This window comes from Actinoplanes sp. NPDC020271 (genome assembly GCF_044388125.1).
Lineage (GTDB): Bacteria > Actinomycetota > Actinomycetes > Mycobacteriales > Micromonosporaceae > Actinoplanes.
In genome coordinates this window covers 283,569-340,488 of sequence record NZ_JBIRWQ010000003.1, presented here as the reverse complement: position 1 = coordinate 340,488, position 56,920 = coordinate 283,569, and the positions used below count along the sequence as shown (strand labels likewise).

49 protein-coding genes and 3 tRNA genes (1 of these 52 running past the window's edge) are annotated in these 56,920 nt (G+C 70.7%); 34 read left to right on the top strand and 18 right to left on the bottom strand.

The window, feature by feature from the left end:
• The 4 genes from ACH442_RS08885 to ACH442_RS08870 form a co-directional block, all read left to right on the top strand.
• Positions 1-734: the end of a multicopper oxidase family protein gene (locus ACH442_RS08885; protein ID WP_396337357.1), read on the top strand. Its footprint begins 940 nt before the window's first position; the window shows 734 of its 1,674 coding nt (coding positions 941-1,674); the start codon falls outside the window, past its left edge; the stop codon is at positions 732-734.
• Positions 734-1,501 carry a hypothetical protein gene (locus tag ACH442_RS08880; protein ID WP_396337356.1) on the top strand — a complete coding sequence of 256 codons (768 nt, stop codon included), beginning with the start codon at positions 734-736 and terminating at the stop codon, positions 1,499-1,501. Before ACH442_RS08885 ends, ACH442_RS08880 begins: the two co-directional genes overlap by 1 nt.
• 127 nt (positions 1,502-1,628) lie before the next feature.
• On the top strand, positions 1,629-6,149 hold the full coding sequence (locus tag ACH442_RS08875) for a peroxidase family protein (protein WP_396337355.1): 4,521 nt from the start codon (positions 1,629-1,631) through the stop codon (positions 6,147-6,149).
• Between the two features lie 296 nt (positions 6,150-6,445).
• The gene (locus tag ACH442_RS08870) at positions 6,446-7,057 is read left to right on the top strand and encodes a hypothetical protein (protein WP_396337354.1); all 612 of its coding nucleotides are present in this window, start codon (positions 6,446-6,448) and stop codon (positions 7,055-7,057) included.
• A 312-nt stretch (positions 7,058-7,369) separates the two neighbouring features.
• Here the strand turns inward: ACH442_RS08870 and ilvD are convergent, their stop codons facing one another.
• A complete protein-coding gene (ilvD, locus tag ACH442_RS08865; protein ID WP_396337353.1) occupies positions 7,370-9,217 on the bottom strand; it encodes a dihydroxy-acid dehydratase in 1,848 nt (615 codons plus the stop codon).
• A gap of 89 nt (positions 9,218-9,306) precedes the next feature.
• On the opposite strand from ilvD, the gene ACH442_RS08860 reads away from it, so the two are divergent.
• The 5 genes from ACH442_RS08860 (at position 9,307) to serA (ending at position 17,176) form a co-directional block, all read left to right on the top strand.
• Positions 9,307-11,688, top strand: a complete 2,382-nt coding sequence (locus ACH442_RS08860) for a putative bifunctional diguanylate cyclase/phosphodiesterase (RefSeq protein ID WP_396337352.1) — start codon at positions 9,307-9,309, stop codon at positions 11,686-11,688.
• Between the two features lie 141 nt (positions 11,689-11,829).
• Positions 11,830-13,659 carry an acetolactate synthase large subunit gene (locus tag ACH442_RS08855; protein ID WP_396337351.1) on the top strand — a complete coding sequence of 610 codons (1,830 nt, stop codon included), beginning with the start codon at positions 11,830-11,832 and terminating at the stop codon, positions 13,657-13,659.
• A gap of 88 nt (positions 13,660-13,747) precedes the next feature.
• A complete protein-coding gene (ilvN, locus tag ACH442_RS08850; protein WP_122980997.1) occupies positions 13,748-14,266 on the top strand; it encodes an acetolactate synthase small subunit in 519 nt (172 codons plus the stop codon).
• Between the two features lie 66 nt (positions 14,267-14,332).
• Positions 14,333-15,346 (top strand): ketol-acid reductoisomerase, encoded by a 1,014-nt coding sequence (gene ilvC / locus ACH442_RS08845; protein WP_396337350.1) that lies wholly within the window; start codon positions 14,333-14,335, stop codon positions 15,344-15,346.
• 255 nt (positions 15,347-15,601) lie between these two features.
• The gene (serA, locus tag ACH442_RS08840; RefSeq protein ID WP_396337349.1) at positions 15,602-17,176 is read left to right on the top strand and encodes a phosphoglycerate dehydrogenase; all 1,575 of its coding nucleotides are present in this window, start codon (positions 15,602-15,604) and stop codon (positions 17,174-17,176) included.
• 83 nt (positions 17,177-17,259) lie between these two features.
• Here serA and ACH442_RS08835 read toward each other — a convergent pair whose 3' ends face one another.
• Positions 17,260-17,622, bottom strand: a complete 363-nt coding sequence (locus ACH442_RS08835; RefSeq protein WP_396337605.1) for a hypothetical protein — start codon at positions 17,620-17,622, stop codon at positions 17,260-17,262.
• Positions 17,623-18,052: 430 nt separating this feature from the next.
• Between ACH442_RS08835 and ACH442_RS08830 the strand changes: the two genes are divergently transcribed.
• Together ACH442_RS08830 and ACH442_RS08825 are read left to right on the top strand one after the other, a co-directional pair.
• Positions 18,053-19,078 carry a 3-isopropylmalate dehydrogenase gene (locus ACH442_RS08830; protein WP_396337604.1) on the top strand — a complete coding sequence of 342 codons (1,026 nt, stop codon included), beginning with the start codon at positions 18,053-18,055 and terminating at the stop codon, positions 19,076-19,078.
• Between the two features lie 179 nt (positions 19,079-19,257).
• On the top strand, positions 19,258-20,355 hold the full coding sequence (locus ACH442_RS08825; RefSeq protein WP_396337348.1) for a branched-chain amino acid aminotransferase: 1,098 nt from the start codon (positions 19,258-19,260) through the stop codon (positions 20,353-20,355).
• Positions 20,356-20,520: 165 nt separating this feature from the next.
• Here the strand turns inward: ACH442_RS08825 and ACH442_RS08820 are convergent, their stop codons facing one another.
• A complete protein-coding gene (locus ACH442_RS08820; protein WP_396337347.1) occupies positions 20,521-21,264 on the bottom strand; it encodes a tyrosine-protein phosphatase in 744 nt (247 codons plus the stop codon).
• A gap of 378 nt (positions 21,265-21,642) precedes the next feature.
• On the opposite strand from ACH442_RS08820, the gene cimA reads away from it, so the two are divergent.
• Positions 21,643-23,217, top strand: coding sequence for a citramalate synthase (gene cimA, locus ACH442_RS08815; protein WP_396337346.1), 1,575 nt, complete (start codon positions 21,643-21,645; stop codon positions 23,215-23,217).
• A gap of 130 nt (positions 23,218-23,347) precedes the next feature.
• On the opposite strand, the gene thrS is transcribed toward cimA, so the two are convergent.
• The 5 genes from thrS to ACH442_RS08790 form a co-directional block, all read right to left on the bottom strand.
• A complete protein-coding gene (gene thrS / locus ACH442_RS08810; RefSeq protein WP_396337345.1) occupies positions 23,348-24,517 on the bottom strand; it encodes a threonine--tRNA ligase in 1,170 nt (389 codons plus the stop codon).
• A 138-nt stretch (positions 24,518-24,655) separates the two neighbouring features.
• A complete protein-coding gene (locus tag ACH442_RS08805; RefSeq protein WP_396337344.1) occupies positions 24,656-25,189 on the bottom strand; it encodes a GNAT family N-acetyltransferase in 534 nt (177 codons plus the stop codon).
• Entirely contained in the window at positions 25,186-26,181 is a 996-nt protein-coding gene (locus ACH442_RS08800; protein WP_396337343.1) for an endonuclease/exonuclease/phosphatase family protein, read from the bottom strand. The genes ACH442_RS08805 and ACH442_RS08800 overlap by 4 nt, the downstream gene beginning before the upstream one ends.
• Before the next feature lie 150 nt (positions 26,182-26,331).
• Complete coding sequence (locus ACH442_RS08795) at positions 26,332-27,666, bottom strand: M16 family metallopeptidase (protein ID WP_396337342.1); 1,335 nt, start codon at positions 27,664-27,666, stop codon at positions 26,332-26,334.
• Complete coding sequence (locus ACH442_RS08790; RefSeq protein ID WP_396337603.1) at positions 27,666-28,991, bottom strand: M16 family metallopeptidase; 1,326 nt, start codon at positions 28,989-28,991, stop codon at positions 27,666-27,668. The genes ACH442_RS08795 and ACH442_RS08790 overlap by 1 nt, the downstream gene beginning before the upstream one ends.
• Before the next feature lie 107 nt (positions 28,992-29,098).
• On the opposite strand from ACH442_RS08790, the gene arfB reads away from it, so the two are divergent.
• Positions 29,099-29,539, top strand: a complete 441-nt coding sequence (gene arfB / locus ACH442_RS08785) for an alternative ribosome rescue aminoacyl-tRNA hydrolase ArfB (protein WP_396337341.1) — start codon at positions 29,099-29,101, stop codon at positions 29,537-29,539.
• A gap of 300 nt (positions 29,540-29,839) precedes the next feature.
• Here arfB and ACH442_RS08780 read toward each other — a convergent pair whose 3' ends face one another.
• Positions 29,840-30,781, bottom strand: a complete 942-nt coding sequence (locus ACH442_RS08780; RefSeq protein WP_396337340.1) for a 3-methyladenine DNA glycosylase — start codon at positions 30,779-30,781, stop codon at positions 29,840-29,842.
• Positions 30,782-31,049: 268 nt separating this feature from the next.
• Here ACH442_RS08780 and ACH442_RS08775 point away from each other — a divergent pair, with 268 nt between their 5' ends.
• The 8 genes from ACH442_RS08775 to ACH442_RS08740 all read left to right on the top strand — a co-directional run bounded on the left by ACH442_RS08775 (position 31,050) and on the right by ACH442_RS08740 (position 35,796).
• Positions 31,050-31,973, top strand: coding sequence for an ABC transporter ATP-binding protein (locus ACH442_RS08775; RefSeq protein WP_396337339.1), 924 nt, complete (start codon positions 31,050-31,052; stop codon positions 31,971-31,973).
• Positions 31,970-32,809: an ABC transporter permease gene (locus tag ACH442_RS08770; RefSeq protein ID WP_396337338.1), complete on the top strand. Its 840-nt coding sequence runs from the start codon at positions 31,970-31,972 to the stop codon at positions 32,807-32,809. The genes ACH442_RS08775 and ACH442_RS08770 overlap by 4 nt, the downstream gene beginning before the upstream one ends.
• The gene (locus ACH442_RS08765) at positions 32,809-33,051 is read left to right on the top strand and encodes a helix-turn-helix transcriptional regulator (protein ID WP_396337337.1); all 243 of its coding nucleotides are present in this window, start codon (positions 32,809-32,811) and stop codon (positions 33,049-33,051) included. The genes ACH442_RS08770 and ACH442_RS08765 overlap by 1 nt, the downstream gene beginning before the upstream one ends.
• A gap of 35 nt (positions 33,052-33,086) precedes the next feature.
• Positions 33,087-33,881 carry a fumarylacetoacetate hydrolase family protein gene (locus ACH442_RS08760; RefSeq protein WP_396337336.1) on the top strand — a complete coding sequence of 265 codons (795 nt, stop codon included), beginning with the start codon at positions 33,087-33,089 and terminating at the stop codon, positions 33,879-33,881.
• Positions 33,882-34,042: 161 nt separating this feature from the next.
• Positions 34,043-34,852 carry an SDR family oxidoreductase gene (locus ACH442_RS08755; RefSeq protein WP_396337335.1) on the top strand — a complete coding sequence of 270 codons (810 nt, stop codon included), beginning with the start codon at positions 34,043-34,045 and terminating at the stop codon, positions 34,850-34,852.
• A 63-nt stretch (positions 34,853-34,915) separates the two neighbouring features.
• A tRNA-Gln gene (locus tag ACH442_RS08750) sits at positions 34,916-34,987 on the top strand.
• A 59-nt stretch (positions 34,988-35,046) separates the two neighbouring features.
• Positions 35,047-35,119: transfer RNA gene (locus ACH442_RS08745), tRNA-Glu, on the top strand.
• 601 nt (positions 35,120-35,720) lie between these two features.
• Positions 35,721-35,796: transfer RNA gene (locus ACH442_RS08740), tRNA-Glu, on the top strand.
• Positions 35,797-36,644: 848 nt separating this feature from the next.
• On the opposite strand, the gene ACH442_RS08735 is transcribed toward ACH442_RS08740, so the two are convergent.
• Complete coding sequence (locus ACH442_RS08735; RefSeq protein WP_014447202.1) at positions 36,645-37,331, bottom strand: IclR family transcriptional regulator; 687 nt, start codon at positions 37,329-37,331, stop codon at positions 36,645-36,647.
• Positions 37,332-37,380: 49 nt separating this feature from the next.
• On the opposite strand from ACH442_RS08735, the gene leuC reads away from it, so the two are divergent.
• The 4 genes from leuC to ACH442_RS08715 all read left to right on the top strand — a co-directional run bounded on the left by leuC (position 37,381) and on the right by ACH442_RS08715 (position 40,862).
• Entirely contained in the window at positions 37,381-38,835 is a 1,455-nt protein-coding gene (gene leuC / locus ACH442_RS08730; RefSeq protein ID WP_396337334.1) for a 3-isopropylmalate dehydratase large subunit, read from the top strand.
• A gap of 15 nt (positions 38,836-38,850) precedes the next feature.
• On the top strand, positions 38,851-39,441 hold the full coding sequence (gene leuD / locus ACH442_RS08725) for a 3-isopropylmalate dehydratase small subunit (RefSeq protein ID WP_396337333.1): 591 nt from the start codon (positions 38,851-38,853) through the stop codon (positions 39,439-39,441).
• Positions 39,442-39,602: 161 nt separating this feature from the next.
• On the top strand, positions 39,603-40,358 hold the full coding sequence (locus ACH442_RS08720; RefSeq protein ID WP_396337332.1) for an HU family DNA-binding protein: 756 nt from the start codon (positions 39,603-39,605) through the stop codon (positions 40,356-40,358).
• A 93-nt stretch (positions 40,359-40,451) separates the two neighbouring features.
• Positions 40,452-40,862 carry a hypothetical protein gene (locus ACH442_RS08715; RefSeq protein ID WP_396337331.1) on the top strand — a complete coding sequence of 137 codons (411 nt, stop codon included), beginning with the start codon at positions 40,452-40,454 and terminating at the stop codon, positions 40,860-40,862.
• Here ACH442_RS08715 and ACH442_RS08710 read toward each other — a convergent pair.
• Genes ACH442_RS08710 through cofC form a run of 4 tightly spaced genes read right to left on the bottom strand, consistent with a single transcriptional unit; the run spans position 40,819 to position 44,887 of the window.
• A complete protein-coding gene (locus ACH442_RS08710) occupies positions 40,819-41,697 on the bottom strand; it encodes an NUDIX domain-containing protein (protein ID WP_396337330.1) in 879 nt (292 codons plus the stop codon). The genes ACH442_RS08715 and ACH442_RS08710 overlap by 44 nt on opposite strands.
• Complete coding sequence (locus tag ACH442_RS08705; protein WP_396337329.1) at positions 41,697-43,988, bottom strand: RNA degradosome polyphosphate kinase; 2,292 nt, start codon at positions 43,986-43,988, stop codon at positions 41,697-41,699. The genes ACH442_RS08710 and ACH442_RS08705 overlap by 1 nt, the downstream gene beginning before the upstream one ends.
• A gap of 55 nt (positions 43,989-44,043) precedes the next feature.
• A complete protein-coding gene (locus ACH442_RS08700) occupies positions 44,044-44,241 on the bottom strand; it encodes a cold-shock protein (protein ID WP_396337328.1) in 198 nt (65 codons plus the stop codon).
• Positions 44,242-44,251: 10 nt separating this feature from the next.
• Positions 44,252-44,887, bottom strand: coding sequence for a 2-phospho-L-lactate guanylyltransferase (gene cofC, locus ACH442_RS08695; protein WP_396337602.1), 636 nt, complete (start codon positions 44,885-44,887; stop codon positions 44,252-44,254).
• Between the two features lie 205 nt (positions 44,888-45,092).
• On the opposite strand from cofC, the gene ACH442_RS08690 reads away from it, so the two are divergent.
• Genes ACH442_RS08690 through ACH442_RS08675 form a run of 4 tightly spaced genes read left to right on the top strand, consistent with a single transcriptional unit; the run spans position 45,093 to position 48,266 of the window.
• Positions 45,093-45,818 carry a lysophospholipid acyltransferase family protein gene (locus ACH442_RS08690; RefSeq protein WP_396337327.1) on the top strand — a complete coding sequence of 242 codons (726 nt, stop codon included), beginning with the start codon at positions 45,093-45,095 and terminating at the stop codon, positions 45,816-45,818.
• Entirely contained in the window at positions 45,815-46,810 is a 996-nt protein-coding gene (locus tag ACH442_RS08685) for an NAD(P)H-dependent glycerol-3-phosphate dehydrogenase (protein WP_396337326.1), read from the top strand. Before ACH442_RS08690 ends, ACH442_RS08685 begins: the two co-directional genes overlap by 4 nt.
• Positions 46,807-47,910, top strand: coding sequence for a cystathionine gamma-lyase (locus tag ACH442_RS08680; RefSeq protein ID WP_396337325.1), 1,104 nt, complete (start codon positions 46,807-46,809; stop codon positions 47,908-47,910). Before ACH442_RS08685 ends, ACH442_RS08680 begins: the two co-directional genes overlap by 4 nt.
• Positions 47,907-48,266 (top strand): hypothetical protein, encoded by a 360-nt coding sequence (locus tag ACH442_RS08675; protein WP_396337324.1) that lies wholly within the window; start codon positions 47,907-47,909, stop codon positions 48,264-48,266. The genes ACH442_RS08680 and ACH442_RS08675 overlap by 4 nt, the downstream gene beginning before the upstream one ends.
• Before the next feature lie 263 nt (positions 48,267-48,529).
• Here ACH442_RS08675 and ACH442_RS08670 read toward each other — a convergent pair whose 3' ends face one another.
• Positions 48,530-48,922, bottom strand: coding sequence for a hypothetical protein (locus tag ACH442_RS08670; RefSeq protein ID WP_396337323.1), 393 nt, complete (start codon positions 48,920-48,922; stop codon positions 48,530-48,532).
• 163 nt (positions 48,923-49,085) lie between these two features.
• Here ACH442_RS08670 and ACH442_RS08665 point away from each other — a divergent pair, with 163 nt between their 5' ends.
• On the top strand, positions 49,086-50,180 hold the full coding sequence (locus ACH442_RS08665) for a D-alanine--D-alanine ligase family protein (RefSeq protein WP_396337322.1): 1,095 nt from the start codon (positions 49,086-49,088) through the stop codon (positions 50,178-50,180).
• Here ACH442_RS08665 and ACH442_RS08660 read toward each other — a convergent pair.
• Positions 50,174-50,842 carry a DUF3515 family protein gene (locus ACH442_RS08660; RefSeq protein ID WP_396337321.1) on the bottom strand — a complete coding sequence of 223 codons (669 nt, stop codon included), beginning with the start codon at positions 50,840-50,842 and terminating at the stop codon, positions 50,174-50,176. The genes ACH442_RS08665 and ACH442_RS08660 overlap by 7 nt on opposite strands.
• A gap of 2 nt (positions 50,843-50,844) precedes the next feature.
• A complete protein-coding gene (locus tag ACH442_RS08655) occupies positions 50,845-51,078 on the bottom strand; it encodes an Lrp/AsnC family transcriptional regulator (RefSeq protein WP_067685920.1) in 234 nt (77 codons plus the stop codon).
• A 111-nt stretch (positions 51,079-51,189) separates the two neighbouring features.
• Between ACH442_RS08655 and ACH442_RS08650 the strand changes: the two genes are divergently transcribed.
• A complete protein-coding gene (locus ACH442_RS08650) occupies positions 51,190-52,128 on the top strand; it encodes a thiamine-phosphate kinase (protein WP_396337320.1) in 939 nt (312 codons plus the stop codon).
• A gap of 19 nt (positions 52,129-52,147) precedes the next feature.
• On the top strand, positions 52,148-52,612 hold the full coding sequence (locus tag ACH442_RS08645; RefSeq protein ID WP_396337319.1) for a GNAT family N-acetyltransferase: 465 nt from the start codon (positions 52,148-52,150) through the stop codon (positions 52,610-52,612).
• Positions 52,613-52,667: 55 nt separating this feature from the next.
• Here the strand turns inward: ACH442_RS08645 and rpmB are convergent, their stop codons facing one another.
• Positions 52,668-52,859, bottom strand: a complete 192-nt coding sequence (gene rpmB, locus ACH442_RS08640) for a 50S ribosomal protein L28 (protein ID WP_189328807.1) — start codon at positions 52,857-52,859, stop codon at positions 52,668-52,670.
• A gap of 159 nt (positions 52,860-53,018) precedes the next feature.
• Here rpmB and ACH442_RS08635 point away from each other — a divergent pair, with 159 nt between their 5' ends.
• The gene (locus ACH442_RS08635; protein WP_396337318.1) at positions 53,019-54,605 is read left to right on the top strand and encodes a DAK2 domain-containing protein; all 1,587 of its coding nucleotides are present in this window, start codon (positions 53,019-53,021) and stop codon (positions 54,603-54,605) included.
• Positions 54,602-56,812: an ATP-dependent DNA helicase RecG gene (gene recG / locus ACH442_RS08630; RefSeq protein ID WP_396337317.1), complete on the top strand. Its 2,211-nt coding sequence runs from the start codon at positions 54,602-54,604 to the stop codon at positions 56,810-56,812. Before ACH442_RS08635 ends, recG begins: the two co-directional genes overlap by 4 nt.
• The last annotated feature ends 108 nt before the right edge of the window (positions 56,813-56,920 follow it).

The window sequence follows — 56,920 nt, the reverse complement described above, 5'->3', positions numbered from 1 at the left end:
TGATCGACTTCCGCAAGTACAAGGCCGGCACGAAGATCGAGCTGAAGAACCTCAGCAACAAGAACAACGTCGACTTCCCCGACACCGGCAAGGTCATGCAGTTCGAGGTGGTCGCCGACACGGGCCCCGCCGACCCGTACCAGATCCCTTCCTCTCTGGATCTGGGCCCGCAGCCGTACGCGAACCGGGGCGCCGTCGAGGTCAACAAGCTGAAGCCGGAGATGGCCACCGCGCGCCGCCGCCTGCGGGTCGAACGCAAGCACAGCGAGTGGACCGTCAACGGTGAGACCTGGGCCGACGTCGAGGCGTCCGACTTCAAGCGGGTGCTGGGCAACCCGAAGCCGTACGACGTGGAGATCTGGGACCTGGTGAACGAGTCCGGTGGCTGGTTCCACTCGTTCCACATCCACCTGATCGACGCCCAGATCATCGGGCGCAACACCACCGCGGACGGCAAGGCGCACCCGTGGGAGGGCGGCGGCAAGGACGTCTTCTACCTGGGCGAGAACGAGACGGTGACCGCGCTGATGCAGTTCACCACCGGGGACGGCAACGTCGGCGGCCGGTACATGACGCACTGTCACAACCTGGTCCACGAGGACAGCGACATGATGATCCAGTTCGCGGTCGGCGACCTGGAGAACAACAACCCGATCACGATGGACCCGGCGAAGGCCGAGACCGAGCCGGAACTGCCGGTCACGTACGCGCCGAGCTACCCGCTGGGCACGTGATGCCGGCCAAGTTTCGCGGGCTGGCGTTCAGCGTCGCGCTGGTCGTGGCCGCGTTCACGCTGGCCGCCTGGTCGGGCGGGTGGTTCGCCCCGGCCCCGGCCGGTACGCCGGCGCACGCCGCCACGGTCGGTGACGACGCCGGGGACGAGATCGCCACCACCACGTTCGACGGGGCGATGGTGCGCAAGCGGGCGGCGATCGCCGTACACCCGGGAAGGAACGCCGACCGGGCACGGGTCGCTGCCGAGTTGCGGGACGCCGCGAAGTCGGCCGGGATCGGCGAGCTGACCGACGCGACGTTCGCCGTGTTCAGCGCCGACCTGCTGAACTACCTGGTGCCGGAGCTGACGCTGGTGCTGCCGGAGGGCGTGACCGTGCAGCGGGCCGAGGCGTTCATGCGCGATCACCAGCCCGACGACGTCGCGTTCTACGTGGCGCAGACCGTCCTGGTGCACGACATCACGTTCGGGGTGGTCACCGGCGGGATCGACCCGGCCGGCGTGGCGCGGGCCGAGGACGCCGAAGGGATCCTCAGTGACTCGCTCAACCACTACGTGACCGCCGTGCAGCCGGCCGGGCTGACCGTCCGGTACTTCGGGGCGCTGCTCAGTGACGGCCAGGTCGCGGCGGTGCGGGCGGCGATGGCCCGGGCGGCGGGGACGTCGGCCGACCGGGTGACGGTCTCGGCGAACGAGCCGGGGCCGGGCGTGGACCTGTCCACCGGCGTGCCCGACCTGGACGAGAACGCGGAGCACCACGGGCACTGAGGGGCTCCCCCCTCGGGACCGGGCTGGGGCGGCCCGCCTCAGCCCGGCTAGAGCCGGACCTCAGCGGTCCATCCCAGCATGTACCGAAATTCCCGTGTGATTCGGGCATCGTCCTGGGAGGGCGTCCGTGCCGAAGCTCCGTTCCGTCGTCGCCGTGGCCGCCGTGCTGGCCGCCGCGATCCTGTTCGCCCCGGGCGCGCAGGCCGCCCCGGTCGGCCAGGGGTTCACCGTCACCGCGGCCGACCTGGCCTACATCCTCAAGCAGATCCGGATCGCCGAGGCGCACGTCGCGAACACCACCAGTGCGACCGGCCCGTGCGGCGCCCTCGCGATCGGGCCGGCGCAGCCGTTCGGCCTGCGGACCGTCGACGGCTCGTGCAACCACCTCGGCGCCGGTCAGGCCACGTTCGGCGCGGCCGATCAGGCGTTCCCGCGGCTCGTCCCGGCGCAGACGCGGCCCGCCTACACCGGGCGCAACGCGACCGACGCCGAACCCCGGCTGATCAGCAACCTGATCGCCGACCAGAGCGTGCACAACCCGGCCGCGGTCGCGGCGGCGCGCGGCGACGACCCGGCGAACGGCATTCCGAACGTCACGCCCGACGCGGGGCTGTCCGCGCCGTACAACTCCTGGTTCACGCTCTTCGGGCAGTTCTTCGACCACGGCGTGGACCAGACGGTCAAGGGCGGCGGCACGGTGATCCTGCCGCTCGCGGCCGACGATCCGCTGGTGATCAGCGAGAACCTACCGGCGTCGCTGCGGTTCATGGTGCTGAGCCGGGCGTCGGCCGGGAACACCGTCACGCCCTATGCCGACAACTCCCAGACCTACACGTCGCACCCGGCCCACCAGGTCTTTCTCCGCGAGTACGACGACCGCGGGCGCGACACCGGCCGCCTGCTCACCGGCGCCGCGGGCGGCCTGCCGACCTGGGCCGACGTGAAGCGCCGGAGCAGCGGCACGCTCGGGCTGGAGCTGACCGACGCCGACGCGCTGAACGTGCCGGTGGTCCTCGCCGACACGTACGGCAATTACGTCCCCGGTCCGGCGAGGAGCCTTCCGCAGTACGTCACCAGCACCGGCCTGGTCGAGGGCGACACGTCCGCGCCGGTCGCCGTGCCGTCGGACGTGCTGCGCGTCGGTACCCCGTTCCTGTCCGACGTCGCCCATGCCGCCGACCCGTCCCGGCCCGGTTACGACGCTGGCCTGCTGGGCCGGCACTACGTGGCCGGGGATGCCCGGGTCAACGAGAACATCGGGCTGACCGCGATTCATCAGATCTTCCACTTCGAGCACAACCGGCTGGTCGGCGACATCCGGCGGATCGTCGGCGACTCCACCGACTGGACCGGGACCCGGATCTTCCAGGCCGCCCGGTTCATCGACGAGATGGAGTACCAGCACCTCGTCTTCGAGGAGTTCGCCCGCAAGATCCAGCCGGCGATCGAACCGTTCGCCGCCTACCAGCAGGAGATCAACCCGGCGATCTACGCGGAGTTCGCGCACGCCGTCTACCGCTTCGGGCACTCGATGCTGACCGAGACGATCGCCCGGACCAGCATCGACTCCCTTCCGCTGCTCGACGGGTTCCTCAACCCGGACGCGTTCACCGACGGCGGCACGCTCGGCCCCGAACAGGCCGCCGGGGAAATCGTGACCGGGATGTCCGGGCAGGCCGGCAACGAGATCGACGAGTTCGTGACCGACACCCTGCGCAACCGGCTGCTCGGACTGCCGAACGACCTGGCCGCGATCAACATCGCGCGGGGGCGGTCCGAAGGGGTGCCGCCGCTGAACGCGTTCCGCCGCGGGGTGCGGCTCACGCCGTACCTGAACTGGGTCGACTTCGGTGAACACCTGAGGCACCCGGAATCCTTGGTCAACTTCATTGCCGCGTACGGCACGGACCCGTCCCTGCGGTCCGCGACCACGGTCACCGCGAAGCGCGCGGCCGCGCAGGCGCTGATGGACTCGCCGGACTTCCTCTACGCGCCGGCCGCCGAGTCCGGGCTCGACGACGTGGACCTGTGGATCGGCGGGCTGGCCGAGGCGGCCGAACCGTTCGGTGGCCTGCTCGGCAGCACCTTCGACCTCGTGTTCACCCGGCAGCTGACCGCGCTGCAGAACGGCGACCGCCTCTACTATTTGAACCGCACCCCCGGAATGAACCTGCGCAGCCAGCTCGAAGGCAACAGCTTCGCCGAACTGATCGAGCGCAACACCAGCGCCCAGGGCCTGCCGGCCGACGTCTTCGCCACCACCGACTGCGCCTACGACCTGACCCGGATCACGTACTCCGGCACCCGCGTCCTCGACGACCCGGCCTCGGCCTGCGACGAGTCGGCGATGCTGCTGCGCCAGCCCGACGGCACGATCAAGCAGCGCGGGCAGGCCACCGCGCAGGCCGTCTGGATCGGCGGCGAGGACCGGGACCGGATCAGCGCCGGCCGCGACGACGACAGCGTGTGGGGCGCCGAAGGCGACGACATCCTCGAAGGCGGCACCGGCGACGACGCGGTGACCGGCGGCGAAGGCGACGACATCCTGACCGATTCCGGCGGCGCCGACATGCTCCGCGGCGGCCCCGGCAACGACGCGATCGACGCCGGACCGGGCGCCGACGTGGCCCTCGGCGGCGACGACCAGGACTTCGTCGAAGCCGGGACCGGCGCCGACGACGTGTTCGGCGGCGAGGGCGACGACGTGGTGAGCGCCGGGGACGGCGCCGACACGGTTCTCGGCGACGCCGGCGACGACTGGGAGGAAGGCGGCGACGGGCCGGACGTCCTGCAGGGCGACAGCGGCAACCCGTACGTCCTCGACGACGCGAACCGGCCCGGGCCCGACGTGCTGATCGGGCAGGGCGGCGACGACGACTACGACCTGGAGGGCGGCGACGACATCGGCGTCCAGGGACCGGGCGTCGACCGCTACGACGGCGGATCCGGCTACGACTGGTCGATCGCGTCCGAGAACGGTCAGGGCGGTGACGACCAGCCGATGGACGCCGACCTGGCCCGGCTCCCGGTGACCGGGACGGCGGGCGAGACCATGGACCGCTACCGCGAGGTCGAGGCACTCTCCGGCGGCCCGCACGACGACACGCTGCGCGGCGACGACCTCGACCCGGCCACCGGCGGACGGATGGGCTGCGACGCCCTGGACGCCGCCGGGATCGCCCGGATCGCTGGACTCGACCAGGTGGTGACGTCGCTGGCGACACCGGTCACCGCGGTCGCCAACAACACCGGGCGCGACTGTGACCTGCACGGGAACGTGTGGGGCGCGGGCAACGTGCTGCTCGGCGGGCCGGGCGACGACACGCTCCAGGGTCGCGGCGGCGACGACGTCATCGACGGCGACCGCTACCTGACCGTCCGCCTCGGCGCCCGCTCGGCCGCCGGCGACGAGATCCGGTCCGTGTCCTCCGCCGAGATCGAGACCGACGTTCTCGCCGGCAAGATCAAAGACCTTCATCCGGTACGGGCGATAGCGGTCTCGTCGTCACGGGACGTCGACACGGCGGTGTTCTCGGGGACGCGGTCGGCGTACACGATCGCGCAGATCAGCGGGGGAGTGCTGGTCAGCGGGCCGGACGGCGTGGACACGGTCCGGAATGTCGAACTCCTGAAGTTCGACGACCGGACCGTCGACATCTCCACCCCGCCGACCACACCCACCGCCCCTCCCACGACCACCACTCCCACGACCACCCCTCCCACGACTGCGGCTCCTACGACTGCGGCTCCTGCGACTGCGGCTCCTACGACCGCCATTCCCACGACTGCGGCTCCTGGGACCGCCCCTACGGGCACTGTGCCGACCCGCCCGGCCGTTCCGGTGGCTCCGGAAGCGCCGGTGATCGGCCACGCCACGGCCGGCGATGCGAGCGCGATCGTTCGATGGACAGCTCCCGGCAATGACGGCGGAAGCCCGATTTATGGCTACGAAGTGCAGGTGCTCGACGACGAAACCGGCATCGTCGTCGGAGTCGACGCAACCGGCCCGGACGCCACCGAGCTCACCATGACCGACCTCACCAACGGCCGCCCGTATTCGTTCTGGATCCGCGCCGTGAACGCCGCCGGTGCCAGCGAGTTCTCCACGATCTCCAACCGCGTGATCCCCGCCGCCACCATCCCGTCGCCGTCCCCCACCCCACCGTCCCCGGGTTCCGGCAAGCCGGGGACGACTCCCGGCCTTCCAACCGGCTCTCCCACCACCTCACCGACCACTCCTTCGACGTCGCCCACTTCTCCTTCGACGTCGCCCACTTCTCCGACCACGCCGCCCTCGACTCCGACGACTCCGCCGGTGGTCCGGCGCGCGACCCCGTCAGTTCCACGGGCGCTCACTGTCACCCCCGGCCCTGCCGAAGGAGTCCGGACGGCCGCCCTCCGCTGGACTGCCCCCGCCGCCGACGGAGGCGCCCCGATCACCGGCTACCGGCTGACAATCGAGCGCCTGACCAGCAAGGGAACCCCGACAGGCAAACCCGTGGTGATCACTTTCCCGGCGTCGGCGCGCACGGCGACGTTCACCGCACCCCGTGGTATGGCCGCCGGAACCCGCTACCGCTTCACCCTGCGCGCGGTCAACGCGGTAGGCGCCGGTCCCGCCCGTGTCGCCACCGGAACCGTCCGTTAGCGCAACCGTCCGTCAGCGCAACCGGAACCCGGCCGACCGGAACATGGCCGACCGGAACGCGGCCGACCGGAACGTGACCGGTCGGAAAGGGCTGGTCGGAAAGGGCTGGTCGGAAAGGGGCGGGCCGGAAGCCGGCCGGTCGCACGGCCGCCGCCCGGGAGGCAGCCGGACCGAAGGAAGGCCTGATCGGATGGCCGCCCGGCCGCTTGATCATCCGGCGGGGTGGTCCCGGCGAGGCACGTCGCTCGCCGGGACCACCCCCGTCACCCATCGATGACGGCGACTAGCCTGCGCTCATGGCACTGCGACCCGATGAGTTCCACGAGCACGCGCTCGCCGCGACCGACGCCGACCGGCGGCTGCCGCTGTCCCGGATGACGATGTGGGAGATCAGCCCGTTCGAGCAGGAGGGGCTGCGCACCACCCCGCTGCGACCGCCGGTCCTGCCGGAGCCGCCCCGGCACGGCGAGGACCCGTCGGAGTGCTCGGCCTGCGGGAAGCGTGACGAGGGCATCTGGCTGGACGACCACTGGCGGCTGATCCGGATCGCCGAGCGCGGGGTGCCGCTGGTCCTGATGCTGCTCCCGCGGGACCACCACGACCTGGCGGATCTGCCCGACGCGCTGGCCGCCGAGATGGGCGTGCTCACCAAACACCTCACCGGTCACGTGCAGGCGTTGCCGCATGTCGCCCGGGCGCACGTCTACCGTTTCGGGGACGGTGGCGCGCACCTGCATCTCTGGTTCTTCGGGCGTCCCGAGGGGCAGGGACAGTTCTGGGGTTCGTGGCTGCCGGTCTGGGACGACCTGCTTCCCGTCTACCCCGACGACGTTGCCGCCGCCGACGCCGCTACGGTCGCCGAAGCGCTGGCCATCTCCTACGGCGGCCGGGCAGTCCCGTCCCCGTAGACCGGCCCGCGGCCGGAGCCCATCCGGCCAGAGCCCATCCGGCCAGAGCCCATCCGGCCAGAGCCCATCCGGCCAGAGCCCATCCGGCCAGAGCCCATCCGGCCAGAGCCCACCCTCCCAAAGGGGGGAGCCACCACCACCGTCCATTGTCCCGGAACCGCCCAAGATCACGCGGCTGCCCTGTGGACGGCGTGACGCTGTGGATGCCCCGCGCGGGAGCCGGAATCGTGGTATCGGGAGTGCCGGACCGTACGGGAAAAGGAGAACGCGCCGGCCAGGAACTTCCCTGGCCGGCGCGCTGGTGGATCGGATCTACTCCGGGACGCGGCGGTAAGCGCCGTCGCTCGCGCTGGTGGCCATCGACGCGTAGGCGCGCAGCGCCGCGGAGACGGGGCGCTGACGGTCGGCCGGGGTGTACGGCTTCGGCCGCCGCTCCTGTTCGTGCCGCCGCTGGGCCAGCACGTCGTCGTGGACGTTGAGCGTGATGCTGCGGCCGGGGATGTCGATGGTGATCTCGTCACCGGTCTCGACCAGGGCGATCAGGCCACCGCCGGCCGCTTCGGGGGAGACGTGGCCGATGGACAGCCCGCTGGTGCCGCCGGAGAACCGCCCGTCGGTGATCAGCGCACACGCCTTGCCCAGGCCACGGCCCTTGAGGAACGAGGTCGGGTAGAGCATTTCCTGCATGCCCGGCCCGCCCTTCGGACCCTCGTAGCGGATGATCACGACGTCGCCCTCGACGACCTCTTTGCCGAGGATGCCGGTGACCGCGTCGTCCTGCGACTCGTAGACGCGGGCCGGGCCGGTGAACTTCCAGATCGACTCGTCGACGCCGGCGGTCTTGACGACGCACCCGTCCGGCGCGAGGTTGCCGAAGAGGATCGCCAGACCCCCGTCGACGGTGTACGCGTGCTCGACCGACCGGATGCAGCCGCCCTCGGCGTCGGTGTCGAGCTTGGCCCAGCGGTTCTGCGTGGAGAACGCCTGGGTGGTGCGGACCCCGCCGGGCGCGGCGTGGAACAGCTCCAGTGCTTCCGCCGACGGCGACTCGCCGCGGATGTCCCACTTGTCGAGCCACTCGGACAGGGAGGGGGAGTGCACGGCCCGCACGTCGGTCTTCAGCGCGCCGCCGCGGTGCAGCTCGCCGAGCAGCGCGGGGATGCCGCCGGCCCGGTGCACGTCCTCCATGTGGTACTTCGGGCTGTTCGGCGCGACCTTGGCCAGGCACGGGACCCGGCGGGAGATGGCGTCGATGTCCGACACGCTGAAGTCGAGTTCCGCCTCGCGGGCCGCGGCCAGCAGGTGCAGCACCGTGTTGGTGGAGCCGCCCATCGCCACGTCCAGCGCGACCGCGTTCTCGAACGCGCTCAGGTTGGCGATCGAGCGGGGGAGGACCGACTCGTCGTTCTTCTCGTAGTAGTCCTTGGCGATCTCGACGATCAGCCGGCCGGCCTCCTCGAAGAGCGCCTTGCGGGAGGCGTGCGTGGCCAGCGTCGAGCCGTTGCCCGGCAGTGACAGGCCGATCGCCTCGGTCAGGCAGTTCATCGAGTTGGCGGTGAACATGCCGGAGCACGAGCCGCAGGTCGGGCAGGCCGAGCGCTCGATGGTGTCGAGCTGGGCGTCGGTGACGTTGTCGTTGGCGGCGGCGCTCATCGCGTCGACCAGGTCGAGCTTCTCGTGGACGATGCCCTCGATGGCGACCGTCTTGCCGGCCTCCATCGGGCCGCCGGAGACGAAGACCGTCGGGATGTTGAGCCGCAGCGCGGCGATCAGCATGCCGGGGGTGATCTTGTCGCAGTTCGAGATGCAGACCAGGGCGTCGGCGCAGTGCGCGTTCACCATGTACTCCACCGCGTCGGCGATCAGCTCGCGGCTGGGCAGCGAGTAGAGCATGCCGCCGTGGCCCATCGCGATGCCGTCGTCGACCGCGATCGTGTTGAACTCGCGCCCGACGCCGCCGGCCGCGGCGATCGAGTCGGCGACCAGGCCGCCGAGGTCCTTGAGGTGCACATGCCCCGGTACGAACTGGGTGTAGCTGTTGGCGATGGCGACGATCGGCTTGCCGAAGTCGTCGTCTGTCATGCCGGTGGCCCGCCACAGGGCGCGGGCGCCGGCCATCGTTCGACCGTGGGTCGAGGTCCGGGAGCGCAGCTCAGGCATTTCCCCATAGTGCCACCGGCCAGGACGTCGATGGCCAGTGACGTCCACAGCGCGGGACGCCTCACAGCCGGGGGAGCCTTTCCCTATCGATGAAGATCCGGCAGAGTGTGTGCGTGCACTCACCGTCCGGTATGGAGCTTGCGGGCCTGGCCGGCCTGCTCGCCGCGGTCCCGGCGGTCGCGCTGCTCGGGCGCTCGGGTCGCCGGCACACCGGCGTGGCCCGCCGGGCTCATCTGCTGCTCGCCGCCGGTGGGGCGCTGGTCACCGGGGCGGCCCTGGCCGGTCTGGCCACCGCGCTGCTCACTGCCCACCACGACGGCGGGTCCGGCGGCAAGACGCTTGCGACGCTGATGGCGATCGGTATGGCGTCCGGCACACTCACGCTGCTGGCCGGTACGGTCGCCCTGCCCGGGGCCGCCCGCGGGCCGGCCGCCGCGCTCCGGCACGTCCTCGACGGGCTGGTCATCGCCGCGTCGGTCTGGTTCGTCGGGTGGGTGCTGGTGGCGCGGCCCACACATCTGCTCGGCGGGGCCACGCCGTACCGGTGCGCCGCGGTGATCCTGCCCGCGGTGCTGGCCGTGATCGCGCTGGGCCTGACCGGTGTGCTGGCGTTGCACGCGCACCGGCCGCGGCGGCACACCGTCCGGGTCGGTCTCGGGGTGAGCCTGACCGCGATCGCGTCGGCCGGGGTGTCCAGCGGCATCTGCCGGCGCGGGGACGAGCAGGTGCTGACGTCGGTGCTGCTGCTCAGCGCCGGGCTGATCCTGGTGGCGTGGGCGGTGCGGGCCGCCGACCGCCCGGTCCGGGTCACCGGCGACGTGCTGGAGCGCGGCGGGGCGTACGCGGTGGTTCCGATGCTCCTGGTGGTCGCCGCGCTGGGATATCACCTGTCGCGCGGCGGCACCCTGGACGTGTACGGGTATTTCGGGATCAGCGTGGAGGGCCTCGCCCTGGTCGCCCGGCAGTACCTCGCGCTCGACGACGTCCGGCGCTACACCGTCCAGTTGCGCCAGCGCGAGAAGCACTTCCGCGACCTGGCCCACACCGATCCGCTCACCGGGCTGGCCAACCGTCGCGGTCTCCAGCTGGCGCTGCGGGAGGCCGGCGAGACGCAGAAGGCGCTGATCGGCATCGACATGGACGGGTTCAAGACCGTCAACGACCTGCGCGGGCACGACGTCGGTGACGCGGTGCTGGCCGAGGTCGGCGCCCGCCTGTCGCGGAATCTGCTGGACGGCGACGTGGCGGCCCGGCTCGGCGGCGACGAGTTCGCGGTGCTGATGCACGGTGACGCCGAGGAGGCCGTGCTCGCGGCGCACCGGCTGCTCGCGGTGCTCGGCGAGCCCTACGAGGTGGACGGCGGTCAGATCTACCTCTCCGCCAGTGTCGGCGTGGCCTCCACCGGTGAGCTGTTGCACGATGCCGACCTGGCGTTGCGTTACGCCAAGCAGCGCGGCAAGAACCGGGTCGAGCGCTACCAGGCCGGGTATGACGAGCTGCTGCGCCGCCGTGGCACGCTGACCGGCGAGCTGCGGCACGCGATCGACCGGGACCAGCTGCGCCTGGTGTTCCAGCCGGTGGTGGCGCTCCCGTCGATGCGGCCGGTGGGCGCCGAGGCGCTGCTCCGCTGGACCCACCCGGAGCTGGGGGCGGTCCGGCCGGACGAGTTCATCCCGGTCGCCGAGGAGTCCGGGCTGATCAACCGCATCGGCGCCTGGGTGCTGGAGAACGCGTGCCGCCAGCTCGCCGACTGGCTGGCCGACGGTCACGACATCTGGATGTCGGTGAACCTGTCGCCGAAGGAGCTGCACAACGCCGACTACGCCGCGCAGGTCGCCGACATCCTGGCCGAGCTGGGTGTCCCGCCGCAGCGGCTGGTGCTGGAGGTGACCGAGCACGCGGTCGCCACCGACATGGAGGAGCTGGTCCGGCGGCTGGCCGAGCTGCGCGAGACCGGGGTGCGGATCGCGCTGGACGATTTCGGCGCCGGCTATTCGTCGCTCACCCAGCTGCGCACTCTTCCGGTGGACATTCTCAAGATCGATCACGCGCTGGTGGCCGAGCCGGAGTCGCGGACCGGCACCGCCGCGCCGCTGGTCGACGTGGTGGTCCGGCTCGGGCACCGGCTCGGGCTGGAGGTGCTGGCCGAGGGGATCGGCACGCCGGCCCAGCGCGAGGTGGTCGAGGAGGCCGGTTGCCGGCTCGGCCAGGGCTCGTTGTTCGGGTGGGGAGTGCCGGCCGAGCACTTCGAGTCGCGCCTGGAATCGCTGCGCCCGGTCGGCCCGCGACCGCTTCCCGCGGTGCGTTCGGGACCGCCGGCGAACGCGCCGGCGCGCAGCCAGGTGGTACGCCTCGGTCCCGGAATGCGGCAGCTCAGAGCGTTGTTGCCGACCGATCCGGAATTCCTGGCGCCGGCCGTTGATCAAAATGTGGGATCAGTTGACTCAGGCCGTGAGATGGGGCAAGGTTAGCCGCATGTGCTTCGCGTCCCGAGTACTTATCTGAGCGCACCGCTCCTCACCGAGGAGGGTGCGCTAGGTCCCGTGCATTCGCACGTGGGCCTTTTTTGTTGCTCGAGTGCCGGACGCCTCACCGAAAAGGTCTGAACTGCCATGACGAGACCCACGCCTGAATCACTTGCCCATCGAGCCACTCCGGCCACCGTCGCGGCGGCCGTGAACACCGCACCGGCCGTCACGACTCCGGTAGCCACCACGGGCGCCGGCGCGCTCGTCCGGTCGCTCGAGGCGCTCGGCGTTGAGGTCGTGTTCGGCATTCCCGGGGGGACCATCCTCCCGGCGTACGACCCGCTGTTCGACTCGAAGGTCCGGCACATCCTGGTCCGGCACGAGCAGGGCGCGGGGCACGCCGCCACCGGGTACGCGCAGGCCACCGGCAAGGTCGGGGTCTGCATGGCGACCAGTGGCCCGGGCGCGACGAACCTGGTCACCGCGATCGCCGACGCGTACATGGACTCGGTGCCGATCGTCGCGATCACCGGTCAGGTGTCGCGGGCGGCGATCGGGACGGACGCCTTCCAGGAGGCGGACATCCAGGGCATCACGCTGCCCATCACCAAGCACAACTTCCTGGTCCAGACGCCGGAGGAACTGCCCCGGATCATGGCCGAGGCGTTCCACCTGGCGGCCACCGGCCGGCCCGGCCCGGTCCTGGTCGACATCCCCAAGGACGTGCAGCAGGCGCAGACCACGTTCGCCTGGCCGCCGACCCTGGACCTGCCCGGCTACCGCCCGACCCTGCACCCGCACGGCAAGCAGATCCGGGAGGCGGCCCGGCTGATCGCGGCGGCCAAGCGCCCGGTGCTGTACGTCGGTGGCGGCGTGCTGAAGGCCGGCGCCACCGAGGGGCTGCGCAAGCTGGCCGAGCTGACCGGCATCCCGGTGGTCACCACGCTGATGGCGCTCGGCGCGTTCCCCGACTCGCACCCGCAGCACCTGGGCATGCCCGGCATGCACGGCACCGTCCCGGCGGTCTACGCGCTGCAGAAGTCGGACCTGCTGATCACCCTCGGCGCCCGGTTCGACGACCGGGTCACCGGCCAGCTGGACTCGTTCGCGCCGGACGCCAAGATCGTGCACGCCGACATCGACCCGGCCGAGATCGGCAAGAACCGGCACGCGGACGTCCCGATCGTCGGCGACGCCCGGCACGTGATCGACGAGCTGATCGCCGCGGTCTCCGCGACCGCCGCCGGCGCCGACCAGTACGCACCCTGGTGGAACACGCTGAACGACCTGCGCGAGCGGTACCCGCTGGGCTACGAGGAGCCGACCGACGGCACCCTCGCCCCGCAGTACGTGATCGAGCGGATCGGTGAGCTGGTCGGCCCGGACGCGATCTACTGCGCCGGTGTCGGTCAGCACCAGATGTGGGCCTCGCAGTTCATCAAGTACGAGAAGCCGGGCACCTGGCTCAACTCCGGCGGCGCCGGAACCATGGGGTACGCCGTCCCGGCGGCCATGGGCGCGAAGGTCGGCCGGCCGGACGTCCAGGTCTGGGCGGTCGACGGCGACGGCTGCTTCCAGATGACCAACCAGGAGCTGGCCACCTGCGCGCTGGAGGGCATCCCGGTCAAGATCGCCGTCATCAACAACGGCAACCTGGGCATGGTCCGGCAGTGGCAGACCCTGTTCTACGACGGCCGGTACTCCAACACCGAGCTGGGCACGCACAAGCACCGGATCCCGGACTTCGTGAAGCTGGCCGAGGCGCTCGGCTGCGTCGGCCTGCGTTGCGAGTCGAAGGACGACGTCGACAAGGTCATCAAGCAGGCCATGGAGATCAACGACGCGCCGGTGGTCATCGACTTCACGGTCGGCAAGGACGCCATGGTGTGGCCGATGGTCGCGGCCGGCACCAGCAACGACGAGATCATGTTCGCCCGGGACGTGCGCCCCGCCTTCGAAGAGGACGACCTTTAGTCATGACCAACTGCACCGAGCGGCCGCAAGCCGCACCTGACGACGATCTCGCAGGCGAGGGCCGGGCGGGCATGACCGAGGAGGCACAGTGACCACCAAGCACACGCTGAGCGTGCTGGTCGAGAACAAGCCCGGTGTGCTCGCCCGGGTCAGCGGGCTGTTCTCGCGGCGCAGCTTCAACATCGACTCCTTGGCGGTCGGCGAGACGGAGAACCCGGACGTCAGCCGCATCACGATCGTGGTCGACGCCGAGTCGTCCCCGCTCGAACAGGTCACCAAGCAGCTCAACAAGCTGGTGAACGTCCTGAAGATCGTGGAGCTGGATCCGGCGCAGTCGGTCCAGCGTGAACTCCTTCTGGTCAAGGTGCGCGCCGACCGGGCGCAGCGTGGCCAGGTGCTGGAGACCGTCGAGTTGTTCCGGGCGCGAGTGATCGACGTCGCTCCGGACACCCTGACGATCGAGGCCACCGGCAACCCCGACAAACTGGATGCGCTGCTGCGCGACCTCGAGCCGTACGGCATCAAGGAGATGGTCCAGTCGGGCCTGGTCGCCATCGGCCGTGGCTCTCGTTCCATCACCACCGGCCCGGCGCTCCGCGCCGCCTAGAAAGCCCGTCCAACCACCCCGGCTGCCACCCTGAACGGATGAGAAGCCGACCTTGAAAGGTTTGTAATGACCGCCGAAGTTTTCTATGACGACGACGCCGACCTGTCGATCATCCAGGGCAAGAAGGTGGCCGTCATCGGCTACGGCAGCCAGGGCCACGCCCACTCGCTGTCGCTGCGTGACTCGGGCGTCGAGGTCGTGGTCGGCCTGCAGGAGGGCTCCAAGAGCCGTCCGAAGGCCGAGGAGCAGGGCCTGACCGTGAAGACCCCGGCCGAGGCGTCGGCCTGGGCCGACGTGATCATGGTGCTGGCGCCGGACACCGCCCAGCGCAAGATCTACGCCGAGTCGATCGCCCCCCACCTGTCCGCCGGCAAGGCGCTGTTCTTCGGCCACGGCCTGAACATCCGCTTCGAGCTGATCAAGCCCCCGGCCGACGTGACCGTGGCGATGGTCGCCCCGAAGGGCCCCGGCCACCTGGTCCGCCGGCAGTACGTGGACGGCAAGGGCGTGCCCGCCCTGATCGCGGTCGAGCAGGACCCGGACGGCAACGGTCAGGCGCTCGCCCTGTCGTACGCGAAGGCGATCGGCGGCACCCGCGCCGGCGTCATCAAGACGACGTTCAAGGAGGAGACCGAGACCGATCTCTTCGGCGAGCAGGCCGTTCTCTGCGGCGGTACCTCGGCGCTGGTCCAGACCGGTTTCGAGGTGCTCACCGAGGCCGGTTACGCCCCGGAGATCGCGTACTTCGAGTGCCTTCACGAGCTGAAGCTGATCGTCGACCTGATGTATGAGGGCGGCATTTCCCGGATGCGCTACAGCGTCTCGGACACCGCCGAGTTCGGCGACTACGTCTCCGGCCCTCGCGTCATCAACGCGGAGACCAAGCAGGAGATGAAGCGGATCCTCGCCGACATCCAGTCCGGCGAGTTCACCCGCCGCCTGATCGCCGACGACGAGAACGGCGGCGCCGAGCTCAAGAAGTTCCGTGAGCAGGGCGCCGAGCACCCGATCGAGGTCACCGGCAAGAAGCTGCGCGGCATGATGAGCTGGGTCGACCGCCCGATCACCGAAACCGCATAGTTCGGTGGAAAAGCGCCCGGTCGATTCCGGCCGGGCGCTTTTTCATGCCCGCATTCAAGATCAGGGAATTCATCCACGCCGGCCCGGCGTGGTCCAGGCCGCATGCTCCCGCCCGGCCCGTTCACTGTCCGTGGGTGGTTCCGGAGATCAAGACCGGACGCGGCCCGGACCCCGTCGTGAGTGAACTGAACTCGCGCGCGACAACGTCCGTACCATTTGAGTCCGTCAATGCCGACGAACCCGGATGGAGAGTCCATGACTTGCGTCGTCCTGGTAACCGAGGAATTGGCGCCCGCCGCGATCGATGTGCTCACCACGGACTTCGAGGTCCGCACGGTGGACGGCACCGACCGGCCCGCGCTGCTGAACGCCCTGACCGAGGCCGAGGCGGTGATCGTCCGGAGTGCCACCCGGATCGACGCCGAGGCCCTGAGCTCCGCCCCTCACCTGCGCGTCGTGGCGCGGGCCGGGGTCGGGCTCGACAACGTCGACATCCCCGCGGCGACCGCGCGCGGGGTGCTGGTGGTGAACGCGCCCACCAGCAACATCATCTCGGCCGCGGAACAGGCGGTGGCGCTGCTGCTGGCCACCGCGCGGCACACCGCCGGCGCCAGCGCCGCGCTCAAGGCCGGCCGGTGGAGACGCTCGGCGTACACCGGTGTCGAAGTGCACGGCAAGACCGTCGGCGTGGTCGGTCTGGGTCGTATCGGCGTGCTCGTCGCCCAGCGGATGGCCGCCTTCGGGACGAACCTGATCGCGTACGACCCGTACGTGCAGCCGGCCCGCGCCGCCCAACTCGGCGTCCGGTTGGTCACCCTGGACGAGCTGATCCGGGAGAGCGACTTCATCTCGGTGCACCTGCCGCGTACCCCGGAGACGCTCGGCCTGATCGGCGAGAAGGAACTGGCCGTCGTCAAACCGGGCGTCCGCATCGTCAACGCCGCCCGTGGTGGCCTCGTCGACGAGCGTGCGCTGGCCGCCGCGATCGCCGACGGCCGGGTCGCCGGGGCCGGGCTGGACGTCTTCGAGACCGAACCGCTGACCGACTCGCCGCTGTTCGCCTTCGACACCGTGACGGTGACCCCGCATTTGGGCGCGTCGACGGTCGAGGCGCAGGACAAGGCCGGGCTGGCCGTGGCGCGCAGTGTGCGGCAGGCGTTGCGCGGCGAGTTCGTGCCCGAGGCGGTCAACGTGCGGGCCGGCGGGGCGGTGGACGAGGACGTACGGCCGCTGCTGCCGTTGGCGGAGAAGCTCGGGCGTGTGTTCACCGCGGTCGCCGGTGGGGTCGCCGCCCGCATCACCGTCGAGGTCCGCGGTGAGGTCGCCACCCACGACGTCGGCGTGCTCGGCCTGGCCACGACGAAGGGGCTGTTCACCTCGGTCGTGGAGGAGCGGGTCACCTACGTGAACGCGCCGCAACTGGCCGCCGGCCGGGGTGTCGCGGTGGAGCTGGCGACGTCGGAGGACGCCGGCGAGCACGAGAGCCTGATCGCGGTCCGCGGCGCGCTCGCCGACGGGCGCACGATCTCGGTGGCCGGGGCCGGCGGGAAACTCGTCGAGGTCGACGGGTTCGAGCTGGACCTGCCGGCCGAAGGGGTGCTGCTGTTCTTCCGCTACCGGGACCGGCCCGGGGTGGTCGGGCGGATCGGCACGACGCTGGGCCGCGCCGGCGTGAACATCGCGGCGATGCAGGTGGCCCGGCGGGTGGCCGGCGGGGAGGCGCTGATGACGCTGACCGTCGACTCGTCGATCGACCCCGACCTGCTGGCCCGCGTCGCCGACGAGATCGGCTCGTCGAATTCGGCCGTCGTCGACCTGCGCGCCGACTGACCGCGTCGCGCCCGCCGACGTCGCGAGGCCCGAGAACGGCTAGGCGAAGCCGTGGTCGTTCTCGGGCCTCTCGACGTCGGCTGTCAGGGGCGCGAGGCCTGCGAGCCGGCGGCGACGCCGGTAGACACAGCTGGGTAGACCGTGCCGTCCTGAAGATCCAAGAGGTCCAGTTTCAGCTCGGCCGCCAGTCGCTCGATCGTCTCCAGCACCGCGTCCGGGCAGTTCTCGTCCAGGCGCATCTGGATGTGGTCGGCCGCGGCGTGCAGCGGCGAGCTGGCCCAGGGCGACCCGGGCGCCGTCGCGCGCGGCCCGCGATCGGGATAACTACTGGTCAGGGCATCGTAGAAGGCGACGACGCGCGGGTCGGCCGGACGTTGCGGGTGTACGCCCTCGGCACACCGGGCATTGGCGGCGCGCACCTCGTCCGGGGCCGTCGCGGGGTCCATCGCCCACACCACTAGGTCGAAACTCACCGGCGCATGGTGCCATCACCGAGGCGTCAGTTCACCGAACCCGTGGGCCGACACGCGGGGATGCGTCTTGCGCGTCTTTAGTCCGCATCGCTAGCGTTGGTCCCAGCCGCACGTTCTTGGGTGGACTCGTCTTCGGGTGACGGAGTTCGCCGGGGGTCGCGCGGTAAGAATTCGGCGGGACCGAGCCACGCGTACTCGTCGCAGCAGCCCCCGTGATCGTTTGCCGCGATCCGGGGGCTGTTCGTTTGTGGAGATGTTCCGCGCATCGGCCCGGCCGGCCGGAGGAATCGCCGGCCGAGAAGTAACAAGGTTCAAACTTTGAGACCGGCGTTCCGGGCTTCGGGAAGCCGCGTTACGGTGTGTGTTGTTCATCCGGACAGGGCAGGGGAGTCGAATCGTGAGCGTGGCGCGGATCGCGGTGGTGGCCGGCGACGGCATCGGAACCGAGGTGACCGCGCAGGCGCGCAAGGTGATCGACGCGGTTCTCCCCGGTGTCGACTACAACGAGTACGACCTGGGCGCCCGCCTCTACAACCGCACCGGCGAGGTCCTCCCGGCCTCGGTCCAGACCGAGCTGGCCGGCCACGACGCGATCCTGCTGGGCGCGATCGGTGACCCGAGCGTGCCGCCGGGCGTTCTCGAGCGCGGCCTGCTGCTGAAGCTCCGCTTCGACTTCGATCAGTATGTGAACCTGCGCCCGTCGAAGCTGTGGCCCGGCACCACCAGCCCGCTCGCCGGCGTCAAGCCCGGCGAGATCGACATGGTCGTGGTCCGCGAGGGCACCGAGGGTCTCTACGTCGGTGCCGGTGGCGTCCTGCACAAGGACACCCCGGCCGAGATCGCCACCGAGGAGAGCCTGAACACCCGGCACGGCGTCGAGCGGGTCATCCGGGACGCGTTCGACCGCGCCCAGCGCCGCGACCGCCGCCACGTGACCCTGGTCCACAAGACGAACGTGCTCACCCACGCCGGCAACCTGTGGTCGCGCACCTTCAACGCGGTCGCCGCCGAGTTCCCCGACGTGACCACGGAATACCAGCACATCGATGCGGCCAGCATGTTCATGGTCAGCAACCCGCAGCGCTTCGACGTGGTCGTCACCGACAACCTGTTCGGCGACATCCTCACCGACATCGCCGCCGCCGTCACCGGTGGCATCGGCATGGCCGCCAGCGGCTCGGTCAACCCGGAGCGCAGGTTCCCGTCGACCTTCGAGCCGGTCCACGGTTCCGCGCCGGACATCGCCGGCCAGGGCATCGCCGACCCCGCCGCGGCCATCCTCTCCGCGGCGCTGCTGCTGGAGCACCTGGGCAAGCACGCCGAGGCCGGGCGAGTAACCGAGGCGGTCGCGGCCGAGGTCGCGTCCCGCACGCCGGGCGCGCCGCTGCGTACCGCCGAGGTCGGCGACCGCGTCGCCGCCGCCGTCTGACCGACGGCCACGCCACTGCCATGATCGGCTACCGGTCGGTAGCCGTCTGACCGGCACATCGGTTCGGTTCACGAAGCCTCGGCGGTCGTTGTTTTAACGAGCGTTCGAGGTAGATTCATGGGCGCACCACGGGTGCCCCTCGCATGCTTATTTTCTGCCAGAAAGCAGGTCCCTTTGCCATGAGCGGTGGTGACAGCCTCGACTTCGAGATCCGTCCGAACCCGGCGCCCGTAACGGACGCCGAGCGTGCCGCGCTGCTGGCCAACCCCGGATTCGGCCGGATCTTCACGGACCACATGGTCACCGTGCGCTACGCCGACGGCAAGGGGTGGTATGAGCCCCGCGTCGAGGCGCGCGCGCCGATCCCGATGGATCCGGCCAGTGCCGTGCTGCACTACGCGCAGGAGATCTTCGAGGGCCTGAAGGCGTACACGCTGCCCGACGGCGGCGTCGCGATGTTCCGCCCCGAGGCGAACGCCGCCCGTTTCGCCCAGTCCGCTCAGCGGATGGCGATGCCGGCACTCCCCGAGGAGATCTTCCTCAAGTCGCTGCACGAGATCATCGCGATCGACCGGAAGTGGATCCCCGAGGGGGAGGACGGCAGCCTCTACCTGCGGCCGTTCGCCTACGCCAGCGAGGTCTTCCTCGGCGTGCGCCCCTCCCTGGAATACCTCTACCTGGTCATCGCGTCCCCGGTCGGGCCGTACTTCTCCGGTGGTGTCAAGCCGGTCTCGGTCTGGGTCACCCCGGACTACACCCGCGCGGCCCCCGGTGGCACCGGCGCGGCCAAGTGCGGCGGCAACTACGCGGCCGGCCTCTCCGCCCAGGCCGAGGCCATCGAGCACGGCTGCGACCAGGTCGTCTACCTGGACGCGGTGGAGCGCAAGTACATCGACGAGCTCGGCGGCATGAACGTGTTCCTCGTCCTCGACGACGGCACCCTGGTCACCCCGCCGCTGACCGGCACGATCCTGCCCGGCATCACCCGCGACTCGGTGATCAAACTGGCCGAGCGGGCCGGCCGCCGCGTCGAGGAACGCGCCATCAGCCTGCAGGAGTGGCGCGACGGCGCCGCCTCCGGCCGGGTCCGCGAGGCCTTCGCCTGCGGCACCGCCGCGGTGGTCACCCCGATCGGCACGATCCGGAGCCTGGACGGCGACTTCACCGTCGCCGACGGCGGCCCGGGCGAGGTCACGATGGGCCTGCGCAAGGAACTCGTCGACATCCAGCGCGGCCGCGCCGAGGACACGTTCGGCTGGGTCCACCGCGTCGCCTGACCCGTCTGAGCGGGAACGATGGGCCCGGCTGAGTCAGCCGCCCGCCGCGGCTGACGAGCTCGACGACCTGGACTTCGCGGACGACCTGGCTTTCCAGGACGACCTCGACAGCTGGGAGATCGCGGTCGCCTGCGCTCCGGATCCGGAGCGCAGGCGGCCGGATGATCAGTCCTGAAGCAGGTGGCGGCGCATGGAGGTGATCTCGGTGCCGGTGAGGCCGAGGTCGCGTACGTAACCCTCGACGGAGCCGTGCAGGGCACGAAGGTCGTCGAGGAACAGCTGCATCGCGGCGGCCGGGGAGTCGAACATGTGCTCATTACCCCGTACGGCATCGGGGTCGGTTCTCAAAAGGTATTCGGTCAGGGGCGCCATCGCGTCGGTGGTGAGCGCGTAGTCCTCGGCGATGTCCGTGTCCGAGACGCCGAGCAGGGACAGGGTGAGGGCGCAGATCGTGCCGGTCCGGTCCTTGCCGGCCATGCAGTGCACGACGACCGGCGCGGCGGCCGGGTCGGCGATCAGGCGCAGCGATTCGAGGATGCCCTCGCGGCCGTCCTCGGCGAAGTTCAGGTACCGGTCGGCGAGCCAGCGCTCGTGGACCGTGCCTTCGGGGTGCCCGACCTCGTCCCAGTCGATGTGCTTGATGACCAGGTTGCGGTAGTCGAGCCCATACCTCTGGTGGACGCGGCCGAACTTCTCCACCTCGAACGGGCGGCGCAGGTCGATGACCGTGCGGATGCCGAGGGCGGTGAAGGCCGCAGTGTCCTCGTCGCCGATCCGGTGCAGCGAGTCGGCCCGGAAGAGCCGCCGCCATCGCACCGTCCGGCCGTCGAGGCCGGTGTAACCACCGACATCGCGGAAGTTGTAGGTCGCGGAGAAGCCGAGATTTCGCGAGTACTGTTCAGCAACCACGTGCCCAACCTATCCTCCGGGGTCGATGGCCTGACCCCGGAGGGCAGCCGTCTCAGAGGCCGATCACGTGCAGAGTGGGCGGCCCGCCGGCGGGCGGTCGCGTGACCACGTACGGGCGGGTCGGCGTCGGGCGACCAGACGACGCCGCGCGGGGCGACCACGTCGGTGCTGACGTCCGGGCGGCGCGGCCGTCCCAACTTGTGGATTTGTAGTCCCATCCGTCGCACCGCGTGACATGCTGCATGGCGTGACCCACCTCGTGCTGATTATTCGCACCTAGCGCGCCGGCTGACGACTTCGCCGACGCGCAGACCTCCCGCATCCGCGGGGGGTCTTTTTGTTGTGGGTGTATGGGTGCCGACTGAAAGGACCTCCCCGATGGACTACCAGGTGTTCGACACGACGCTGCGCGACGGCGGGCAGCGCGAGGGAATCAGCTACACGGTCGCCGACAAACTCGCCGTCGCGCGGCTGCTGGACGAGTTCGGCGTGGGTTTCATCGAGGGCGGCTGGCCGGGCGCCATGCCGAAGGACACCGAGTTCTTCGAACGGGCGAAGACCGAGCTGGAGTTGAAGAACGCGGTGCTGGTGGCGTTCGGCGCGACCCGCAAGGCCGGTGTCGACGTGGCCGCGGACGCGCAGGTCAAGGCGCTGCTGGACGCCGAGACCCCGGTGGTCTGCGTGGTGGCCAAGTCGGATGTCCGGCACGTGGAGCGGGCGCTGCGCACCACGCCGGAGGAGAACCTGGCGATGGTCCGGGACACCGTCCAGCACCTGGTCGCGAACGGCCGCCGCGCGTTCGTGGACTGTGAGCACTTCTTCGACGGCTTCCGCTTCGACCCGGAGTACACCGCGTCGGTGGTGAAGACCGCGATCGACGCCGGCGCCGAGCGCGTGGTCATGTGCGACACCAACGGCGGCATGCTCCCCTCGATGATCACGAAAGCGGTCACCGAGGTGGTCGAGCGCACCGGGGTGAGCGCCGACCGGCTCGGCATCCACTGCCAGAACGACACCGCCTGCGCGGTGGCGAACACGATCGCCGCGGTCGAGGCCGGGGTGAAGCACTTCCAGTGCACCGCGAACGGCTACGGCGAACGCCCCGGCAACGCTGACCTGTTCGCCGTGGTCAGCAACCTGCAACTCAAGCTCGGGCTGAAGGTCCTACCGGACGGATGCCTGGAGAAGGCGACGCGGGTCTCCACCGCGCTCGCCGAGATCGCCAACATCGCCCCCGACACCCACCAGGCCTATGTCGGGGCCGCCGCGTTCGCTCACAAGGCGGGCCTGCACGCGAGTGCGATCAAGGTGGATCCGCTGCTCTACAACCACGTCGACCCGTCGGTTGTCGGCAACGACATGCGGATCCTGGTGACCGAGATGGCCGGCCGGGCCAGCATCGAGCTCAAGGCCCGCGAGCTCGGCATCGACCTGGCCGGCCATCCGGAAACCCTGTCCACGGTCACTCAGAAGGTGAAGGACCTGGAGGCCGTCGGCTGGTCGTTCGAGGCCGCCGACGCCTCGTTCGAGCTGCTGGTCCGCGGGGAGCTGCCGGGCGACGACGTCTCCGCGCCGTTCACCCTGGAGTCCTACCGGGTGCTGGTCGAGCACCGCGAGGACGGCAAGGTGATCTCCGAGGCGACGGTGAAGGTGCGCGTCAAGGGCGAGCGTGTGATCGCGACCGCCGAGGGCAACGGCCCGGTCAACGCGCTCGACGAGGCGTTGCGCACCGCGCTCTCCAACCACTTCCCCGCCCTGAAGTCGTTCGAACTGACCGATTTCAAGGTACGGATCCTGGAAGGCACCCACGGCACCAACGCGATCACCCGCGTCCTGCTGGACACGGGCGACCACCAGCGCGATTGGACCACGGTCGGCGTGCACGAGAACATCGTCGAGGCGAGCTGGACCGCCCTGGTCGACGCCCTCACCTACGGCCTGGCCAAGAGCTGATTGCTGAGTCTGATTGCTCCGCTTCGCTCCGCGGGTGATCGCCTGGTAACCGGTGAGGAGGCAGCTGGTTTTCCGACGCCCGCGGGGTGTGCGGGTGGCGGAAAACCAGCTGCCTCCTCACCGGCGGCGATCACCGGATGGTGGCGGCGGCGCGGATCAGGGCGATCGCCTCCGCGCCGGGCATCGGGTCGAGTTGCCGCCCGCCCCGCAGCCGGAGTGAGACGAGCCCTTCGTCCCGGGCGCCGACCACCGCGATGTACGGCACTTTGGAGGCGGCCCGGATCCGCGCCCCGAGCGAACCGTCCCGGATCTCGACGGCGCGCAGCCCGGCGGCGACCGCCGAGGCCGCGAACGACGAGTCGACTCCGACGGGCAGGACGGCGAGCTGGACCGGGGCGTACCAGACCGGGAACGCGCCTTCGTGCTCCTCGATGAGCTGCCCGAACAGCCGCTCCATCGACCCGGCCAGACTGCGGTGGATCATCACCGGGCGGGCGCGGGCGCCGGACGCGCCGACGTAGGACAGGTCGAACCGCTCCGGCTGGTGGAAGTCGATCTGGACGGTGGCGACGGTCCATTCACGGCCGGCCGCATCCACCACCTGCACGTCGATCTTCGGGCCGTAGAACGCGGCTTCTCCGGCTTTCCCGGCGTACTCGATGGAAGCGTCGGAAAGCGCGCCCCGCAGCAAGGCCTCCGAGCGCGCCCAGCTCTCGTCGTCGCCGCCGTATTTCTTGCCCGGCCCGCGCAGCGAGAGCTGATAGTTCGCGGGCCGCAGGCCGAGCGCCGCATGCGATTCACGCATCAGCCGCAGCACACCGGCCACCTCGCCCGCCGCTTTTTCCTCCGGGCAGAAGATGTGCGCGTCGTTCAGCGCGATCGACCGCACCCGGGAAAGGCCGCCGAGCACGCCGGAGCGTTCCTGGCGATACATCTGCCCCAGTTCGGCGATTCGCAAGGGCATTTCCCGGTACGACCGTTGCCGCGCCTTGAAGATCAGTGCGTGATGGGGGCACAAACTGGGTCGCAGCATCAGTTCGTCCTCACCGGCCGGCATCGGCGGAAACATGTCGCCGGCGAAGTTCGCCAAGTGCCCGGACAGCTCGTACATCGCGCGTTTGCCCAGCGCGGGGGAGTAGACGTGCTGGTAGCCGTGGCGCCGTTCGAGGTCGTGGAGGTAGTTCTCCACCTCACGCCGTGCCGCCGCGCCGGCCGGGAGCCAGAACGGCAGCCCGGCCCCGATCAGCGGGTCGGAGTCGAAAAGGTCCAGCTCGCGGCCGAGTTTACGGTGGTCGATCATCACGGGTCTCCTTCTGGGGAAGGGCAACCCGCACGAAAAAGGCCTCGGGCAGGTTGCCCGAGGCCGATTCGTCAGCGCGATTCGACGCCGGGTGGTCCCGGCGTGGTCGTGATCGCGTCGAAAAGCATGGTGCCGACCCTATGCGGAAGGCGCCTGCCGCTCCAGCCAATTCTCCACGGTGATCTGGAACAGGTAGTGGTCCTGCCACTCACCGGCGATCTTCAGATATCGCGGCGCCAGGCCGAACCGTTCGAAACCGTTCTTGACCAGCACCCGTTGCGACCGTTCGTTGTGCAGCAGCGTGCCTGCCTCGACCCGGTGCAGCTCGTGCTCGGTGAACGCCAGGCGCAGGAGCTGGGCCACCGCCTGTGACGCGACGCCCTTGCCCGTGTGTACCGGTGACACCCAGTAGCCGAGGCTGCAGGACTGGAACGGGCCGCGGACCAGGTTGTTCAGGTTCACCCGCCCGGCGATCGCACCGTCGACCACGATCACGTACGGCAGGGCGGGGCCGCGCAGCACGTCGGCGACGACCTGCCGCTGCCCGTCCTCGGTCCAGAAACTCTCGTCGCGGATCGGGTCCCACGGCGCGAGGTGCTCGCGGCTGGCATTCAGCACCGTGGTCAACTCGGGTACGTCGGCCAGGGCCAGAGGGCGGACGGCGACGCTCATGACGCCGCCGGGAGGGTCAGCTCGGCGACCACCGAGCGGTGGTCCGAGTCCTTCACGCCGTGCACGGACACGTCACGTACTCCGATCTGCTGGTCGACCAGAACATGATCGATCATGACCGGTGGGATGAGATCCCCGTCATACGGCCCCCAGGTGCCGACCCATCCCTGACCGACGGTGTCCGCCGCGTCCCGGTAACCGTGGGCGATCAGCGTGCGCAACGCGCTGTGGTCGAGCGTCGAGTTGAAGTCGCCGAGCAGGATCCGCCGCGGGTTGTCGCCGTCCGAGCGCGGCTCGTTCGCCAGGTCCGTCCGCCAGTCCCCGAACCACTGCGGCAGGGCCGGCGCCGACGGATGCACCGACTCGACGACGACCGGCGCGGCCCCGGGCGCCAGGAGCGTCCCGGACGCCTGAAGGAAGCCACCGTGGTTGCGCTGCGAGTTCGGCTCGGCCAGCGGATAACGCGAATACAGCCCGGAGCCGCTGGCCCCCGGCTCGGCCGCCGGCGAACGGTAGGGCAGAAGCTCGTCCAGCCCGGCCGCGGTCAGCCCGGCCAGCGTCTTCGGCGCGAACTCCTGCAACGCCAGCACGTCGACGCGATTCTCCTTGACCAGGCGGACGACGTCGGCCGTGTCCGCGCCGCCGAGCAGCATGTTCGCCGTCATCACCCGCAGCACCACGCCCTGGCCCGGTCCTTTGTCGAGATCGGGCAGCGCCCGCGGCACGACACACGCCGCCAGCACGACCGCGATCAACGACGCCACCAGGCCGGCCACGCGCCGCCTGAGGACCAGGGTCACAACCGCCAAGATCAAAGACCCGATCGCCACGTACGGCGTGAAAGCCAGCAGTTGAATCAGCCGGCCCGGCTCCCAGCCGCCGACCCGGATCACCGTCCACACCAGTCCCGGCGTCAACAGGATCCACAGCAGGACCGTGAGCACTTTGCTGCGAGCCTGGCGCGCCTTCACCGGCGCGTCGGTGATCGTCATGGGCGCGACGTTATCCGACTCCAACCACCGCAAAACGCCGCCGGTGAGGCGACAGCTGATTTTTCCACGCCCGCGGGGTTCGCGGGCGGCGGGAAATCAACTGCCTCCTCACCGGTTACAAGGCGTTTCACCGCGGAGCGAAGCGAGCAATCAGGCTTCGTTCACGTCGCCGAAGGCGGCCAGATCCTCGCGGATCTTCTCGCCGTCACCCTCGACGACCAGCGTCAACCCGTCCACCGCGAGGTGCCGCCGAGCGGCCTCGGACACCGTCTCGACGGTCGCCTCCAGGTACTCCTGGCGCAGCGTCTCGTAGTAGTCGTCCGGCAGCCCGTGCACGACCAGGCTGGCCAGCGCCCCGGCGATCGCCCCCGGCGTCTGCATCTCCACCGACAGCTGACCGGCCCGCCACGAGCGCGCCACCGCCAGTTCGGCCTCGGTGACGCCCTCCTCCTGGGTGCGCCGGATCTCGCCGAGCGTGTCCTTGATCGCCGGGCCGGTCACCGCCGTCTGCACCCCGGCCGCCACCTCGAACCGGCCGGCCCGGCGGGTCATCGCGTAGGAGCCGCGAATCCCGTACGTGTAGCCCTTGACCTCGCGGATCAGGTGGTTCAGCCGGGACGTGAACGCCCCGCCCAGCACCGTCGCGGCCAGCGTCATCGGCACGTAGTCGGGGGTGGCCCGCTCCGGCGCCCGGTGACCGAGCCGCAGTGTCGACTGCACCGAACCGGGCCGGTCGACCAGGATCACGTGCGGTTTCGCCGGGATCGTCAGACCCAGCGGCGCCGACGGCGACAGTGCCTGCCCCCCGGTGCCGCTGAACGCGGCCTCGGCCAGCTCGGACAGGTCCAGCCCGTCCAGGTCGCCGGCGACCAGCAGCACACCCGGCCGCAGCATCCACTCCTGGTGGAACGCGACCACGTCGTCCACGGTCACCGCCGCCACCGACGACGGGTCGCCGTGCAGCGGCTTGCGGTACCGGCCCTCGGCGGCGAACAGGGCACCGCGCAGTGCCGCGTCCGCCCGCGGGCCGGGCTGCGCCCAGTCCATCCGCAGCGCGGTCACCTCGTCGTCACGGACCCGGACCACGTCCTCCGGGTCCAGTTTCGGCGTCCGGGCGGCCTCGGCGGCCAGCCGGACCGCACCGGCCAGCTGCGGGGCCGGGGCGGAGACGCCGATCCGGAACGCGTCCCAGTCGACCGACGGCGAGAGCTCGGCGCCGAGACCTTCCAGAGCCAGCGCGTACGCCGCGGAATCCCTCTTCTTCGTGCCCTCCTCCAGCGATTTCGCCAGGACGGTGGCGGTGCCCTCGCGGCCCTCGGACTCACGGGCGGCACTCGCGTCGAGCAGCAGCACCGCCGTGGCCAGGACCTGACCGGGCAGGTGCGCGGCGACGACCGTGCCGCCGTGCGCGGTGACCCGGCGCAGAGCCGGGAACGCGTACGGCCGGGCGGTGCCGGGCTCGGGGCGCGTGGTGATCAGCGTCATCAGGCTGGACCTTCCTCGGGCAGGTACGTCAACGTGACGCGGGAGTCCTTCTGCAGCGTCCGCGTGGCCGCCTCGGTGATGTCGTCGGCGGTCACCGCCTGCCACGCCGGGAGCCGGTAACCGGCGGTCGCCGGGTCACCGAACTGGGTGGTGTAACGCCCCAGCGTGTCCGCCCGGCCGCCGACCGTGGACACCTGCCGCCACCAGCTCGTGGTCAGCAGCGCCTTCGCCCGGTTCAGCTCCTCGTCCGTCACCGGCTCGTCGATCAGGCTCTGCACCACCTCGTCGAGCCCGGCCTCCAGCGTCGCCACGTCCACACCGTCCTTCGCGGTGGCCGTGATGATCAGCGGGGCCGGGGCGTGCGCGAGATCCACCCCGTACGACCCGATGTAGTCGGGCTGGGCGATCCGCTTGCCGTCGGCCAGGCGCTGGTAGAGCCGGCTGCCCCGGCCGCTGCCCAGCACCGTGGCGAGCACGGTGATCGCGTCGTACCCGGCCGTCCCGAACGGGTACGTCCGGTGGGACAGGTAGATGCGCGGGGCGGGGACGGCCGCGGTCACGGTCTCGCGCACGGCCTCGGTGGCCGGGCCGGGCAGGTGCCCGTTCGGCGCGGGCGGGATGGCCGGAACCGGCTCGATCGGCCCGAAATACTTCTCCGCCAGCGCGAACACCTCGGCCGGCGACGCGTCTCCGGCAACCGTGAGCACGCAGTTGTTCGGCGCGTAGTACTGCGCGTGGAACGCCTTGAACGTGTCCAGCGCCGCGCCGTTCAGATCCTCCATCGACCCGATCGTGGAATGGTGATACGGGTGGCCCTCCGGGTAGAGCAGCGGCAGGAGACGCAACCAGGCATCCCCGTACGGCACGTTGTCGTACCGCTGGCGGCGCTCGTTCTTCACCACCTCGCGCTGATTGTCCAGCGTTTCCTGGGTCAGCGCCGGAACCAGGCCGCCCATCCGGTCCGCCTCCAGCCAGAGCGCCAGCTCCAGGTGCTCCGACGGCATGGACTCGAAATAGTTCGTCCGGTCCGGGTTCGTCGTGGCGTTCAGCGAACCGCCGTTGCCCTGTACGAGCTTCATGTGCTCGGTCTTCTTCACGTGCTGCGAACCCTCGAACATCAGGTGCTCGAAGAGGTGCGCGAAACCGGTCTGACCGGGCGGTTCGTGCCGGGAGCCGACGTCATACCAGAGATTGACGCAGACGACCGGAGCGGTCCGGTCCTCGCTGACGACGACGCGCAGGCCGTTCGCCAGCCGCGTGGTTTCGATGGGCCACGGATAACCGGTCGTGGCGACCGGTGCGGTTGGGGACGTCACCCGACCCATCATGCCCTGTGATGCCGTGCTCGGCCCCGGCTGCGAGGCTCCGTTCGCTCTGGGCGTTCCCGCCGAGTCGATCTATAACCGGATGGCGGCCGGGCGGTCCGGGTGCCATGCTGGGCGGCGTGCTTGAGGACGTACGGGTGAACGACCGCCTGACCATCCCGGCGGCGGAGCTCTCGTGGCGTTTCTCCCGCTCCGGTGGCCCGGGCGGCCAGGGCGTGAACACCACCGACTCCCGGGTCGAGCTTTCGTGGGACCTGCTCGGCTCCGACCTGCTGCCGGTGTCCCTGAAGGAACGTGCCGTCGAGCGACTCGGCACCCGCCTGGTCGCCGGCGTGCTCACCGTCACCGCCTCCGAACACCGCTCCCAGCTGCGTAATCGTGAGGCCGCCGCGGCCCGCCTCGGCTCCCTGATCGCCTCCGCGATCGCCGTCCCGCCCCGCGCCCGCCGCGCGACCCGCCCGACGAAGGGCTCGGTCGAGCGGCGCATCACGGCCAAGAAGCAGCGCGCCGAGACCAAGCGCAACCGCCGCAACTACCCCACCGACTGACCCCACCACCAGCCTCGCCCGCGTGCTTCGCGGTGGGCCGGGGTCCGGCCGCGGCTCGTGGCCCCGGCTGGTTCTCACGGTTGTCCGTGCCGCATAGCCACGGTGCGGACCAGCCGGAACCGGGAGCGCGCTGCGAGACCGGCCCCGTGCGGGCCTCGCGCGTGAGCGTCGATGGCGTGACCCGAACCGGTGACGGCATCGCGTGGGGCTGTCATGGGCCGGACCGGAACCGGTGCGGGTTCACGGCGTACGCGCAAATGGGGTTGATCGGGCTTTTTCGGCGGTTCTGGGATCAAGCGGTCATCTGTGGTTGTACGGGGCGACGGCTTCGCGGTTGCGGGCCGCGCCCTCGGCGCCGAGCAGGGCCTCGCAGACGCGGATCAGGCGGCTGCGCAGACCGGCGGCGCGACGGGCCAGCTCGCGCTGACGGCCGACGTATTCCGCCTTGCCCTCCGGAGTCTCGATCTTCACCGGCGGGTGACCGTAGGACGTGAGGTCGTAGGGGCTGGCCTGCATGTCGAGCAGGCGGATCTCGCCGGCCAGGGCGAAGCAGTCGAGCGCGAGCGCGCCGGGGACGGCCGGGCCGAGTTTCTGCGCCCACTTGTGCACGTCCATCGCGGCGTGCAGGCAGCCCGGCTGGTCCAGATCGACCTGGGTCGCGCGGGTGGGCTGCAGCCGGTTGAGCCCGACGGCCTCGGGCGTGAAGAAGCGGAACGCGTCGTAGTGCGTGCAGCGGATGGTGTGCTGCTCGACCACCTTGTCGGTCTCGGACTGGCCGAGCCGCAGCGGCAGCGGGTGCCGGTGCTCGGGGTCGCGGTAGACCATGGCCCACTCGTGCAGGCCGAAGCAGCCGGAGAAGACCGGGCGCGACGCGGTCGCGGTGAGCAGGCCGTGGATGTAGCGCACGCTCTCGCCGCGGCCGTGCATGAACGCGTCCTCGTCGAGGGCGACGATGCCGTCCTCGTGGGTCGCGTAGAACTTCCAGCCGGCGTGCTCGGCCAGGCCGTCGGGAGCCGAGGCCAGGCCGGCGCCGACGCCCGGGTGCCAGCGGCGCAGCATCGCCGGACGGGTCCCGTAGTAGTCGTAGAGGAAATCCTCGATGGCGTGTTTCTCACCCGTCGCCCGGCGGGCACGGTGGCCCGCGGTCATCTCGTCGGCGCGCTCGGCGTGCGCCCGGGCGAGGGGTATCCAGGTGACCGAGGGCAGCGTGGTGGTGAGTGCCCTCACCTGCTTGATCCCCATCGCACCAATGTATCTAGCCGAAGCGATCAACACGATCACCGTTAGGCGCGAATGAGCTCCGCCACGGTGTGTTCTTTCCGAGCGGCCGGAGTGCTTTTCCCGTCTTGATCGGATATCGGTGGTTTTCGGAGCGACGCCGACCAGCCGAGCCCGGGTGCGCCGGGCAGCGCGAACCCCAGCCGGGGACCGAGCCCCAGCGTCAGGACAACGACAGAATCCATGCGAAGCAATGTAGTACATCTACTACGACTTTGATAGCTTGATGGACATGACGGAGGCGGTAGTGCAGGGCGCCGGCGCGGAGCCGCTGGTCGCCGAGCCGGTCATCGAGGTTCGAGACCTGCGCATGCGATACGGGCCGAAAGAGGTCCTCGACGGCATCGGCTTCTCGGCGCGTCCCGGTGAGGTGATCGCACTCCTCGGGCCGAACGGTGCGGGCAAGACCACCACGATCGAGATCCTCGAAGGGTTCCGGCGGCGCTCGGCCGGGCACGTGCGGGTGCTCGGCGTCGACCCGGAGCACGGCGGCGAGCGCTGGCGGGCCCGGCTCGGCGTCGTCCTGCAGTCCTGGCGCGACCACGGCAAGTGGCATGTGCGTGAGCTGCTGGAGCACGTCAGCCTGCACTACGCCCCGTTCAGTACCGACCGGATCGTCCGCCCCTGGCCGGTCGACCAGCTGCTCGACGCGGTCGGCCTGACCGCCGCCGCGCGCACCCGCGTCAGCCGGCTCTCCGGTGGCCAGCGCCGCCGGCTGGACGTGGCGATCGGCATCGTCGGCCGCCCCGAGCTGCTCTTCCTCGACGAGCCGACGGTCGGTTTCGACCCGGCGGCCCGGCGTGAGTTCCACGACCTGATCCACGAGCTGACCGACATGGCCGACACCACGGTGCTGCTCACCACCCACGACCTCGACGAGGCGGAGAAACTCGCCGACCGGATCCTGATCCTGGCCGGCGGGCGGATCATCGCGAGCGGCTCGGCCGACGAGCTGTCACGGCGGGTGGCCGGCGAGTCCGAGATCCGGTGGACGCGCGACGGGCAGCGCTTCGTGCACTCCACGGCGGATGCCACGGGGTATGTGCGGGAGCTCTTCCGTCAGTACGGGAAGGCGATCGGTGACCTGGAGGTGCGCCGCTCCAGCCTGGAGGAGACCTACATGAAACTGGTGCACGAGGCGGAGGCGCGGCGATGACCCCGATCGTGATGGGGGTGCGCCGGGGCTGGATCGAGATCCGGCACACGCTCACCAACTCGACCGACCTCTGGTCGTACCTGTTCCCGGCCGTCCTGCTGCTCGGCACGGTCTACTTCATGCGGAACTCGACAGTTCCCGGCACGTCGTTCTCGCTCGGTTCGCGCACGCTGCCCGGCGTCTTCGGCATGGGCGTGGCGATGGGCGGCCTGATGACCACCTCGCAACAGTTGATCGTCGACCGGGAAGACGGCACGCTGCTGCGGGCCAAGGCCGTCCCGAGCGGGATGACCAGCTATCTGACCGGCAAGGTGGTGCTGGTCGGCGGCATGACGCTGATCGGCTTCCTGATCCAGTTGATCCCCGGCCTGTTCCTGGTCGACGGCCTGTCGGTGGACGCCGACGGCTGGCTGACCCTGCTCTGGCTGCTCCCGATCGGCTTCGTGGCGACCCTGCCGCTGGGCGCGGCGGTCGGTTCGCTCTTCGACGACCCGCGCAACATGGCGCTGGTGACGCTGCCGATCTTCGGGACGATCGCGATCTCCGGCATCTTCTATCCGATCGCGAGCCTCCCCGGCTGGCTGCAGGGTCTCGCACAGGTCTTCCCGCTCTACTGGCTAGGGTTGGGCATGCGCTCGGTCTTCCTGCCCGACTCCCTCGCCGCGGCCGAGATCGGGCATTCCTGGCGGCATCCGGAGACGTTCGGGGTGCTGGCCGGCTGGGCGGTTCTGGGCCTGGTGCTGGCCCCGATCCTGCTGCGGCGGATGGCCGCGCGGGAGTCCGGTTCGGCCGTCGCGGCGCGACGGGAGCGGGCGTTGTCCCGAGTGGGGCGCTGATGGCGAGCGAGATCACGTACAACCGGATCGCGATGCTGCGCGCCGAGCGCGGCATCTCCCGGCGGCAGCTGGCCGACGCGCTGGGCGTGCACTACCAGACCGTCGGCTACCTGGAGCGCGGCGAGTTCAGCCCCAGCCTCCACCTGGCCCTGCGCATCTGTCAGTACTTCGAGGTGCCGGTCGAGGTGGTGTTCGCCCTCGAGCCGTTCCCGCGGCTCGGTGCGGCGAGTCATCCGGCGTAGATTTCAGGGAAGTCCGTCTTCAGAGGGGATTTCCCGTGCGCTTCGCCCGCTTTGTTCATGCCGCTGGAGTGTCGTTCGGCGTCGTCGAGGGTGACGGCGCCTCCGGCCTCACAGTGGCCGAGATCAGCAGTCTGCCGTTCGAGACGGTGGTCCGCACCGGGCAGCGCTGGGCGCTTCCGGACGTGCGCCTGCTTGCGCCGATCTTCTCCAGCAAGGTGATCGGCATCGGTCGCAACTACGCCGACCACGCGGCCGAGATGGGCAACGAGGTGCCCAAGGAGCCGCTGATCTTCATCAAGCCGTCCACCTCGGTGATCGGGCCGAACGACGCGATCCGGATCCCGTCGGTCACCACCCAGGTCGAGGAGGAGGCCGAGCTCGCCGTCGTGATCGGCGCCAGCGGAGCCCGCCGCGTCGACCGTGCCGGCGCCGAGAAAGCGATCTTCGGCTACACCTGCGCCAACGACGTCACCGCCCGTGACCTGCAGCGCAAGGATCCGCAGTGGACCCGGGCCAAGGGCTTCGACTCGTTCTGCCCGCTCGGCCCGTGGATCGAGACCGAGCTGGACGTCAGCGACCTGGAGGTGCGGTGCGAGGTCGGCCGCAACCCGGAGAACATGGAGGTCCGGCAGATCGGGCGGACCAAGGACATGGTCTTCGACATCCCGAGCCTGGTCTCCTACGTCTCGCACGTGATGACGCTGCTGCCCGGTGACGTCATCCTGACCGGCACGCCGGCCGGGGTCAGCAAGATCGAGCCGGGAGACACCGTGTCGGTGAGCGTGCAGGGGATCGGGGAGCTGCGCAACACCGTGGTGGCGCTGGACTGATCCGCCGCGGTTCTCTGCGGCGGCTGCACCTGCTTTCCTGCAGCGGCTCTTCTGTCGCGGCTTCTCGCGGCGGCTTTCCTGCCGCGGCTTTTCGTGCGGCAGTTTTCGTGCGGCAGTTTTTCTCGCGGCGGCGGCCGGTGGCCGGTTTGGGGAGGCATGACATGCGGATCCTGGTCACCGGTGCCACCGGCAACGTCGGACGGCTGGTCGTCGACGAGTTGCTCGCGCTCGGCGCCACCGAGGTGCGGGCCTTCACCGTCGACCCGGCCAAGGCCGCGTTGCCCGGCGAGGTCGAGGTGGCGCTCGGACATTTCGGACGGCTCGACTCCGTCGCCGCCGCCCTGACGGGCGTCGACAAGCTCTATCTCGCTCCCCACCTACCTTCCGCTTCGGCTGTGGCCGAGCTTGCTGCCGATTCGGGCGTACGGCATATCGTCGACATGTCCGGACCCAAAGGCGCCCACTGGCAGGGCGTGGAGGACGGGGTCGAGGCGTCCGGGGTGCCGTTCACCCATCTGGAGCCGGGCGAGTTCACCTCCAACGGACTGCTCTGGGCGGCGCAGATCCGCGCCGGTGACGTGGTGCGGGACGCGTACCCGGACGTGGTGAACGCGCCGGTCGCCCAGGAGGACATCGCCGCCGTGGCCGCCCGGGTGCTGCTCGGCGGCGCGGAACATCACGGCCGGTCCTACGAGCTGACCGGGCCGGTGGCGCTCTCCCGGCGGGCGAAGGTGGCCGAGATCGGGGCGGCGCTCGGCCGTTCACTGATCTACGAAGAGTTGACCGGGGACGCCGCCCGCGACCACTTCACGGCGACGATGGGCGCGGCCGCCGCGGAGTGGTACCTGGACGGGCTGGCCCGGTCGGCCGGCCATCCGCAGCGGGCCACATCGACCGTGCACGATCTGCTGGGCCGGCCCGCGATGGGCTACCGAGAGTGGGCGAGACGTCACGCGGACCAGTTTCGGTAACCCGATTTGGCGGGCGGAGAGGGGTCGGGTAAAGTTCTCAACGGCTCGGCAAGCCGGGCCAAATGGGGTATGGGGTAATTGGCAGCCCGACTGATTCTGGTTCAGTTAGTCTAGGTTCGAGTCCTGGTACCCCAGCGGTGTCAACTGCTGGTTTGGTTGGCTTCGCTGGAGCGCTTCGGCGCAACGGCAGTTCTGGTCCCGTCGTCTAGCGGCCTAGGACGCCGCCCTCTCAAGGCGGTAGCGAGGGTTCGAATCCCTTCGGGACTACTTCTGGGTAACGGCTCACATCCGGTTGGATGTGGGCCGTTTCGCTTTCCCCTGCCGCCTCCACACCGCGGCCGCTCGAGTCGCCTCCACTGCGCGCCCTCTCGACCCGCGTCCGCTCGCTCGTGCTGCGTCCGCTCGCTCGTGCTGCGTCCGCTCGCTCGTGCTGCGTCCGCTCGCTCGTGCTGCGTCCGCTCGCTCGTGCTGCGTCCGCTCGCTCGTGCCGCGCCCGTCCGCTCGTGCCGCTTCCCCTCGCTCCACCCGGCCGGCGCCGAGCGCTGCTTCGTCGCCTCGGTTGCTCCACCGACGCCCAGCTCGCGTTGATCGGCTGGTCAAGAGGTGTGTTCCGAGGGTTCGGTTCCACCTCTGGGGGCCGGCTCGGTTCGGCCGGCTGGTGGGGAGAGGCGTATGAGCGACTTGATCGTGGCCGTCGGAGTTGGTGGCGATTGGTGGGCTGGCGGCGGTTGGTTCGGCAGCGCGGCCGATGGGGCTGTGGGGGTGGTCACGAGGCGGGTGGTGAGCGGTCGACCGATTCGAGGATTCGGTGAAGGTGCTGATAGAGTTCAGCCCGCCGCTCGGGAAGAGCGGTGAAACAAAAGTTCTCGGTCCCGTCGTCTAGCGGCCTAGGACGCCGCCCTCTCAAGGCGGTAGCGAGGGTTCGAATCCCTTCGGGACTACCACGATGTGTGGCCCGCACCGTTTACGGTGCGGGCCATTTTCGTTCCGAGTTGCGGAGGCTCTGCCGGGAGCGGAGTTCGGGGCCGGGGCGGCGGTTCGCCGGGATACTGCGACGATGACCGATCTCACGGTGCGGCGGGTGGACTTCGGATACTTCGTGCGGCCCGCGGAGGAGACCGGAATCGTTCAGCCCGCGTCGAGCCCGTCCCCGGCTATCTGATCGATCACCCCGACGGCGCGATCCTGGTGGACACCGGGATGGGAGACGCGCCGCGCCGGGATGGGATACGCGCCGCGCCGGGATGGGACTGCCGCCGGCCTGGCTGGACCGGATCTTCGCCCTCGATCCGCGCCGGGTCCTGTTTCGCCCACGACAACGCCGTCTGGACCCCGTGACCACCCGCGCACGGCCTGATGCCGTCCGGGCCGTGCCGGGCTCACGGCGTTCGGGCTCACGGCGTTCGGGCTCACGACGTTCGGGGTCGCGATGCGGGGCTCCCGGCGCGCGGTGCGCGGTGCGTGGCTCGCGGTGGGCGGTGCGTGGTGCGCGGTGCGTGGCTCGCGGTGGGCGGTGGGCGGTGTGCGGTGCGTGGCTCGCGGTGCGGGGCTCGCGGTGCGGGGGTCGCGGTGCGCGGTGCGGGGGTCGCGGCACGTGAGGCGCGGGTCGGCGCGGGCGGCCCTACGGGGCGGGGCCCGGGGCGGGGCGCGGGGCGGGCGCGCTCACGGCGTACGGGGAAGGGCGAAGCCGCCGGAAGCGGACCGGGAGACGCAGCCGCAGCCTGGAGTGGCGCAACGCAGGCGCCCGATGGGTGCGCAGGCAACCATCGGGCGGGAGATGCGGGGGAGTGGGTCAGAGACCGGAGAGCCGCTGACCAGCGCGGACCACGGCCATCGCGTGCCGCTCGCCGGGGCGGCGGCCGAGGCGTTCGATCGGACCGCTTATGGAGATGGACGCGATGACCCGGCCTGTCCGGTCGCGGATCGGCGCGGAGACGCTGGCCACTCCGGGCTCGCGTTCGGCGACGCTCTGCGCCCAGCCGCGGCGGCGGACCTCGGCGAGGGTGCGGCCGGTGAACTTGCAGCGCGGCAGGAGCGGCATCACGGCCTCGGGGGGCTCCCATGCGAGCAGGATCTGGGCGGCCGAGCCGGCGACCATCGGGAGGACCGATCCGACCGGCACGGTGTCGCGGAGGCCACTGGCGCGTTCGGCGGCGGCGACGCAGATCCGTTCGTCGGCGCGGCGCAAGTAGAGCTGCGCGGATTCTCCGGTCGCGTCCCGCAATGCGGAAAGCAGGGGCTCGGCTGCGGTCAGCAGAACGTCGGGTGCGGCGTTCGCCAACTCGCCCAGGCGGGGGCCCGGACGCCACCTTCCCTGCGTGTCCCGGACCAGCATCCGATGGATCTCCAGGGCCTGTGCCAGGCGATGTGCGGTCGCCCGGGGAAGCTTGGTGCGCTCGACCAATTCGGCCAGGCTGGCGCCGTCGACACATGCGGCGAGAATGACAACCGCCTTGTCGAGAACGCCTACGCCGCTCATACTGTGTCCCACAAGCCGAAACATACATTCCAGAATTTAGGATGTCCAGATGGTGGGAGTCACTCCCCGGAGCGGGAAACCCAGGACCCTGGCCGAGAAGGTCTGGGATGACCACGTGGTGCGCACGGCCGAAGGCGAGCCGGACCTGCTCTTCATCGACCTGCACCTGCTGCACGAGGTCACCAGCCCGCAGGCGTTCGACGGCCTGCGGATGGCCGGCCGGCCCGTTCGACGGACCGACCTCACGCTCGCGACGGAAGACCACAACACCCCGACCGGGTATGCGGATCCGTCGTTCAACACCCGCCGGGGCGAGCTGCTGACCATCGCTGACACGGTCTCCCGGACGCAGATCGAGACCCTGCGGAAGAACTGTGCCGAGTTCGGGGTGCAGATCCGCCCGCTCGGTGACGTGAACCAGGGCATCGTGCACGTCATCGGCCCGCAGCTGGGCCTGACCCAGCCCGGCACCACGATCGTCTGCGGCGACTCGCACACCGCGACCCACGGCGCGTTCGGCGCGCTGGCCTTCGGCATCGGCACCAGTGAGGTCGAGCACGTGCTCGCGACCCAGACGCTGCCGCAGTCGAAGCCGAAGACGATGGCCGTCACGGTCGTCGGCGACCTGCCCGCCGGGACGAGTGCGAAGGACCTGATCCTCGCGCTGATCACGCAGACCGGCACCGGCGGCGGCAACGGCCACATCGTGGAGTACCGCGGCGAGGCGATCCGCAAGCTCTCCATGGAGGGCCGGATGACGATCTGCAACATGTCGATCGAGTGGGGCGCCAAGGCCGGCATGATCGCGCCGGACGAGACCACGTTCGCGTACCTCAAGGGTCGTGAGCATGCCCCGAAGGGCGCCGACTGGGACGCCGCCGTCGAGTACTGGAAGACCCTCCCCACCGACGAGGGCGCGGAGTACGACACCGAGATCATCCTCGACGCCGCCGCGATCAGCCCGTTCATCACCTGGGGCACCAACCCGGGTCAGGGCGCGGCGCTGGACGGCGTGGTTCCCCGCCCCGAGGACTTCCTCGACGAGAGTGAGCGCGGCGCCGCCGAGCGCGCGCTGGCGTACATGGACCTGACCCCGGGCACGCCGTTCCGGGACGTCCCGGTCGACGTGGTCTTCGTCGGCTCGTGCACCAACGGCCGGCTGGAGGACCTGCGGGCCGCGGCCGACGTGATCCGCGGTCGCAAGGTCGCCGACGGCGTCCGGATGATGATCGTCCCCGGGTCGTACGTGGTGCGCGAGCAGGCCGAGGCCGAGGGCCTGGACAAGATCTTCACGGACGCGGGCGCCGAGTGGCGGTTCGCCGGCTGCTCGATGTGCCTCGGCATGAACCCGGACACCCTCTCGCCCGGGCAGCGCGCGGCGTCCACCTCCAACCGCAACTTCGAGGGCCGGCAGGGCAAGGGTGGCCGCACCCACCTGGTCTCGCCGCAGGTCGCCGCCGCCACCGCCGTGGTCGGCAAGCTGGCCGCCCCCGCCGACCTCTGAGCCGAGGGAAGACTCATGGACAAGTTCGTCACCCACAGCGGCAAGGTCATGCCGCTGCGCCGTTCCGATGTGGACACCGACCAGATCATCCCGGCGGTCTACCTGAAGCGGGTCACCCGGACCGGCTTCGAGGACGGTCTCTTCAGCGCCTGGCGTGAGGACCCGAGCTTCGTGCTGCACAACCCGGCCCACGCCGGCGCCACCATCCTGGTGTCGGGGCCGAACTTCGGCACCGGCTCGTCCCGGCAGCACGCGGTCTGGGCGCTGCGCGACTGGGGCTTCAAGGTGGTGATCGCGGCCCGGTTCGGTGACATCTTCCGCGGCAATGCGCTCAAGGAGGGTCTGCTCCCGGTCCAGCTCGACCAGAAGATCGTGGAAAGCCTCTGGGATCTGGCCGAGAGCGAGCCGGAAAAGCAGATCACGGTCGACCTGGCCGAGCGGGTGGTGCGTGTCGACGACGCCGCTTACCCGTTCCCGATCGACGATTTCAGTCGCTGGCGTCTCATGGAGGGCCTCGACGACATCGGACTGACGTTGCGCCACGAGGACGCGATTACCGCGTACGAGAAGACCCGCCCGTCTTTCAAGCCGGTCGTCGTTCTTTAACTCGAAGACTGAATTCGCCCCCATCGGTGTCGCCGATGGGGGCGAATTTCGTTGGGACACAACGGATTTTTGCCACGAATGTTTGTGTCTCCAGGTCAGAGGGCATACGGTGCGCGCAGAATGGCCTGCGACGGGCCAGTTCTCACGTCCGGGAGGAAACCGTGAACAAGGCCGAGCTCATTGAGGCGCTCGCCGTCAAGCTGGGCGACAGGAAGACGGCGACCACTGCGCTGGACGCGTTCATCAGTGAGGTGCAGAACGCCGTCGCCAAGGGTGACAAGGTCTCCCTCACCGGCTTCGGATCCTGGGAGAAGCGGACGCGTAATGCGCGCACCGCACGGAATCCGCGAACCGGTGAACCGGTGAAGGTGAAGAAGACGGCGGTCGCCGCATTCCGGCCCGGCAACACCTTCCGGGAACTGGTCGCCAGTGGAAAGCCGGCCAAGGCCGCGACGGCGAAGAAGACCGCCACCGCGTCCCGGTCGGCGGCGGCCGCGCCGGCGAAGGCGAGCACCACCACCGCCCGCAAGACCGCGGCCACCAAGACCGCGGCCACCAAGGCGGCAGCGCCGGCCAAGACGGCGGCGGTGAAGAAGACCGCCACGGCCACCAAGGCCGCGCCGGTGAAGAGCACCGCGAAGAAGACGGCCACGAGCACGCCGGCCGCCAAGAAGACCACGGCCACGGCCACGGCGGCGAAGAAGACCGCCACCGCGACCAAGGCGACCGCGACCAAGGCGACCGCCGCCAAGAGCACGGCGGCCAAGAGCACGGCGGCCAAGAGCCCGGCCACGAAGAAGACGGCCACGGCGGCGAAGAAGACCACGGCTCGCAAGACCGTGTCGCCGGCCGCGGCGCCCGCTCGGGCGAAGAGCACGACGAGTGCACGGGCGGCGTCCAGCCGCAAGGCACGCTGACCCTTCACGAAGCGGAGAAAGGCGTCCACCCGTACGGGGGACGCCTTTCTCGTTTGTGGCCGGTGCTCGCGCCGCCGGGCCTACGGTCCGGGCATGGGACACCGACCGAGGGGTCTTCTGGGCCGGGCGAGCATCGCCGCCGGGCTTTTCGCGGTGGCCGTCGTGCCCGGGTGGACGCTCGGCGACCTGGCCGAGCAGGCAACCGGCCGGCCCGAACTGGACTGGCTGGTCACCTGTGGCTGGTCCGGCCTGGCGGTCGCCGGTCTCGCCCCGTGGTCGTCCTACCGGGCGCGGGACGGGTGGGCCGGCGCGATCCCGCTCTACGGCTGGTATCTGGCCGGGGTGCTGAGCTGGCGGGTGGCCCTGCTGCCCCATCGGGACTGGGAGCCACGCCGCGACGAGCTGTGGCGGGCCCGCTGGCTCACCGGTGACCTGATCGGATTCTGGCGGGCCGATCAGGTCACCAGCGGGAGACCCCTAGCAGCGTCTCGCCGGACCAGGTGAGCAGCCAGCCCTCGCCCTTGCGGGTGTGGTAGGTGTCCACGTCCGGATCCTGCCTCAGCGACGCCAGCAGCGCCGGCATGATCTTGCCCTGGCTGCAGACCACGACCCGCCCGGCGGTACGCACCTCGGCCAGCCGGGCACGCGCCGCGGCCAGCTTCGCCGGCAGGCCCTCCGGGGATTCCGGCTCGGCGAACGCGTTGTCCACCACGATCGGCAGCCGGGTCGCCCTGGCCAGCGGCTGCAGCGTCTGCGTGCAGCGCAGCGGGGTGGCCGCGATCAGCCGGTGCGGGCGGAACGTGGCCAGCCGCTCGGCGGCCTGCCCGGACTGGCGCGACCCTTTCGGACTGATCGGGCGCAGGTTGTCCGGCCCGGACCAGTTCTTGCGCTCGCCGGCGTGCGCGTGCCGGACCAGCGCCACCACCGACGTCACCGGCGGCAGCGCGGCCACCACGTCGAGCAGCCGGCGCTCGTCGGCGTAGGTCAGCCGCAGCGCCGCCTCGGGCAGCGGCAGCCAGGCCAGTTTGTCCACCTCGTCGGTGTCCTGGACCGGGCCGATGTCGGCGGCGCGCATCAGCCAGTAGCGCACGGTCTTCGGCCGGCCGTCGGGCAGCCGGTACGACACGTCGGGCAGCCCGAACTCCGGGATGCCGGACACACCCGTCTCCTCGGCGACCTCCCGGACCGCGGCGGCCAGGTCCGGCTCGTCACCGGAGACGTGGCCCTTGGGGAGACTCCAGTCGTCGTACCGCGGCCGGTGCACCAGGCACACCTCGGGAACGCCGCCCTCGCCGGAGCGGTAGAGGACCCCGCCCGCGGCGCGCACCTCGTCGGCCATCAGCTCTTCTTGCCGATGACGCGGCGCAGCAGCGACTCCTGCAGGTGCAGCTGCGGCTTGCCGGGGGTGCCGACGTTGCGGTGCCAGATGCCCTCGCCGTCCAGGTCCCAGCCCTCGGTGCCCTCGGCCATCGACAGCTCCAGCACGTAGCGCATCTCCTCGCGGGCCGACGGCAGGGTCACCCGGACCAGCGCCTCAACCCGGCGGTCGAGGTTGCGGTGCATCAGGTCGGCCGAACCCATCCAGTACTCCGCGTCGTCGCCGGCCCCGAACCGGAAGATCCGCGAGTGCTCCAGGAACCGGCCGACGATCGAGCGGACCCGGATGTTCTCCGACAGGCCGGGCACGCCCGGGCGCACCGCGCACATCCCGCGGATGATCAGGTCGATCTTCACGCCGTCCTGCGAGGCGCGGTAGAGCGCGTCCGTCGTCTCCTCGTCGACCAGCGAGTTCACCTTGAACTGGACGAGAGCCTCACCGCCCGAGCGGGCGATCTTGGCCTGCTCCTCGAGACGTTCGAGAAGACCCTTGCGGACACCATGAGGAGCGACGAGCAAGCGACGGTACGTCGTCTGCCGGCTGTACCCCGTGAGCACGTTGAACAAGTCGGTGACGTCCGCCCCGACCTCAGGATCGGCAGTGAGCATGCCGAAGTCCTCGTACAGCCGGGCGGTCTTGGGGTGGTAGTTGCCCGTGCCGATGTGGCAGTACCGCCGGATCTGGTTGCCCTCCTGGCGTACCACCAATGCGGTTTTGCAGTGGGTCTTGAGACCGACCAGGCCGTAGACGACATGGCAGCCGGCGCGCTCCAGGGTTCGTGCCCAGGCGATGTTGGCCACCTCGTCGAAACGGGCCTTGACCTCGACCAGCACGACGACCTGCTTGCCCGCGGCGGCCGCGTCGACCAGCGCGTCGACGATCGGGGAGTCACCCGACGTCCGGTACAGCGTCTGCTTGATGGCCAGCACGTTCGGGTCCGCCGCGGCCTGCTCGATGAAGCGCTGCACGCTGGTCGAGAACGAGTGGTACGGGTGGTGGACCAGGATGTCCGACTCGCGCAGCCGGTTGAACACGCTGCGCGGCACCTCGCCGTCGGCCAGCTGCGGGTGCGTGGCCGGGACGAACGGCCGGTCCTTCAGATCGTCGCGGTCGCACTCGCCGAAGACCTGCCAGAGCGCCGACAGGTCGAGCAGGCCGGGCACCCGCAGCACGTCGTGGCTGTCCATGTCGAGCTCGCGGACCAGCAGGTCGAGCACGTGATCGCTGATCGAGGCGGCCACCTCCAGACGCACCGGTGGGCCGAACCGGCGCTGCGCCAGCTCCCGTTCCAGGGCCTGCAGCAGGTCCTCGTCGCGGTCCTCGTCGACCTCCAGCTCGGCGTTGCGGGTCACCCGGAACGCGTGCACCTCCAGGATCTGCATGCCCGGGAAGAGCTGGTCGAGGTGGTTGGCGATCAGCTCCTCGATCGGCAGGAATCGCACACCCCGGCTGTCGTTCTGCACGGTCACGAACCGCGGCACGTTGTTCGGCACCTTGATCCGGGCGAACAACTCGGGATTGTCCCCGTCCGGATACCGAAGGGCAACGGCCAGGTTCAAAGACCGGCTCGAGATGTACGGGAACGGGTGCGCCGGGTCCACGGCCAACGGCGTCAGCACCGGGAAGACCTGCTCGCGGAAGAACGTGCGCAGCCGCCCCTGCTCGGGCGCGTCCAGCTCCCGCCAGCTGACCAGCTCGATGCTCTCCGCCGCCAGTTTCGGCCGGACCTCGTCGGCGAAGCAGGCGGCGTGCCGGGTGACCAGGTCAGCCGTGCGGCCGGTGATCATCTCGATCTGGTGGCGCAGCGGGGAACGATCACCGGTGCGGATCGGCAGCCCGGCACTCAGGCGGCGCTTCAGGCCGGCCACCCGGACCATGTAGAACTCGTCGAGGTTGCTGGCGAAGATCGCGAGGAACTTCGCCCGTTCCAGCAGCGGCGTGCCCGGGTCCTCGGCGAGCGCCAGCACCCGCGCGTTGAAGTCCAGCCAGGACAGCTCCCGGTTCAGGAAGCGGTCGTCGGGCAGGAAGTACTCGTCCTCGCCGTCGCCCGCCTCCGGCGCGGGCTCGACCGGGATCTCCGCCACCTCGGTGCTGCTCACTTCTACCTCCACCACGGGTTCGGCCTGTTCCGGTTCCTGCTGGGCGAACTGAACCGGTTCAATGTCGTCGACGCCGTCGGCGGGCTCGGGGCGGGGAAGAAAGCGGCCGTTCGGGCCACGCCGGCGGGTCTCGGGGGTCCGGGGCGGGTTCATGCGTTCATTCTTGCCGCTGCGAGCGGAACGTGAAACGAACTACCGGATGATCAATTCAGGCGATTCCCGGAATTGCCACCCGGTGCACCTGCCCGTCCGGTTCCGCCTCCACCGAGACGCGCTGGCCCAGCCTGAGCAGGCGCAGCCCGGATCGGGCGAACGCCTCCGCCCCGAAGACCAGCTCAGAGCCGTCGTCGAGGAGCAGCGTGCCGCTGTGGGTGCCCGGGTCGAAGGTGGCGATGGTGCCCTGCATGGACCTGACGCTACCCGGCGCAGGCGGCGGGTGTGCAGGCCTGGCTGAGTCCGAGATCACGTAACAGTGATCGGGTCCGCGTGGCGGCCCCCAGCCCGAGCACGGAGTCCAGGTCGGCGGCGGTGTCCACGTCCTGCCGCAGCCCCGCCCAGTCACCGGTCAGCGGGCTCGCGCCGGAGGCCAGATGCGCCGCCGCGGAACCGGGACCGAAGCGCGGATCCAGCGGTGTGCGGGGCGGCACGGCGAGCAGCACGGTGCCGGTGCCGGCCGCGTCCGGGACGAAGCTGCGCCCGCTCGCCGCCCGCAGCGCCGCGTCCAGATCCGCCGGGCGCAACGCCGGCAGGTCACCGGTGAGGACCGCGCGGTGCGTGGACGGGCCGGCGACCTCGTCCGCGCCGAACCGCAGGGCCGCGTTCAGCCCGGCGCCCGGATCCGGAGCCACCTTCGCGCCCATCTCCCGGACGGCCTCGGCGACCACCGGATCGTCGGTGACGACGATCAACTCGGCGACGGTGGTGGCGCTCAACACAGCCGCGGCCGTGTCCCGGACCATCGCGAGCACCAGCTCCGGATGCCGTTGCACGGGAACGGCGCCCCGCAGCCGGCTCTTCGCCGCGCTCAGCTCCTTGACCGGGATAACCGTCATCCACTTCCGCGTCGCCACCCAGCAATCTTGCAGCACGTACGACGCCGGTGCGTTCCGCGGCGAGGCCCCCCGTGACCGGTGAGATGGAGATCGCTTTCCGCGCGACTGCTGATACCCCTGCCTGGTACGGCAGGGTGGGAAGGGGCATGATTTCGTCGCAGGTGAACGGCGACGCGATCGCCGACGGAGAGGGACGGGGGATGCCGTGGCTCAGCGCGGGCTCACATTCTGGCAGCGCTTCGCGGTGATGCTGGTGGTTCCCACCATGACTTTCTGGACGAAGCGCACCTGGCTCGGCCGGGAGAAGCTGCCGGAAGCCGGTGGGGTGATCCTCGTCCCCAACCACGTGTCGCACTTCGACCCGCTGGTCGTGGCGCACTACCTCTACAAGGCCGGCCGCTGGCCCCGATTCCTCGGCAAAGCCAGCCTCTGGCGGGTGCCGATCATCGGGTCGTTACTGGTCAAGACCTTCCAGGTGCCGGTCGAACGCGGCAGTGTGGAAGCGGTGAAGTCCCTGGAGGCTCTCGTCGCCGCGCTCGACGAGGGCGGCGCCGTCGTCGTCTACCCGGAAGGCACCACCACCCGCGAGCCCGACCTGTGGCCGATGCGCGGCAAGACCGGCGCGGCCCGGCTGGCCCTGATGACCGGCGCCCCCGTGGTGCCGATCGCGAACTGGGGCGCCCAGGAGGTCTTCGACCCGCGGACCAACAAGCTGAAGATGACCCGGGCGCACGTGACGGTCACCACCGGCGACCCGATCGACCTGAGCCGGTGGGCCGGCGCCGAACCGACCCGCCAGGTGCTGGAGGAGATGACCGAGCAGATCATGCTCGGCATCCGTGACCTGCTCGGCACGATCCGCGACGGCGAGCCGCCGGCGCTCTACGTACGGCCCGCCCGGCGGGTCACGAACTCGGAGGACGCGTCATGAGGGCGGCCGTCATCGGATCGGGGGCCTGGGGCACGGCGTTCGCCAAAGTGCTCGGCGACGCCGGCTCGGAGGTGACCATGCGCGCACGCCGCGAGACGGTCGCCGCCGAGATCCGCGAGCAGCACGGCAACGAGGGCTCGCTGCCCGGCATCCGCCTGTCGAAACGGGTCACCGCCACGACCGACCTCGCCGAGGCGGTGGACGGCGCCGAGCTGATCGCGATCGCGGTGCCCTCCCAGACGCTGCGCGGGAACCTGGCCGACTGGGCCGGCTTCTTCCCGAAGGACGCGACCGTCGTCTCGCTGATGAAAGGCATCGAACTCGGCACGCTGAAGCGGATGAGCGAGGTGATCGTGGAGACCGCCGGCCTCGCGGCGGACCGGGTCGTCGTCGTGTCCGGGCCGAACCTCGCCCCCGAGATCGCCGCCGAGCAGCCCACCGCCACCGTGGTCGCCTGCACCGACGAGGACCGCGCCCGCCAGGTCCAGCACGCGCTCGCCACGCCGTACTTCCGCCCCTACACCAGCGACGACGTGCTCGGCTGCGAGCTGGGCGGCGCGGTGAAGAACGTGATCGCCCTGGCCTACGGCATGGCCTCGGCGATCGGCCTGGGCGACAACACCAAGGCGTCCCTGATCACCCGCGGGCTGGCCGAGACGGCCCGCCTCGGCGTGGCCCTCGGCGCCGACCCGCTCACCTTCGCCGGTCTCGCCGGCCTCGGTGACCTGGTCGCGTCCTGCTCCTCCCGGCTGTCCCGGAACCGGACGTTCGGCGAGCACCTGGGCCGCGGCGAAAGCCTGGAACAGGCCCAGATCGCCACCCGGCAGACCGCCGAGGGCGTGAAGAGCTGCCTGTCCATCCGCGACCTGGCCCGCGCGCACAGCGTCGAGATGCCCATCGTCGAGCAGGTCGAGAAGGTCTGTCACGAGGGCGCCGACCCGCGGGTAGCGGTGAAACTGCTGATGACCCGAGAGATGAAACCAGAGTCATGACGTACGCCGATGGCACCCGATCCGTTCATGCCGGCCTGCCCGAGCCCGAGGTCGGGCAGCCGTTCCTGGCCGGGCCGGTGTTCGCCGCGCCGTACCACCTGGACCCGGTGACCGGGCCCGGCGACCACGGTTACGCCCGCACCGAACAGCCCACCCGCGAAGCCCTCGAAGCGGCGATCGGTGAGCTGGAAGGCGGCACCGCGCTGGCCTTCGCGAGCGGCCAGGCCGCCATCACGGCCATGCTGCTGTCCCTGGTCAAGACCGGCGACAAGGTCGCGCTCCCCGGCGACGGCTATTTCCCGGTCCGGGCCTTCGCCCGCGGCGCCCTCGCCGATCTGGGCGTCCAGAGCGTGCTGGTGCCGACCGCCGGGCCGTACCCGGACCTCACCGGCCTGCGGCTGGTGATGCTGGAAACCCCGGCCAACCCCGGCCTGGACGTCGCCGACATCGCCGCCCTCGCCGACGCCGCGCACGCCGCCGGGGCGTTGCTGGCCGTCGACAACACCGCCGCCACGCCGCTCGGGCAGACCCCGCTCGCCCTCGGGGCCGACCTGGTCGTCGCATCCGGCACGAAAGCGCTGACCGGCCACTCCGACCTGCTTCTGGGGTACGTCGCGGCCCGCGACACGGCACTGCTGGAAAAAGTCGAGACCTGGCGGAAGCTGACCGGCGGAGTGCCCGGCGCGTTCGACTGCTGGCTCGCCCACCGCTCGATCGCGACGATGGACCTGCGGCTGGCCCGCCAGAGTCAGAACGCGGCCGCCGTCGCCGAACTGCTCGCCGGCCGATCCGACGTGACCGGGGTGCGGTGGCCGGGGCTTCCGGCCGATCCGTCGTACGCCGTCGCCAGTAAGCAGATGCGCCGGATCCCCGGGATCGTCTCGTTCGACCTGGGCAGCGCCGAACGGGTCGCCCGTTTCCTCACGGCGGCGAAGCTGGTGTTCGCCGCGACGTCGTTCGGCGGGGTGCACACGACCGCCGACCGGCGCGCGCAGTTCGGGGACGACACGGCGCCCGGGTTCGTCCGGTTCTCCTGCGGCATCGAGGACACCGGCGACCTGGTCGCCGACATCACGCAGGCCCTGGACGCATCTGCGTGACCGCCTGGAACAGCTTCACCGGCGACGAGGTGGCGGCGCTGACCCGGGGCGAGAGCTTCTTCCTCGCCCCGGGCGAGCGGGACTGCCCGGGGTGCGGCGAGCGGCGGCTCCGGGCGTACTTCACCAGCCCGCCCGGCGCACGCCGGCCGACCCTGGTCAGCTACGTCTGGTGCACCGGCTGCGGCAAGTTCGTCGGGACGCGCGCCAAGCACCCCGAGGGTCTGATCTTCTCCGACCCGCTGGCCGCGCTGCCCGCCGGCGAACGCCGCGAGCTCGAACGCAGCCTGACCGGCTTCCTCGCCCACCTGGACCAGCTCTGGGACGCCGGCGTCCTACCACAGACGTTCGCCGCGTAGCGGTTTTCCACACTGCGCGGCTGTCCACAGGCAGTCGGCATGATCCTGGCCGCCGGCAGGAGAATGGTCGGTGGGCGGTAAGCCCCCGGTTGGGGTGGGGTTTTGGTGTGAGACAAGACGGCGGCGCCGGAGCGGTCCGGCGCCGGGACTCGGTCGCGGAGGCGTGCCCGGGGCCGGGACCCTGTGGTTGCCGGGGTGCCCGGCCCGTACTGCGGCGAGCTGCTGGAGACGGACGGCCTGGCCGGCGGCAGCGTGCCTGGTTCTCAGCGGGAGACGAAGTCGTGCAGCCAGTCCTGGGGGACCGGCTGGGTGGGGGCCGCGCCGATCCGCCGCAGTGCCTCGCCGGGGCGGATGCCGAGCAGGGCCAGGGTCATGGTGGCCAGCAGGGTGGTGCGGCCGAGTTCGGCGCTGGACTGGGTGACCACGAAACGGCCGGAACGGACTTCCTGCGCGAGCCGGGTGGCCAGCGCGACCATCGCGGTGGCTTCTTTGCGGGGGGCCGTCTCGTCCGGGTCGGGGTAGTCGACCAGTTCGATTCCGGCGCTGTCCGCGGCGGCCGGGCGGTGTCTCGCGCTGCACACCAGGATGTGTACGCCGGCTCGGGCCAGCGCTCCCATCTCGGCGGGCGACCACGGTTGCTCGCGGGGGTGTGCCATGGTGGCCAATTGCCCTGGCCCCGGCCCCGCGATCACGTGGAGTGCTGGTCCCATGAACTGTTCGTCTCCCCGGCCAAGGCAGCGGCTGGCGCTGTCGGTGAATCTGGCTTACGCAGAGTAGGGTCACCCCCGGCATGCCCGCTAGCGAGAGGCGCAGAGAAGAGTGACAACCCCCCGGAAGACCCGTGTCGCGATCGTGTTCGGCGGGCGCAGCACTGAGCACGCCATTTCCTGCGTGAGCGCGGGGGCCATCCTGGGTGCGCTGGACCCGGATCAGTACGAGGCCGTCCCGGTCGGAATCACCCGTGAGGGTCGCTGGGTGCTGGCCGGCAACGACCCGTCGCAGCTCGCCATCGCGGATCAGAAACTGCCGGAGGTCACGGCCTCGTCGGGCAACGCGGTGGTGCTGGCGGCCGACCCGACGGCGACCGAGCTGATCGTGCGTGACGCGGTCGAGGGCGTGTCCGAGCTCGCCGGGGTGGACGTGGTCTTCCCGGTGCTGCACGGGGCGTACGGGGAGGACGGCACGATCCAGGGGATGCTGGAGATGGCCGGGATCCCGTATGTCGGGGCGAACGTGTTCGCCTCGGCCGCGGCCATGGACAAGGAGTTCACCAAGAAGCTCGCGATCGCCGAGGGCATCCCGGTGGGGCCGTACGCGGTGCTGCGCGCCGGTGTGTCGCTCGCCGAGGCGGACAAGGAGCGGCTGGGCCTGCCGGTCTTCGTGAAGCCGTCCCGGGCCGGCTCGTCCACCGGCATCACCAAGGTCACCGACTGGGCGGACCTGGACGCGGCGGTCGCGAAAGCGCGCGAGATCGACCCGAAGGTGCTGGTCGAGGCGGCGATCGTGGGCCGCGAGATCGAGTGCGGGGTGCTGGAGAGCGAGGCCGGTGGCGCGCCCGAGGCGTCGCTGCTCGCCGAGATCCACGTCGACGACGCCGACTGGTACGACTTCGCGACCAAGTACCTCGTGGGCAGCCGTTACACGATCCCGGCGGAGCTCGGCGACGACCTGACCAAGCAGGTGCGGGAGTACGCCCGGCGGACCTTCACCGCGCTGGACTGCGCCGGCCTGGCCCGGGTCGACTTCTTCGTGACCGCCGACGGGCAGATCTTCCTGAACGAGATCAACACGATGCCGGGCATGACGCCGACGTCGATGTTCCCGCAGATGTGGGCGGCGGCCGGCCTGGAGTACCCGAAGGTGGTGGACCGGCTGATCCGCACCGCGCTACGCCGGGGGACCGGGCTTCACTGACCCAGGCCGGGGTTGCAGCCGCTGGGCACGCCGTCGGTGATCGACTTGTCGGTCTCGACCACGATGTCGGAGAACTCGTTCGCCCACTGGGCCCGGTTCTCGAACGAGGCGGGCACGTCGACCTGGACCGGGACCTCGCGGTCCATGGTGGTGAACGTGGTGCGGTCGGCCTTGTCCTGGTAGTACCAGCAGACGCGGTTCATCAGCAGGAGGTCGGCGACCAGCGGCACGCACGTGCCGGAGGTGTCGTCGACCTGCTCGCACATCTTCGGCTGGGTGACGCCGCAGGAGACGGTGAGCGGGGGCTCCCCGTACGCCGCGTTCTGTTCGGGGCCGGCGCTGACCTTGCGGGCCGGCAGGTTGCGCACCTGGTCGGGCAGCTGCGAGGTGACGGCGAGGCACACCTCGGCGGCTCGCGCGGAGAGTTCGGGCGCGGCGAGCTCGACCGGGGTGCTGGGCACCACGACCGGGCCGCTCGCGGCCGGCGTCGGCGCGGCATCCGGCGCCGACGCCTTGGTGATCTGGGTGAAGGCGACGAACCCCACGATCAGGACCATCGGCACGGCCACCACGGTCGCCCAGATCGCGGCGACGCGGGTGGTGTTGTCCGGCTTCTTCGCCCCCTGGGCGGGGGTGTCCTGTGGGGTGTCGACGTCGACCATGTTCAGAGGTTTACCACGGAGCACGTGAGGGTCCGGGTGATGCCCGGCACGTACTGGACCTTGCTCACAATCAGGCTGCCCAACTCGTCCACGGTGTGTGCCTCGGTGAGCACCACCACGTCGTAGGGGCCGGTGACCGCGTCGACGCGGACGACCCCCGGTATTTTCTCGATCGCGGCGGCCACGTCACGGGCCTTCCCGACCTCCGTCTGAATGAGGATGTATGCCTGGACCACGATCGACTCCCATCCGCCACGGCTGATCCGCCACCGTCGGTGATCCCCGAAAAGTGAAACTACCGTACGAAGCGGCCCGGAAGCGGGACGCCACCATCGAAGGGCGTGCACGTGAGCATCGCAGAGTCCGGTGAATTCGGACTGATAGGCCGAATTCTGTCACGTCTGGGTGACGGTTCGGCCACCTTGCTCGGACCGGGCGACGACGCCGCCGTGGTGCGCGCCGCCGACGGCCGGGTGGTGGCCTCCACCGACGTGCTCGTCGAGGGCCGGCACTTCCGCCGCGACTGGTGCGGCCCGGCCGACGTGGGCCACCGGGCCGCCGCCGCCAACCTCGCCGACATCGCCGCGATGGGCGCCACCCCGACCGCGCTGCTGGTCGCGCTCTGCGTGCCCGGCGACCTCGACGCCGCCTGGCCCGAGGGCCTGGCCGACGGGCTGACCGCCGAGGCGGCCCTCTGCGGGGCGAGCGTGGTCGGCGGGGACACGTCGTCCAGTCCCACGCTCACGATCGCTGTGACGGCTCTGGGCGACCTTCAAGGGCTTGCTCCGGTACGTCGTAACGGCGCCCAGCCCGGCGATCTCCTGGCGCTCTGCGGGCGGGTCGGGTACGCGGCCGCCGGCCTGACCGTGCTGTCCCGGGGGTTCCGGACGCCGAAGATGCTCGTGGAGGCGTACCGGCGCCCCGAGGTTCGCTACGCGGCGGGCCCGGAAGCGGCCCGCGCCGGCGCGACCTCGATGATCGACGTGTCGGACGGGCTGCTGCAGGACGTGGGACACCTGGCGACGGCCAGCGTGGTCGGGATCGACATCCGGTCGGAGGCGTTCGACGTGCCGGACCAGATGCGGGACGCGGCCAAGGCGCTCGGGGTGGATCCGTACCAGTGGGTGCTCGCGGGTGGCGACGATCACCCGTTCGCCGCGACGTTCCCCGCCGGGACGACCCTGCCCGAGGGGTGGGTGGAGATCGGCTCGGTGCACGACGGCTCGGGTGTCACCGTCGACCGTAAGCCGTGGCAGGGACCACTGGGCTGGGACCATTTCCGCTGACGCTGATTACGCTGGCGGCGTGGGACAGATCAAGATCAGGTCGGCTCGGTTCGACGAGCCGGAGGTGGTGGAGCTGGTCGCGGAGAACATGCGCGACCTCTCCGAGCGGTACGGCGGCAGCGGCGACGACACTCCGGTCGCCGCGGCCCACTTCGTTCTCCCCGCCGGGGAGTTCCTCGTGGCGGTCCGCGACGACGACGGTCGTCTGCTGGCCAGCGCGGGCTGGCGCCGGCACGGTAACGACGCCGAGCTCAAGCGGATGTTCACCCGGGCCGAGGCGCGCGGGCAGGGCCTGGCTCGGCGGATGCTGGCCGCGATCGAGGAGTCGGCGCGGGCGGCCGGCTGCGGGCGCGTGATCCTGGAGACCGGGGACAAGCAGCCCGAGGCGATCGCGCTCTACGAGTCGGCGGGGTATGAGCGGATCGAGGACTTCGGCTACTACGCGGGGCAGTCGGGCGTGTTGTCGTACGCCAAAAAGATCTGAGGACGACAGAAAGCCGCCGGGTCGAGGACCCGGCGGCTTTCATGAGCCGTCACGCTCAGGCGCGGGAAACCTTGCCGGCCTTGATGCACGAGGTGCAGACCTTGAGCTTCTTGGTCGTCCCGCCACCGGCCGGAGTACGCACCGACTGGATGTTCGGGTTCCAGCGGCGGTTGGTCCGCCGGTGCGAGAAGGACACGTTGTGGCCGAAGCCCGGTCCCTTGCCACAGACGTCGCACACGCTAGCCACGGGATACTCCTGGGTTTGATTCGAAGATCTGAAAAAGCCCAGGAGACAGACTCGCCAGGCAACCCGGCTACCCTACCCGATCAGGCGGCCCGGCAGCCAATCGCCCCCGGTCAGGGTGCGTAGCCTGCGATTGTCAGGGGTGGTTAGTACGATTTTCGCGTGCTGGAGACCCTCGATGCCGCTGCTGTGCACCGCTGGTGCGACGGTGGGCTGGAGGCGCTGCGGGCCCACCAGCGCGAGATCGACGAGCTGAACGTGTACCCGGTGCCCGACGGCGACACCGGGACGAACCTGGTGCTCACCCTCACCGCCGCGCAGGAGGCGGTCGAGTCCGCCCTGCACGAGGAGCCGCGCACACCGCTCGGCCGCCTGATGGGGCGGATGGCGCGCGGGGCCCTGCTCGGGGCGCGCGGCAACTCCGGGGTGATCGTGTCGCAGATCCTGCGGGGGATGGCCGACTCGTTCGCGTCCGCGGTGGCGGTCCGGGGCGGGGAGCTGGCCCGTGCGCTGCGCCAGGCCACCGACGCGGCCTATGCGGCGGTGGCCCGCCCGGTCGAGGGCACCGTGCTCTCCGTGGTGGCGGCCGCGGCCGAGGCGGCCGGGCGGATCAAGTCCGACGATCTCGTCACCGTGGCCCGGGTCGCGGCGCGGGCGGCGGCCGAGGCGCTCGACCGCACGCCGCAGCAGCTGCCGGTGCTGGCCCGCGCCGGGGTGGTGGATGCCGGCGGGCGCGGGCTGTGCGTGCTGCTGGACGCCCTGGTGGACACGGTCGAGGGCGCCGCGTTCGAGCCGGCCCCGCTGCCCGTCGTCGAGGTCGCGCCGGCCGTGTCCCACCAGCACGGCGACGGCGGCGGCTGCGAGGGGTACGGCTACGAGGTGCAGTATCTGCTGGAGGCCACGGCCGAGGCGGTCGAGCGGCTGCGGGTGGTGCTGGCCGGGCTGGGTGACTCGCTCGTCGTGGTCGGCACCGGCGACGGCACGTGGAACGTGCACGTCCACGTCGCCGAGATCGGGCCGGCGATCGAGGCCGGCGTCGAGGCCGGACGGCCGTACAAGATAAATGTCACCCCGCTGGAGGAGAAGCGGCCCGGCGCCGATTCGCGCGGCGCGGTGGTCGTCGCCGCGGGCGACGGGCTCACCGCGCTCTTCGAGGCCGAGGGCGCCGTGGTCGTCGACCGGAATCCGTCGACCGCGGAGATGCTCGCCGCCGTGCACGCGTGCGGCGCCTCCACCGTCGTCCTGCTGCCGAATGATGCGAACACGCAGGCCGTCGCGGTCTCCGCCGCCCGCGAGGCGGAGGCGACCGGCGTGCACGTCAGCGTCGTCCCGACCCGCTCGCCGGTGCAGGCCCTGGCCGCTCTCGCGGTGCGCGACCACAGCCGCCCGTTCGCCGACGACGTGATCGCGATGGCCGAGGCCGCCGGTGCCTGCCGCTACGGGGAGGTCTGCACCGCCCAGCGCGACGCGCTCACCGTCGCCGGCCAGTGCCGCGCCGGTGACCTGCTCGGCCTGGTCGACGGCGAGGTGCACGTGATCGGCTCCGACCTGGCCGACGTCAGCCACCGCCTGCTCGACCGGATGCTCGGCGGCGGCGGCGAGCTGGTCACCCTGGTCCTGGGCGCGGACGCCTCGCCCGACCTGGAGGAGGACCTGCGCGGTCACGTGCACCGCACCTGGCCGTTCATCGAGTTGCAGTGCTACGCCGGCGGCCAGCCGCGCTACCACCTGTTGGCAGGAGTCGAATGACCACGACCGAGAACGCGGCCACCAAGGTCACGACGGATGTCCCGTTGACGAAGGTGCTGGGCGCCAAGACGGCGAAGGCCCTGGCCGAACATCTCGGCCTGCACACCGCCGGTGACCTGATCTACCACTTCCCGCGGCGTTACGACGAGCGCGGCGAGCACACCGACCTGCGCGAGCTGGAGCTGGGCGAGCAGGTGACGGTGCTGGCCCAGGTGCAGGGCATCGGGATCAAGCCCATGCGGCAGCGCCACGGCAACATGCTCGAGGTGACCATCGGCGACGGCTCCGGGGCGACGCTGTCCTGCACGTTCTTCAACCAGGCGTGGCGCGAGCGGGAACTGACCCGCGGGCGCTGGGGGTTGTTCGCCGGCAAGGTCAGCGAGTTCCGCGGCAAGCGCCAGCTCAACAACCCGGCCTACCAGCTGCTCAAGGCGGATGCGACGCAGGACGAGGCGGCCGAGGAGATCGAGGAGTTCGCCGGCGCCCTGATCCCGGTCTACCCGGCCGCGCAGGCGGTCGCGACGTGGACGATCACCAAGTGCGTCCGGACCCTGCTGGACGTCTTCGAGCCACCGGCCGACCCGATGCCGGCCGAGGTCCGGGCGAAACGGAACCTGGTCGGCATCGCCACCGCGCTGCGCGAGATTCATCGGCCCAGCTCGGAGGCGGCGCTCTACTCGGCGAAACACCGGCTGAAGTGGGACGAGGCGTTCGCCGTCCAGCTGACCCTGGCCCAGCGCCGGGCGCGGGCCGCCGCCGCACCGGGCACCGCCCGCCCGCGCGTCCCGGGCGGTTTGCTGGACAAGTTCGACGCTGCTCTGCCGTACGAGTTGACCGAGGGCCAGGCCCAGGTCGGCGAGGAGATCGCCGCCGACCTGGGCCGCGCCCACCCGATGCACCGGCTGTTGCAGGGTGAGGTCGGCTCGGGCAAGACGCTGGTCTCGGTGCGGGCGATGCTGCAGGTCGTCGACGCCGGCGGCCAGGCCGCGCTGCTCGCGCCGACCGAGGTGCTCGCCACCCAGCACTTCCGCGGGATCAGCGCGCAGCTCGGCGCGCTCGGCCGGGCCGGTGAACTCGACGGCGACCCCGAGGGCACGCAGTTGAGCCTGGTCACCGGCTCGCTGGGGGCGGCGGCCCGGCGTGCCGCGCTGGCCAAGGTCGCCGACGGGACCGCCGGCATCGTCGTGGGCACCCACGCTTTGCTGTACGAGGGTGTGGACTTCAAGGATCTCGGCCTGGTGGTCGTGGACGAGCAGCATCGGTTCGGCGTCGAGCAGCGTGACGCGTTGCGGGCCAAGGCCGCCCGCCCGCCGCACGTGCTGGTGATGACCGCGACCCCGATCCCGCGCACGGTCGCCATGACCGTCTACGGCGACCTGGAGACGTCCGTCCTCTCGCAACTGCCGCGCGGGCGTTCGCCGATCGCGTCGCACGTGATCCCGGCCCTGGAGAAACCGGCCTATCTCGACCGGGCCTGGAAACGGGTCAAGGAGGAGGTGGCGGCGGGCCATCAGGCGTACGTGGTGTGTCCGCGCATCGGCGAGGGCCCGGAGGACGATTCGTCTCCGCCACCGGAGAACGAGCCCGCTCGCCGCCCTCCGCTGGCGGTCACCGAGGTGCTGCCCGCCCTGAAGGAGCATTACCTCAAGGGTCTGCGGATCGAGATGCTGCACGGCAAGATGCCGCCCGAGGAGAAGGACGCGGTGATGCGCGCCTTCGCCGCCGGCGAGGTGGACGTGCTGGTCGCCACCACGGTGATCGAGGTCGGTGTCGACGTGCCGAACTCCACCGTCATGATCATCATGGATGCCGACCGCTTCGGCGTCTCCCAGTTGCACCAGCTGCGCGGCCGGGTCGGCCGGGGCTCCGCGCCCGGTGTCTGCCTGCTGCACACCGAGGCCGTCGAAGGCTCGGCCGCCCGGGAACGGCTCGACGCGGTCGCCTCCACCACCGACGGTTTCAAGCTCTCCGAGATCGACCTGGAGCAGCGCCGCGAGGGTGACGTGCTCGGCGCGTCCCAGTCCGGCAAGCACTCCCATCTGCGGCTGCTGTCGCTGCTGCGGGACGAGAAGCTGATCAAGGAAGCCCGGGTCGAGGCCGCTTCCCTCGTCGGCGACGACCCCGACCTGACCGCGCACCCGGCGCTGGCCGCGTCCGTCGCCGCCCTCGTCGACGAGGACCGCGCCGAATACCTGGAGAAAGGCTGAGCCTTCCGGGCGCAGAAACGGAAGAGGGGCGCCGACCGGCCGGGACGGCCTCGGGGAACTCGTGACCTGGCAGCTCGGCCCTGTTCGGCACACCGTGACCAACGAGGA

Excerpts from the sequence above, each read along its gene's own strand:
- arfB (WP_396337341.1), top strand. The coding sequence starts at position 29,099 with ATGCTGGGCGGCGTGCTTGAGGACGTACGGGTGAACGACCGCCTGACC.
- ACH442_RS08710 (WP_396337330.1), bottom strand. The coding sequence starts at position 41,697 with ATGGCCGACGAGGTGCGCGCCGCGGGCGGGGTCCTCTACCGCTCCGGC.
- ACH442_RS08795 (WP_396337342.1), bottom strand. The coding sequence starts at position 27,666 with ATGACGCTGATCACCACGCGCCCCGAGCCCGGCACCGCCCGGCCGTAC.
- ACH442_RS08780 (WP_396337340.1), bottom strand. The coding sequence starts at position 30,781 with ATGGGGATCAAGCAGGTGAGGGCACTCACCACCACGCTGCCCTCGGTC.
- ACH442_RS08680 (WP_396337325.1), top strand. The coding sequence starts at position 46,807 with ATGACGTACGCCGATGGCACCCGATCCGTTCATGCCGGCCTGCCCGAG.
- leuD (WP_396337333.1), top strand. The coding sequence starts at position 38,851 with ATGGACAAGTTCGTCACCCACAGCGGCAAGGTCATGCCGCTGCGCCGT.
- ACH442_RS08790 (WP_396337603.1), bottom strand. The coding sequence starts at position 28,991 with ATGGGTCGGGTGACGTCCCCAACCGCACCGGTCGCCACGACCGGTTAT.
- cimA (WP_396337346.1), top strand. The coding sequence starts at position 21,643 with ATGGACTACCAGGTGTTCGACACGACGCTGCGCGACGGCGGGCAGCGC.
- ACH442_RS08880 (WP_396337356.1), top strand. The coding sequence starts at position 734 with ATGCCGGCCAAGTTTCGCGGGCTGGCGTTCAGCGTCGCGCTGGTCGTG.
- ACH442_RS08770 (WP_396337338.1), top strand. The coding sequence starts at position 31,970 with ATGACCCCGATCGTGATGGGGGTGCGCCGGGGCTGGATCGAGATCCGG.
- ilvC (WP_396337350.1), top strand. The coding sequence starts at position 14,333 with ATGACCGCCGAAGTTTTCTATGACGACGACGCCGACCTGTCGATCATC.
- thrS (WP_396337345.1), bottom strand. The coding sequence starts at position 24,517 with ATGATCGACCACCGTAAACTCGGCCGCGAGCTGGACCTTTTCGACTCC.
- ACH442_RS08700 (WP_396337328.1), bottom strand. The coding sequence starts at position 44,241 with ATGCAGGGCACCATCGCCACCTTCGACCCGGGCACCCACAGCGGCACG.
- ACH442_RS08805 (WP_396337344.1), bottom strand. The coding sequence starts at position 25,189 with ATGAGCGTCGCCGTCCGCCCTCTGGCCCTGGCCGACGTACCCGAGTTG.
- ACH442_RS08860 (WP_396337352.1), top strand. The coding sequence starts at position 9,307 with ATGAAGATCCGGCAGAGTGTGTGCGTGCACTCACCGTCCGGTATGGAG.
- ACH442_RS08800 (WP_396337343.1), bottom strand. The coding sequence starts at position 26,181 with ATGACGATCACCGACGCGCCGGTGAAGGCGCGCCAGGCTCGCAGCAAA.
- ACH442_RS08870 (WP_396337354.1), top strand. The coding sequence starts at position 6,446 with ATGGCACTGCGACCCGATGAGTTCCACGAGCACGCGCTCGCCGCGACC.
- ACH442_RS08825 (WP_396337348.1), top strand. The coding sequence starts at position 19,258 with ATGAGCGGTGGTGACAGCCTCGACTTCGAGATCCGTCCGAACCCGGCG.
- ACH442_RS08705 (WP_396337329.1), bottom strand. The coding sequence starts at position 43,988 with ATGAACCCGCCCCGGACCCCCGAGACCCGCCGGCGTGGCCCGAACGGC.
- ACH442_RS08835 (WP_396337605.1), bottom strand. The coding sequence starts at position 17,622 with ATGGACCCCGCGACGGCCCCGGACGAGGTGCGCGCCGCCAATGCCCGG.
- cofC (WP_396337602.1), bottom strand. The coding sequence starts at position 44,887 with ATGACGGTTATCCCGGTCAAGGAGCTGAGCGCGGCGAAGAGCCGGCTG.
- ACH442_RS08735 (WP_014447202.1), bottom strand. The coding sequence starts at position 37,331 with ATGAGCGGCGTAGGCGTTCTCGACAAGGCGGTTGTCATTCTCGCCGCA.
- ACH442_RS08670 (WP_396337323.1), bottom strand. The coding sequence starts at position 48,922 with ATGGCACACCCCCGCGAGCAACCGTGGTCGCCCGCCGAGATGGGAGCG.
- ilvD (WP_396337353.1), bottom strand. The coding sequence starts at position 9,217 with ATGCCTGAGCTGCGCTCCCGGACCTCGACCCACGGTCGAACGATGGCC.
- leuC (WP_396337334.1), top strand. The coding sequence starts at position 37,381 with ATGGTGGGAGTCACTCCCCGGAGCGGGAAACCCAGGACCCTGGCCGAG.
- ACH442_RS08755 (WP_396337335.1), top strand. The coding sequence starts at position 34,043 with ATGCGGATCCTGGTCACCGGTGCCACCGGCAACGTCGGACGGCTGGTC.
- ACH442_RS08685 (WP_396337326.1), top strand. The coding sequence starts at position 45,815 with ATGAGGGCGGCCGTCATCGGATCGGGGGCCTGGGGCACGGCGTTCGCC.
- ACH442_RS08855 (WP_396337351.1), top strand. The coding sequence starts at position 11,830 with ATGACGAGACCCACGCCTGAATCACTTGCCCATCGAGCCACTCCGGCC.
- ACH442_RS08715 (WP_396337331.1), top strand. The coding sequence starts at position 40,452 with ATGGGACACCGACCGAGGGGTCTTCTGGGCCGGGCGAGCATCGCCGCC.
- ACH442_RS08765 (WP_396337337.1), top strand. The coding sequence starts at position 32,809 with ATGGCGAGCGAGATCACGTACAACCGGATCGCGATGCTGCGCGCCGAG.
- recG (WP_396337317.1), top strand. The coding sequence starts at position 54,602 with ATGACCACGACCGAGAACGCGGCCACCAAGGTCACGACGGATGTCCCG.
- ACH442_RS08660 (WP_396337321.1), bottom strand. The coding sequence starts at position 50,842 with ATGGTCGACGTCGACACCCCACAGGACACCCCCGCCCAGGGGGCGAAG.
- serA (WP_396337349.1), top strand. The coding sequence starts at position 15,602 with ATGACTTGCGTCGTCCTGGTAACCGAGGAATTGGCGCCCGCCGCGATC.
- ACH442_RS08775 (WP_396337339.1), top strand. The coding sequence starts at position 31,050 with ATGACGGAGGCGGTAGTGCAGGGCGCCGGCGCGGAGCCGCTGGTCGCC.